This window comes from Haladaptatus sp. DYF46, assembly GCF_021083305.1.
Lineage (GTDB): Archaea > Halobacteriota > Halobacteria > Halobacteriales > Haladaptataceae > Haladaptatus.
Window position 1 is genome coordinate 1,814,538 of sequence record NZ_JAJFAY010000001.1, and the last position, 53,580, is coordinate 1,868,117.

The 53,580-nt window shown below is 63.0% G+C and carries 62 protein-coding genes and 1 tRNA gene (2 of these 63 running past the window's edge); 35 read left to right on the forward strand and 28 right to left on the reverse strand.

Features of this window, described 5'->3' with window-relative positions:
- The 3 genes in view from LJF34_RS09985 to LJF34_RS28920 are tightly spaced (at most 50 nt apart) and all read right to left on the reverse strand, a layout consistent with a single transcriptional unit that may run on beyond the window.
- On the reverse strand, positions 1-846 hold the 5' portion of the coding sequence (locus tag LJF34_RS09985; RefSeq protein WP_231184819.1) for an alpha/beta hydrolase. The gene continues 111 nt to the left of window position 1, outside the view; 846 of the gene's 957 nt are visible here — the first part of the coding sequence; its start codon is at positions 844-846; its stop codon lies off the left edge, out of view.
- A gap of 1 nt (position 847) precedes the next feature.
- Entirely contained in the window at positions 848-1,273 is a 426-nt protein-coding gene (locus LJF34_RS09990; RefSeq protein ID WP_231184820.1) for a hypothetical protein, read from the reverse strand.
- A 50-nt stretch (positions 1,274-1,323) separates the two neighbouring features.
- Positions 1,324-1,449: a hypothetical protein gene (locus LJF34_RS28920; protein WP_255665820.1), complete on the reverse strand. Its 126-nt coding sequence runs from the start codon at positions 1,447-1,449 to the stop codon at positions 1,324-1,326.
- Between the two features lie 136 nt (positions 1,450-1,585).
- Here LJF34_RS28920 and LJF34_RS09995 point away from each other — a divergent pair.
- The 8 genes from LJF34_RS09995 (at position 1,586) to LJF34_RS10025 (ending at position 7,881) form a co-directional block, all read left to right on the forward strand.
- Positions 1,586-1,659, forward strand: a tRNA-Phe gene (locus tag LJF34_RS09995).
- A gap of 119 nt (positions 1,660-1,778) precedes the next feature.
- A complete protein-coding gene (locus LJF34_RS10000) occupies positions 1,779-3,167 on the forward strand; it encodes an MFS transporter (protein WP_231184821.1) in 1,389 nt (462 codons plus the stop codon).
- A 140-nt stretch (positions 3,168-3,307) separates the two neighbouring features.
- On the forward strand, positions 3,308-4,756 hold the full coding sequence (locus tag LJF34_RS10005) for an MATE family efflux transporter (RefSeq protein ID WP_231184822.1): 1,449 nt from the start codon (positions 3,308-3,310) through the stop codon (positions 4,754-4,756).
- 85 nt (positions 4,757-4,841) lie between these two features.
- Positions 4,842-5,645, forward strand: coding sequence for a DUF2182 domain-containing protein (locus LJF34_RS10010; RefSeq protein WP_231184823.1), 804 nt, complete (start codon positions 4,842-4,844; stop codon positions 5,643-5,645).
- Between the two features lie 124 nt (positions 5,646-5,769).
- The gene (locus LJF34_RS28925; protein WP_255665823.1) at positions 5,770-5,895 is read left to right on the forward strand and encodes a hypothetical protein; all 126 of its coding nucleotides are present in this window, start codon (positions 5,770-5,772) and stop codon (positions 5,893-5,895) included.
- A gap of 70 nt (positions 5,896-5,965) precedes the next feature.
- Entirely contained in the window at positions 5,966-6,160 is a 195-nt protein-coding gene (locus LJF34_RS10015) for a cold-shock protein (protein WP_231184824.1), read from the forward strand.
- A gap of 285 nt (positions 6,161-6,445) precedes the next feature.
- Positions 6,446-7,165 (forward strand): DUF2270 domain-containing protein, encoded by a 720-nt coding sequence (locus LJF34_RS10020; RefSeq protein WP_231184825.1) that lies wholly within the window; start codon positions 6,446-6,448, stop codon positions 7,163-7,165.
- 92 nt (positions 7,166-7,257) lie between these two features.
- Complete coding sequence (locus tag LJF34_RS10025) at positions 7,258-7,881, forward strand: class I SAM-dependent methyltransferase (protein ID WP_231184826.1); 624 nt, start codon at positions 7,258-7,260, stop codon at positions 7,879-7,881.
- Positions 7,882-7,894: 13 nt separating this feature from the next.
- Here LJF34_RS10025 and LJF34_RS10030 read toward each other — a convergent pair whose 3' ends face one another.
- Complete coding sequence (locus LJF34_RS10030) at positions 7,895-8,512, reverse strand: hypothetical protein (protein WP_231184827.1); 618 nt, start codon at positions 8,510-8,512, stop codon at positions 7,895-7,897.
- A gap of 122 nt (positions 8,513-8,634) precedes the next feature.
- Here LJF34_RS10030 and LJF34_RS10035 point away from each other — a divergent pair, with 122 nt between their 5' ends.
- Positions 8,635-9,249: a metal-dependent hydrolase gene (locus LJF34_RS10035; RefSeq protein WP_231184828.1), complete on the forward strand. Its 615-nt coding sequence runs from the start codon at positions 8,635-8,637 to the stop codon at positions 9,247-9,249.
- 59 nt (positions 9,250-9,308) lie between these two features.
- Positions 9,309-9,839: a 50S ribosomal protein L16 gene (locus tag LJF34_RS10040; protein WP_231184829.1), complete on the forward strand. Its 531-nt coding sequence runs from the start codon at positions 9,309-9,311 to the stop codon at positions 9,837-9,839.
- 53 nt (positions 9,840-9,892) lie between these two features.
- Here LJF34_RS10040 and LJF34_RS10045 read toward each other — a convergent pair whose 3' ends face one another.
- From LJF34_RS10045 to LJF34_RS10065, 5 genes are all read right to left on the reverse strand, one after another.
- Positions 9,893-10,306, reverse strand: a complete 414-nt coding sequence (locus LJF34_RS10045; protein ID WP_231184830.1) for a hypothetical protein — start codon at positions 10,304-10,306, stop codon at positions 9,893-9,895.
- A 74-nt stretch (positions 10,307-10,380) separates the two neighbouring features.
- Positions 10,381-10,665, reverse strand: coding sequence for a phosphoribosyl-ATP diphosphatase (hisE, locus tag LJF34_RS10050; protein WP_231184831.1), 285 nt, complete (start codon positions 10,663-10,665; stop codon positions 10,381-10,383).
- On the reverse strand, positions 10,662-11,114 hold the full coding sequence (locus tag LJF34_RS10055; protein WP_231184832.1) for a bifunctional nuclease family protein: 453 nt from the start codon (positions 11,112-11,114) through the stop codon (positions 10,662-10,664). The genes hisE and LJF34_RS10055 overlap by 4 nt, the downstream gene beginning before the upstream one ends.
- Positions 11,115-11,200: 86 nt before the next feature.
- Positions 11,201-11,785: a pyridoxal 5'-phosphate synthase glutaminase subunit PdxT gene (gene pdxT, locus LJF34_RS10060; RefSeq protein WP_231184833.1), complete on the reverse strand. Its 585-nt coding sequence runs from the start codon at positions 11,783-11,785 to the stop codon at positions 11,201-11,203.
- 36 nt (positions 11,786-11,821) lie between these two features.
- Positions 11,822-11,986, reverse strand: coding sequence for a preprotein translocase subunit Sec61beta (locus LJF34_RS10065; RefSeq protein ID WP_231184834.1), 165 nt, complete (start codon positions 11,984-11,986; stop codon positions 11,822-11,824).
- 127 nt (positions 11,987-12,113) lie between these two features.
- Here LJF34_RS10065 and LJF34_RS10070 point away from each other — a divergent pair, with 127 nt between their 5' ends.
- Entirely contained in the window at positions 12,114-13,073 is a 960-nt protein-coding gene (locus LJF34_RS10070; protein WP_231184835.1) for a phosphotransferase, read from the forward strand.
- Positions 13,074-13,163: 90 nt separating this feature from the next.
- The gene (gene trxA, locus LJF34_RS10075; protein ID WP_231184836.1) at positions 13,164-13,433 is read left to right on the forward strand and encodes a thioredoxin; all 270 of its coding nucleotides are present in this window, start codon (positions 13,164-13,166) and stop codon (positions 13,431-13,433) included.
- A gap of 58 nt (positions 13,434-13,491) precedes the next feature.
- On the opposite strand, the gene npdG is transcribed toward trxA, so the two are convergent.
- The gene (npdG, locus tag LJF34_RS10080) at positions 13,492-14,160 is read right to left on the reverse strand and encodes an NADPH-dependent F420 reductase (RefSeq protein ID WP_231184837.1); all 669 of its coding nucleotides are present in this window, start codon (positions 14,158-14,160) and stop codon (positions 13,492-13,494) included.
- A 121-nt stretch (positions 14,161-14,281) separates the two neighbouring features.
- Here npdG and LJF34_RS10085 point away from each other — a divergent pair, with 121 nt between their 5' ends.
- On the forward strand, positions 14,282-15,094 hold the full coding sequence (locus LJF34_RS10085) for an aldo/keto reductase (RefSeq protein WP_231184838.1): 813 nt from the start codon (positions 14,282-14,284) through the stop codon (positions 15,092-15,094).
- 91 nt (positions 15,095-15,185) lie between these two features.
- Positions 15,186-16,139, forward strand: coding sequence for a bifunctional 2-dehydro-3-deoxygluconokinase/2-dehydro-3-deoxygalactonokinase (gene kdgK1 / locus LJF34_RS10090; RefSeq protein ID WP_231185061.1), 954 nt, complete (start codon positions 15,186-15,188; stop codon positions 16,137-16,139).
- 70 nt (positions 16,140-16,209) lie between these two features.
- Here kdgK1 and LJF34_RS10095 read toward each other — a convergent pair whose 3' ends face one another.
- Entirely contained in the window at positions 16,210-16,410 is a 201-nt protein-coding gene (locus LJF34_RS10095) for a hypothetical protein (RefSeq protein WP_231184839.1), read from the reverse strand.
- Positions 16,411-16,573: 163 nt separating this feature from the next.
- Here LJF34_RS10095 and LJF34_RS10100 point away from each other — a divergent pair, with 163 nt between their 5' ends.
- A complete protein-coding gene (locus LJF34_RS10100; protein WP_231184840.1) occupies positions 16,574-17,998 on the forward strand; it encodes an NAD(P)/FAD-dependent oxidoreductase in 1,425 nt (474 codons plus the stop codon).
- 29 nt (positions 17,999-18,027) lie between these two features.
- Here LJF34_RS10100 and LJF34_RS10105 read toward each other — a convergent pair whose 3' ends face one another.
- Entirely contained in the window at positions 18,028-18,498 is a 471-nt protein-coding gene (locus LJF34_RS10105; RefSeq protein ID WP_231184841.1) for an Lrp/AsnC family transcriptional regulator, read from the reverse strand.
- Positions 18,499-18,704: 206 nt separating this feature from the next.
- Between LJF34_RS10105 and LJF34_RS10110 the strand changes: the two genes are divergently transcribed.
- Both LJF34_RS10110 and LJF34_RS10115 read left to right on the forward strand, forming a co-directional pair.
- A complete protein-coding gene (locus LJF34_RS10110; protein WP_231184842.1) occupies positions 18,705-19,001 on the forward strand; it encodes a DUF6432 family protein in 297 nt (98 codons plus the stop codon).
- 42 nt (positions 19,002-19,043) lie between these two features.
- Positions 19,044-20,162 (forward strand): aminomethyltransferase family protein, encoded by a 1,119-nt coding sequence (locus tag LJF34_RS10115; protein ID WP_231184843.1) that lies wholly within the window; start codon positions 19,044-19,046, stop codon positions 20,160-20,162.
- A gap of 17 nt (positions 20,163-20,179) precedes the next feature.
- On the opposite strand, the gene LJF34_RS10120 is transcribed toward LJF34_RS10115, so the two are convergent.
- A complete protein-coding gene (locus tag LJF34_RS10120) occupies positions 20,180-21,016 on the reverse strand; it encodes a hypothetical protein (RefSeq protein ID WP_231184844.1) in 837 nt (278 codons plus the stop codon).
- A 125-nt stretch (positions 21,017-21,141) separates the two neighbouring features.
- Here LJF34_RS10120 and LJF34_RS10125 point away from each other — a divergent pair, with 125 nt between their 5' ends.
- On the forward strand, positions 21,142-22,068 hold the full coding sequence (locus tag LJF34_RS10125) for a sulfide-dependent adenosine diphosphate thiazole synthase (protein ID WP_231184845.1): 927 nt from the start codon (positions 21,142-21,144) through the stop codon (positions 22,066-22,068).
- A gap of 61 nt (positions 22,069-22,129) precedes the next feature.
- Here LJF34_RS10125 and LJF34_RS10130 read toward each other — a convergent pair whose 3' ends face one another.
- Complete coding sequence (locus LJF34_RS10130; RefSeq protein ID WP_231184846.1) at positions 22,130-23,359, reverse strand: ABC transporter substrate-binding protein; 1,230 nt, start codon at positions 23,357-23,359, stop codon at positions 22,130-22,132.
- Positions 23,360-23,532: 173 nt separating this feature from the next.
- Positions 23,533-24,216, reverse strand: coding sequence for a class I SAM-dependent methyltransferase (locus LJF34_RS10135; protein WP_231184847.1), 684 nt, complete (start codon positions 24,214-24,216; stop codon positions 23,533-23,535).
- Between the two features lie 139 nt (positions 24,217-24,355).
- On the opposite strand from LJF34_RS10135, the gene LJF34_RS10140 reads away from it, so the two are divergent.
- The 4 genes from LJF34_RS10140 (at position 24,356) to LJF34_RS10155 (ending at position 27,212) form a co-directional block, all read left to right on the forward strand.
- On the forward strand, positions 24,356-25,495 hold the full coding sequence (locus tag LJF34_RS10140) for a multicopper oxidase domain-containing protein (protein ID WP_231184848.1): 1,140 nt from the start codon (positions 24,356-24,358) through the stop codon (positions 25,493-25,495).
- A 4-nt stretch (positions 25,496-25,499) separates the two neighbouring features.
- Entirely contained in the window at positions 25,500-26,429 is a 930-nt protein-coding gene (locus tag LJF34_RS10145; protein ID WP_231184849.1) for a halocyanin domain-containing protein, read from the forward strand.
- A 34-nt stretch (positions 26,430-26,463) separates the two neighbouring features.
- The gene (locus tag LJF34_RS10150) at positions 26,464-26,706 is read left to right on the forward strand and encodes a PRC-barrel domain containing protein (protein WP_231184850.1); all 243 of its coding nucleotides are present in this window, start codon (positions 26,464-26,466) and stop codon (positions 26,704-26,706) included.
- Positions 26,707-26,876: 170 nt separating this feature from the next.
- Entirely contained in the window at positions 26,877-27,212 is a 336-nt protein-coding gene (locus LJF34_RS10155; RefSeq protein ID WP_231184851.1) for a hypothetical protein, read from the forward strand.
- Here LJF34_RS10155 and LJF34_RS10160 read toward each other — a convergent pair.
- From LJF34_RS10160 to LJF34_RS10170, 3 genes are read right to left on the reverse strand one after another with little or no spacing between them, the layout of a single operon-like run.
- The gene (locus LJF34_RS10160; RefSeq protein ID WP_231184852.1) at positions 27,209-28,108 is read right to left on the reverse strand and encodes a thiamine-phosphate synthase family protein; all 900 of its coding nucleotides are present in this window, start codon (positions 28,106-28,108) and stop codon (positions 27,209-27,211) included. The genes LJF34_RS10155 and LJF34_RS10160 overlap by 4 nt on opposite strands.
- Positions 28,105-28,695, reverse strand: coding sequence for a dCTP deaminase (gene dcd, locus LJF34_RS10165; protein ID WP_231184853.1), 591 nt, complete (start codon positions 28,693-28,695; stop codon positions 28,105-28,107). The genes LJF34_RS10160 and dcd overlap by 4 nt, the downstream gene beginning before the upstream one ends.
- Positions 28,696-28,737: 42 nt before the next feature.
- Positions 28,738-29,463: a Yip1 family protein gene (locus tag LJF34_RS10170; protein WP_231184854.1), complete on the reverse strand. Its 726-nt coding sequence runs from the start codon at positions 29,461-29,463 to the stop codon at positions 28,738-28,740.
- A gap of 82 nt (positions 29,464-29,545) precedes the next feature.
- Between LJF34_RS10170 and pth2 the strand changes: the two genes are divergently transcribed.
- From pth2 to LJF34_RS10195, 5 genes are all read left to right on the forward strand, one after another.
- Positions 29,546-29,884 (forward strand): peptidyl-tRNA hydrolase Pth2, encoded by a 339-nt coding sequence (pth2, locus tag LJF34_RS10175; protein ID WP_231184855.1) that lies wholly within the window; start codon positions 29,546-29,548, stop codon positions 29,882-29,884.
- 118 nt (positions 29,885-30,002) lie between these two features.
- Positions 30,003-31,598 (forward strand): bacterio-opsin activator domain-containing protein, encoded by a 1,596-nt coding sequence (locus LJF34_RS10180; protein WP_231184856.1) that lies wholly within the window; start codon positions 30,003-30,005, stop codon positions 31,596-31,598.
- Positions 31,599-31,682: 84 nt separating this feature from the next.
- Positions 31,683-32,042 carry a hypothetical protein gene (locus LJF34_RS10185; RefSeq protein WP_231184857.1) on the forward strand — a complete coding sequence of 120 codons (360 nt, stop codon included), beginning with the start codon at positions 31,683-31,685 and terminating at the stop codon, positions 32,040-32,042.
- Positions 32,043-32,079: 37 nt separating this feature from the next.
- Positions 32,080-33,405, forward strand: a complete 1,326-nt coding sequence (gene truD / locus LJF34_RS10190) for a tRNA pseudouridine(13) synthase TruD (RefSeq protein WP_231184858.1) — start codon at positions 32,080-32,082, stop codon at positions 33,403-33,405.
- Between the two features lie 117 nt (positions 33,406-33,522).
- The gene (locus LJF34_RS10195) at positions 33,523-34,647 is read left to right on the forward strand and encodes a sodium:proton exchanger (RefSeq protein WP_231184859.1); all 1,125 of its coding nucleotides are present in this window, start codon (positions 33,523-33,525) and stop codon (positions 34,645-34,647) included.
- A 3-nt stretch (positions 34,648-34,650) separates the two neighbouring features.
- Here the strand turns inward: LJF34_RS10195 and LJF34_RS10200 are convergent, their stop codons facing one another.
- On the reverse strand, positions 34,651-36,033 hold the full coding sequence (locus LJF34_RS10200; protein WP_231184860.1) for a hypothetical protein: 1,383 nt from the start codon (positions 36,031-36,033) through the stop codon (positions 34,651-34,653).
- 94 nt (positions 36,034-36,127) lie between these two features.
- On the opposite strand from LJF34_RS10200, the gene LJF34_RS10205 reads away from it, so the two are divergent.
- Positions 36,128-36,844, forward strand: a complete 717-nt coding sequence (locus tag LJF34_RS10205; protein ID WP_231184861.1) for a DUF2103 domain-containing protein — start codon at positions 36,128-36,130, stop codon at positions 36,842-36,844.
- A 768-nt stretch (positions 36,845-37,612) separates the two neighbouring features.
- Here the strand turns inward: LJF34_RS10205 and LJF34_RS10210 are convergent.
- Complete coding sequence (locus LJF34_RS10210) at positions 37,613-38,590, reverse strand: ROK family protein (protein ID WP_231184862.1); 978 nt, start codon at positions 38,588-38,590, stop codon at positions 37,613-37,615.
- 122 nt (positions 38,591-38,712) lie between these two features.
- Here LJF34_RS10210 and LJF34_RS10215 point away from each other — a divergent pair, with 122 nt between their 5' ends.
- Positions 38,713-39,105: a hypothetical protein gene (locus tag LJF34_RS10215; RefSeq protein WP_231184863.1), complete on the forward strand. Its 393-nt coding sequence runs from the start codon at positions 38,713-38,715 to the stop codon at positions 39,103-39,105.
- Between the two features lie 40 nt (positions 39,106-39,145).
- Here LJF34_RS10215 and LJF34_RS10220 read toward each other — a convergent pair whose 3' ends face one another.
- On the reverse strand, positions 39,146-39,595 hold the full coding sequence (locus LJF34_RS10220; RefSeq protein ID WP_231184864.1) for a universal stress protein: 450 nt from the start codon (positions 39,593-39,595) through the stop codon (positions 39,146-39,148).
- A 104-nt stretch (positions 39,596-39,699) separates the two neighbouring features.
- Between LJF34_RS10220 and LJF34_RS10225 the strand changes: the two genes are divergently transcribed.
- Positions 39,700-40,437, forward strand: coding sequence for an SDR family oxidoreductase (locus LJF34_RS10225; RefSeq protein WP_231184865.1), 738 nt, complete (start codon positions 39,700-39,702; stop codon positions 40,435-40,437).
- 6 nt (positions 40,438-40,443) lie between these two features.
- On the opposite strand, the gene LJF34_RS10230 is transcribed toward LJF34_RS10225, so the two are convergent.
- Both LJF34_RS10230 and LJF34_RS10235 read right to left on the reverse strand, forming a co-directional pair.
- Entirely contained in the window at positions 40,444-41,022 is a 579-nt protein-coding gene (locus LJF34_RS10230; RefSeq protein ID WP_231184866.1) for an LURP-one-related family protein, read from the reverse strand.
- A gap of 50 nt (positions 41,023-41,072) precedes the next feature.
- On the reverse strand, positions 41,073-42,959 hold the full coding sequence (locus LJF34_RS10235; protein ID WP_231185062.1) for an ABC transporter ATP-binding protein: 1,887 nt from the start codon (positions 42,957-42,959) through the stop codon (positions 41,073-41,075).
- 189 nt (positions 42,960-43,148) lie between these two features.
- On the opposite strand from LJF34_RS10235, the gene uvrA reads away from it, so the two are divergent.
- From uvrA to LJF34_RS10255, 4 genes are all read left to right on the forward strand, one after another.
- A complete protein-coding gene (uvrA, locus tag LJF34_RS10240) occupies positions 43,149-46,091 on the forward strand; it encodes an excinuclease ABC subunit UvrA (RefSeq protein WP_231184867.1) in 2,943 nt (980 codons plus the stop codon).
- Positions 46,092-46,341: 250 nt separating this feature from the next.
- Entirely contained in the window at positions 46,342-46,887 is a 546-nt protein-coding gene (locus tag LJF34_RS10245; RefSeq protein WP_231184868.1) for a hypothetical protein, read from the forward strand.
- Between the two features lie 53 nt (positions 46,888-46,940).
- Complete coding sequence (locus LJF34_RS10250) at positions 46,941-48,029, forward strand: geranylgeranyl reductase family protein (protein WP_231184869.1); 1,089 nt, start codon at positions 46,941-46,943, stop codon at positions 48,027-48,029.
- 252 nt (positions 48,030-48,281) lie between these two features.
- Positions 48,282-48,878, forward strand: a complete 597-nt coding sequence (locus LJF34_RS10255; protein ID WP_231184870.1) for a peptidoglycan recognition family protein — start codon at positions 48,282-48,284, stop codon at positions 48,876-48,878.
- 71 nt (positions 48,879-48,949) lie between these two features.
- Here LJF34_RS10255 and LJF34_RS10260 read toward each other — a convergent pair whose 3' ends face one another.
- From LJF34_RS10260 to LJF34_RS10280, 5 genes are all read right to left on the reverse strand, one after another.
- The gene (locus tag LJF34_RS10260) at positions 48,950-50,461 is read right to left on the reverse strand and encodes a carboxypeptidase M32 (RefSeq protein WP_231184871.1); all 1,512 of its coding nucleotides are present in this window, start codon (positions 50,459-50,461) and stop codon (positions 48,950-48,952) included.
- Positions 50,462-50,533: 72 nt separating this feature from the next.
- Positions 50,534-51,613, reverse strand: coding sequence for a M20/M25/M40 family metallo-hydrolase (locus LJF34_RS10265; RefSeq protein ID WP_231184872.1), 1,080 nt, complete (start codon positions 51,611-51,613; stop codon positions 50,534-50,536).
- 213 nt (positions 51,614-51,826) lie between these two features.
- Complete coding sequence (locus LJF34_RS10270) at positions 51,827-52,087, reverse strand: hypothetical protein (protein WP_231184873.1); 261 nt, start codon at positions 52,085-52,087, stop codon at positions 51,827-51,829.
- A 50-nt stretch (positions 52,088-52,137) separates the two neighbouring features.
- The gene (locus LJF34_RS10275; RefSeq protein WP_231184874.1) at positions 52,138-52,458 is read right to left on the reverse strand and encodes a hypothetical protein; all 321 of its coding nucleotides are present in this window, start codon (positions 52,456-52,458) and stop codon (positions 52,138-52,140) included.
- A 59-nt stretch (positions 52,459-52,517) separates the two neighbouring features.
- Complete coding sequence (locus LJF34_RS10280; RefSeq protein WP_231184875.1) at positions 52,518-52,679, reverse strand: hypothetical protein; 162 nt, start codon at positions 52,677-52,679, stop codon at positions 52,518-52,520.
- 81 nt (positions 52,680-52,760) lie between these two features.
- Here LJF34_RS10280 and LJF34_RS10285 point away from each other — a divergent pair, with 81 nt between their 5' ends.
- Positions 52,761-53,580, forward strand: the beginning of a protein-coding gene (locus LJF34_RS10285) for a PINc/VapC family ATPase (protein ID WP_231184876.1). 1,019 nt of this gene lie beyond the right edge of the window; 820 of the gene's 1,839 nt are visible here — the first part of the coding sequence; its start codon is at positions 52,761-52,763; its stop codon lies off the right edge, out of view.

The following is a 53,580-nucleotide window of genomic DNA, read 5'->3' on the forward strand; positions in this document are numbered from 1 at the left end:
GAGAATCTCCTTCAGATACGCGTTGAACAGCTCGGGGTGTTCGCTCATCGGGAAGTGCCCGATCTGGGCCATCTCGACGGCGGTGGCCCCGTCGCCGATCCCCGCCGCCGTCTCCGTTCCGTCCTCGGGCGTGGTGAGGTAGTCGTACTCGCCGTTGACGATGTACAACGGACATTCGTCGGCGTCCACTTGGTCGAGTTTGTCCCGGTAATCGTGATCCATCGAATAGTAGTACAGATCGCCTTTGAACACGCCGTTCGCCCCCTGTTCGTACAGATACATCGTCTCCCGTCGGTTCTGCTCCGGGCTCTGTGGAGCCATCAGTCCCCAACAGGAGTAGGCGTTCACCTCGGTGGTGTTGACCTGCGGATGGTCGAGCCAATCGATGTAGAACCCCGGGCTGTGTGCGCCACACTCCAGTCCGATGAGCGCACGGAACCGGTCGGGATACCAGTCGGCCAGTTCGAGGGCGATGTTGCCGCCCATCGACGACCCCATGTAAATCGGGTCGTCGAGGTCGAGCGCGTCCGCGAGCGCGACCAGCGTCTCCGTGAACTTCTTCGCCGTCATGGTGTAATCCTCCTCCCACCACGATTGGCTGGTCGGCGGCACCGACTTCCCGTGATACGGCAAGTCGTGAGCGATGACGCGGAAGTCCTCGGTGATCTCCTCGTCCGTGAGGAGATGCCGCCACTGCTGACAGTTGTTGCCCGCGGTGTGCTGACAGAGGAGCGGGATGCCGTCCTCGGGACCGTTCTCCTCGAAGTAAATCCGGTGGTCCACACCGCCGACGTCCGTGTGAACGTACTTGCCCGTGATCGGCTCTACCGTCCCGTGTTCCGCCATATTAGCTCCCCCCGTTGTGCGCGACGCGCATCAAATCAAGCGCGCGCTGGAACGCCCGCAAATTCTGGAATATCTTCTTGTTGTCCCCTCGCATCCGAAGATGGCCGTCCTCGTTCCTGACCGCGCTGCGATAGTGCGACGCGACGATTTCGTGATTGAACGCGGGCGGGTTCTCCTGAACGAACTCCTCCCACGCCTCGCGGGAGCCTTCGACGCCGAACGACCAGCGGTCGTTCAACGTCGGGTTCGGCCGAATCTCGCGAATCGAACCGTCCCGCATCTCGATGAGGAATCGCTCGTCGCCGATTTCGACGTAGAAGTCGTCGTCGAACTTGTCGTGGCCTCGAACCTCCATCTCGGGGTCGCTGTTCACCGTCTCCTTGTACCGTTCCCACCATTCGTGACTGGCGAAGTCTGTATCGTTCATGCTGTCCCCCGAAAGCGAGACGGGAGGGTTCATGATAAAAAATTGTATAATCAATCCGGTGGGTGCGAAGCGGAATCTGCAAGCGGCTCCCCACAGTCGGGACACCGCTCGTCCGCCATCGTCACCGGCGCGTCACAGGCGGGACAGAACTCCAGATAGCAGGCACGTTCGCCCATGTCAGTTCGTAACACAGGAACGGATAAATGGCTTGTGTTACCCGTCCATGGGAGCGTCAGCAGTTTTCACTCCGTCCGGCTTTCCTCGGGTGGATTTCGAAATCCTTTTTTGTACCATCCGCCTTTTCCAGGATGAGCCGCCTTAGCTCAGACTGGGAGAGCACTCGACTGAAGATCGAGCTGTCCCCGGTTCAAATCCGGGAGGCGGCATGTTTCTGCGAACAATTCCATGAGCAACAGAAACGGCTGCATCCACTCACAGTCACGAAGAGATATTGTTCCAACAGTAACCCTCCAAATTCATACGGAATCCGTACACAGTCCTATCCATGACAGAACGGTGGCTCTACTCGTGGGCACTCGGCTCGATTTCGTTCGGCGGTGCGTCCCTGCTGATACCGCTCTACATCGTCGAACTCGGAGCCTCGACGGTGGAGCTGGGTATCTTGGCGGCGACGGCCGCGCTCATCGGTGCCCCGGGAGCGATAGCGTTCGGCCGACTCGCCAATCGTGTCGACCATCGGCGGCCGTTAGTGGTGATAACGCTCGCCACCGTTGCCGCCTTTCTCGCCGCGATTCCCCTGTTGGACAGCGTTACCGCGGTCATCGTCGCCAACGCCGTCATCTGGCTGGTCGTCTCGTCCATCGCACCCGTGTTGACGATGCTGGTCGTGGACGACGCGCCGGAATCCGCGTGGAGCGAGCGGATAGGGCTGCTGAACAAATATCAGGGCTATGGCTGGGCCGGTGGTCTCGTACTCGGGACTGTCTGGCCGTTTATCGGGGGACAGCTCGTCGGGGAGGAGGCCGTCACTCGCGCGCTCTTCTGGGTGTTCGCCCTCTGTGCGGGGGTGAGCGTGATAGGGGCGGTCCGGTCGCTTCCGCGTCCCGACCCGAGTGCCCACGTCACGAGCGAACGAAAAATCCGCAAGGTCGCACGACTCCTCTCGACTTCGAACCGGGGCATCAAGGGAACCGCCTTCGTGTTTTCACCGAACCGGTTGTACTGGACCACCCGGCGGTTCCGTCCACGCAGACTCCTCGGCCGGGTCAATCCGGGCTTGGCGACCTATCTGGTCGCCGCCGTACTTTTCTTCACGGGATTCGCCGTCTTCTGGGCACCACTGCCGTTGTTCCTCACTGACTCCGGCTTCGATTCCGAGGAGGTGTTCGCCCTGTACTTGGCTTCGAGTCTCGCCTCCGCAGTCCTCTACGAGGGCGTCGGGACGGTCGCATCGCGATACGACGTTCGACTCCTCCAATCAAGTGCGCTCGCGGTTCGTGGCGTGCTCTTTCCGGGGATCACACTGGTAGCCGGTTTGGGGGCCGTGACACTCGGGTTCGGGGCTGCTGGGGTCGGTCTCGCCGCTATCGGTTTGACGTGGGCGGTCATCGCCGTCGTCGGCACTGCAATCGTCACTCGCCTCGCACCGCGGAACGTCCGTGGCGAGGTTCTCGGAGTCTACACGGCCCTCGGTGCCATCGCAGGTGGTATCGGCGGGGTACTCGGTGGCTGGGTGGCTACCTTCGGCTACGGCGTTGCGTTCGGCGTCGCAGGGGGATTCGTACTCCTCGGAGCCGTTCTCGTCCTGTCGCTCCGGACACTCTCGGAAGGAAGCAGGACGACCGAACCACTCCCGGATACGGATGACGCCTCTCACGACGGCACTGCCGTGCCGACATCGATGAACGAAGTCGGCGAGAAGCGCGCCGAATGAAGTCGATTCCCTCCTCACGATATCGGTTGCTTCGACCAATTCGTCGAGGCGAGAAACGCGGGCGAATCGTTTTGGTCGAAACGGCCGCTTCCTTTACCGCATCTGAAAAGAACTTTTAGTTTCGATTCGAAACAGCCGCTGTGGATACTCGTTTCCCGAACCCGGCGCGATTGACCATTCTCGCGATCGGTCTCGTGCTCGCCCGTCTCGGCCTCGTCGACGCGAAGAACGTCCGTCGGACGACGGATTTGGCGTGGCCGCGCATCGTCACCGGCATCGCTCGGATGTCGAAAAACGCCGTGGACGTGGCGTTCGTCGGCATCGCCATCGGCCCGGCGGCGATCGCGGGCGTCGGGTTCGCCACGCCGTTCTGGGGGATGGCGTTCTCGCTCGGCGGCGGGTTTGCAGGGGGAACCATCGCGCTCGTCTCGCAGCGATACGGTGCCGAGGCCTACGAGGAGATGGGGCAGGCGATTCGGTCGAGCGTCGCGCTCGTGCTGTTGGTCTCCCTCCCGGTAGCGGCCGTCTTCTGGCTGTTCCCGTCGGAACTCGTCTCGTTGATGACGGGGGACGAGCGGATCATCGAACTGGGTGCGCGGTACCTACACATCATCTCGTTCGGCGTTCCGCTCGCGGCGGTCAACCTCGTCGGAAGCCGGATTTACATCGGCGCTGACGACGCGTGGACGCCGATGGTCATTCGGGCGGGCGGCGCGGTGACGAACATCGTCTTGAGCGCGATGTTCGTCTTCCAGTTCGGGATGGGCGTCGCGGGCGCGGCGTGGGGGACGCTCCTCTCGAACGTCGTCGTGACCGTCGTGTTCGCCATCGGCGTCGTCGCGGGTCGGCTTCCCGGCATGGGCGAACTGCCCGTGAAGGTCGACCCGTTCGGGAAGTATCTCGACGTGGAAACGCTTCGACAGGTGGTGCAAATCGGTCTGCCAGTCGTCGGTCGGAACATGGTGTGGACGGTCGCCAAGTTCCCGATGCTGGCCATCGTCGCCCTGTTCGGTCCGAGCGTCGCAGCGGCGTACGTCATCAGTCGGCGGATTTGGGGCCTGATGAACACGCCCGGATGGGGCTTCGGCTTGGCGTCGAGCAGCCTCGTCGGCCAGGAACTCGGGGCGGGCGACGAACGGAGCGCGGAGACGTATGCCCGTGACGTCGTCCTCTTCTCGGTGGCGACGTACGTCGTCGCGGCGGCCATCGTGTTCGCGTTCGCGCGACCCATCGTCCTGTCGTTCGTTTCGGACCCGAACGACCCGGCGGTGCCGCACGCCATCACGTTGGTCTACGTCTCGTGTTTCGCCATTCTGGCGCAGGGAGTCAACGGTGCGGTCGCCGGTCCTCTCGACGCCAGCGGCGACACGCGCTGGCCGTTCATGGCCCAAGCGGTCGGCATGTTCCTGTGTTCGATTCCGTTGGCGTATCTCGGGACCACGACGCCGCTCGCGCTGTGGGGACTGTACCTCTCGTACGTCGCCGAGACGACGGTTCCGGCGATTCTCAACTACTACCGGTTTTCGACCGGACGCTGGAAAGTCATCAGCCGTCAGTTCCGTCCCGAAGCGTCGTACGCGGACGACTGAGGCGATTTCGTCGCCGACCGAGGTAGGGTTATACTGAACGATGGCGTAGGGATATCGAGCGATGACGCAACCGCTCTGAGCCATCATGCACGTTTCGAAAACATCGCGTCGATTCCTCTCCCATCAGCGACATTCCGTGGTTCTGTTCACCTACGGCGTTGCGCTTCTCGCGTGGATACTGCTCGCAACTCGAAGGCTACCCACGTTGTGGTCGGCGATGGCGATGGACATGGCCGCTCCCGGGATGCCGGAAGCGATGGCGCTCTCGAACGGGGCGATGGGTGTCGGCCTGTATCTGTTCGTCTGGGGAATCATGATGACCGCGATGATGTACCCGTCGTCGGCCCACGCGTTTCGAGCGTACTACGACGCGGAAGAACCCTACGACGGGAAGGGATCGACGACAAGAGCGCGGAAAGCGGTCGCCGTCGTTTCGGTGATGGGCACGTACACGCTCGTCTGGCTTCTCACGGGACTCGTCCCGCTGGCGTTCAACCTCGCCGTTCCGATCGCGGATATCGCACCGGAAAGGCGCGTCTTTCTGCTGGCGGCGACGCTGTTGGTGCTGTCGGCCTATCAGCTCTCGTCGGCCAAACGTCGGCATCTGAAACACTGTCGGACGCCGAGCGGCGACTTCGAGGGGAACGGTTCGGGCGGTAGGAGCGCGGTCCGCTCGGGATGGCGACTGAGCCTGGATAGCGTCGGCTGTTGCTGGGCGCTGATGGCACTGATGGTCGTCGTCGGGTCGATGAACCTCCTTTGGGTGGTGGCCATCACCGCGCTGATATCGGTCGAGATACTGGCACCCGACGGGGAAGGGTTGGCACGGGGAATCGGTTTTCTCTCCGGCATCGCAGGGGTCGGTCTGGTAGTTGCCGGAACACTCTGATTTCTGATAGTTACCGAAATCCTCTGATTGCTGGTAGTTGCCGGAATCCTTTGAGCGGGTCTTCGTTACATGTTCCCTTTCGCCCACAAACCGTAACCGTAGCGCGGATGAATCCACGTTCGTCATGAAAATATCGACCGTCGTGTTGCTCCTCGGTGCCGTACTGTTCGTCCTCCCGGTCCCCGGAACGTTCATCCTCGGCGGGTTGGTCCTCCTCGTGGGAGGAGTTACACGGTTCCTCGGGGAGTAATAAACCCGATGTTCGTGGTAACACCCCCCTCGGAAAGGTTATGAGGGGAGCCCGACTCCGTACAAAAGCAATGGCGAAAGGCAAAGTTGATTTCTTCAACGACACTGGCGGCTACGGTTTCATCGAGACGGACGACGCGGACGACGACGTTTTCTTCCACATGGAAGACGTGGGCGGCGCTGACCTCGAAGAGGGACAGGAGATCGAATTCGATATCGAACAGGCCCCGAAGGGCCCCCGAGCGAAGAACGTCACCCGTCTGTAATCGGGCGACGCTTTTGTGAGCAATACGTTACTACTACACTTTTAGCGACTCGAAACCGAACAGCGGTGCGACCGAACGGGGCGCCACGTACCGGGTCGAATCGACGACGAGAACGACGGATAGCGACGGCGTCGAGGAGAGGTGACGATGGAAGAGCTTCAGTGGACGGCGATGAACTACGAACGGAATGACGCTGCGAACTGGATAACACAGGGAACAGAACCACCACGGTTTTCACTATAAAGCACAATACTGTACGTATCCGAACGAGGTCGGTATCCAGCTATGACGAACGAAGAGACGGACGAACCACCGGATACGAGTGGTACGGAACTCGGCGCGGGACTGTTCGAGGAAAACATGGGTCCGAGTTCGTCGCTCGCACACCTGTACCGTGGAGAGATCCACCGAATGAAGTTCTGGCGTGAGCGACTCGACCGGACGAGCAACTGGGCGATAACGTTGATGGCGGCCATCCTGACGTGGGCATTTTCGAGTCGGAGCAATCCCCATTACATCGTCCTCCTCGCCATCATCACGGTGAGCATTTTCCTGCTCATCGAAGCACGCCGCTATCGGGCGTACGACATCTGGCGTTCGCGGGTACGGATGCTCCAGCAGAACGTGTTCGCGCTGGCGCTCGACGACACCGAGGGCGTCGTGGACGAGGACTGGCGACGGAAGCTGAGCGAGGACTACCGCAGACCCAAGATGAAGGTGTCCTTGGAGGAGGCGCTGGCCCATCGGCTTCGGCGGGTGTACGCGCCGCTGTTCTTCGTCCTCCTCGTGGCGTGGGTGTTCCAGTTGACGGCCTACACGCCGACGGCAGTATGGCCCCACGCGGCCGCGATCGGGTGGCTCCCCGGAAGCGCGGTCACGGGCATCGTCGTGGCATTCTACGCCGGAATCGTCGTCGTCGCCTACCGCCCCCGAACGTGGCACATCAACGGCGAAATCCTGCCGAGTGCGAGCGATGTGACCGGATGGGACTCCTCGCGGGAGTGAGTGGGTCGCGTTCGTCGCGAGGATCATCCCGTGGGATGATACGACGCGCGATTTTGGTGAAATTTTAACAGGACCGAATCCGAATTCCGGCCATGACCGAGAAGGAAACCGTCCGGCGCGGATACGACGGCTTGGCGGAGACGTACGCCGCTGAACGGCCCGACGAGGGCCGTGGAGTCGAACTACTCGACCGATTTCTCACCCCGATTTCGGAATCGGCACGCGTCCTCGACGTTGGCTGTGGGCAGGGAAAGCCGGTCCTCCGCCAGTCGAGTGCGGAGGCGACGGCGGTCGGCATCGATTTCTCCCGCGAGCAACTGACGTTAGCGACCCGAAACGCACCCGGTGCGTCCCTCGCGCAGGGCGATATGACGACCCTCCCCTTTCGGGACGGGGCGTTCGATGCCATCACCGCCTATCACTCGCTGATTCACGTTCCGATGGGCGAACACCGAGCGACCATCGAGGAGTTCGCGCGGGTTCTGTGTCCCGGCGGTCGATTGCTCGTCTCCGAAGGGCCGGGGGAGTGGAGCGGGGAGAATCCCGATTGGCTCGAAAGCGGCGTCGAGATGCAGTGGGACATCGCCGGAGCGGACGCGACGCGTACACAGTTGCGGGACGCCGGGTTCGACGTTCTCGACGAATGGAGCGTGGCGAACGCGCTTGCGGGAGACGACGGCCACTGGGTGTTCTTCTCGGCGGGACTCGACGGATAGGGCGCTGTGTCGGTCAGTCGTGTTCCCCCGAAAGTCGGGCCTGAATCGTTTCGACCGTTTCGGAGAGGAGACCCGTCCCGAACAGGGCGACCAACACCGCACCGACGGCGTCGAAGATGAGGTCGGTGATGGTGTCGTTCAGTCCGTACTGGATGAGGACGGGTTCCACGCCGACCGTTCGGGCGCTCATCCGTGCCACGAACTCCAGAACTTCCCACAGGACGCCGGACGCGAGCGTGAACAGGAGGACGTAGACGAACATGAATCGCGGCGGGAAGTACACCGCGTCGGAGTGTTTGTCGAAGGCTCGCGCCGTCGCGTACCCGACGCTCGCGACGAGCGTGGCCGAGAGGAAATGAGTGAGGTGGTCCCACCACCAGACTTCCTCGTAGAGGCCGAGCATGCCGACGGCGTGGAGGAAGACGGCGAGGGTTATCCACAGCGTCAGCCACGGGTCGAGCGAGAGACGGTAATCCCGCTCCAAAACGCCGGGAAGGACGGTGATACCGAAGGCGAAGATACCGTTCACCAACACCCCCACGTTCCGCGTCGCGAGGCCGACGAACGCGATGCTGGCGATGGCCAGTTGCAACCACCGGACGAGGCGGTACGAGGAGGTGTCGGTCGCCATCCCGAGTTGCGGTAGGGGCGGGGCAAAGTAAACGATGGCTGTCGTAATCCTTTCGACTTGTACCGCGTTACCACTGAGCACGCCGACAAACGCTTATACGAACCTTCCCTACCGGAGGTACCATGATGGCAACGACGCACGCCCTCGTCGGCGTGCTGCTCGGGAGTGCCTCGCTCTTCGTCGCGCCGGAGTTGGCTCCCGTCGCGGTTACTGCGGGCCTCGCCGGAGGCGTATTCCCCGACTTGGACCTGTATTCGGGGCATCGAAAGACGCTGCACTTCCCGGTGTACTACTCGATTGCGGCGGCGGTGGCGCTCGGCGCGGCGGTGCTGTTTCCCACCGTGTGGACGTTCGCGCTCGGGTTCTTCCTCCTCGCGGCGGCCGCACACTCCGCCTCGGACGCCCTCGGCGGCGGGTTGGAACTCAAACCGTGGCTCGGTCAGTCCGAACGAGCGGTGTACGACCACTACCACGAGCGATGGATTTCGCCGCGTCGCTGGATCCGATACGACGGCGCGCCCGAGGATTTCGCGCTCGCGGCCGCACTCGCGGTGCCGAGTCTGGCCCTCTACGACGGGACGATTCAAACGCTGGTGATCCTCGCGGTGCTGATTTCGGGAGTGTACGCACTCCTTCGGAAGCCGCTCGTGAGCATCGCGGAATGGCTCGTCGCCCGGATTCCGTCCCACATGCTGGCGTACGTTCCTGAACGGTTTATCGGCGACTTCGTCCAGTGAGCGTCGAACGCGCTTCGAAGGGTTTATTCACGCCCTGACCATCAGATTCGGTAGTAACTATGTCCGACAAACCTGCCTCGATGTACCGGGCCATCGACAAGCCCTCGTACACGCGACGCGAATACATCACCGGAATTCCGGGTTCGAAGATCGCACAGTACAAGATGGGCGAAGTGGACAGCGACGAGGACGATTACCCCGTTCAGATTTCGCTCGTCGTCGAAGAGGAGTGCCAGATCCGCCACGGCGCGCTGGAAGCCTCCCGCCTGTCGGCGAACCGCTTCCTGCTCAAGAACATCGGCGAGACCGGTTACAAGATGATCCTCCGCAAGTTCCCCCACCAGGTCCTGCGCGAGAACAAGCAGGCGACCGGTGCGGGTGCGGACCGCGTTTCCGACGGGATGCGACAGGCGTTCGGAAAGCCTGTCGGAACGGCCGCACGAATCGCCAACGGCGATCGAGTGTTCACCGCGTGGTGTACCGTGGACGACGCGCCCCTCGTGAAGGACGCGTTCCGCCGCGCCTACAACAAGATCTCCCCGCCGTGCCGCATCGTCGTGGAGCGCGGCGAGCAGGAACTCGTCAGCTAAACTCGATTCGTCGTTTTTACCGTGTTTTCCCGGGCGAGCGATAGCGCCGCGAGTTACCGGTCGAGGACGGTCAAATCGGCCACGAGGTCCACCCACCCGACGAGCGTGAGTATCACGCCGTAGACCAGCGGGTCGATGTAACTCGACTCCATACTTCCGTTTCGACCGCTCGCCCATATCTCGTACAGGTTCCCGTGATAGCGCACGTAATCCCCGACGAGCGTCGCCGGAACCGACGACGTGAACGGGCGCTCGTCGGATTCGACGGCACGCTTGACGAGGTCTTGCACGCGGGAGGGGAGGGAGCCGTAGTCGTGAACGGTGCCATTGCCCGGACTGTCGACCGCCGTGGCCGAGATGTAGTAGCCGGACGGCGGCGGTCCCTCGATAATCGGTCCGCCCGCCACGACGACGCCGATGGCCGTCAGCGCGAGGAAGAGGGTTCGGAGAGAGATGCGGGAAACCATACAGTTTCCTTCAAACGGAAGGCCATATGCTTTCCGTCGGACTGAAGCAAAAAGGGTGTGCCACCGTAAAACGCTCAGCGCCGTGATTCCAGTTCCTCGCGCAAATCCGCGGGTTCCATGTCCTTCATCGAGAGGAGGACGAGCAGGTGGTAGATGACGTCCGACCCCTCGTAGGCGATTTCCTCGCGGTCGTCGTCCTTCGCGGCGATGATGAGTTCCGTCATCTCCTCGCCCAACTTTTCGAGGACGGCGTTTTCGCCCTTCTCGTGGGTGAACAGCGAGGCGGTGTAGGAGCCCTCGGGGAGCGTTTCCTTCCGGTCTTCGATGACCTCGAACAGGTCGTCCAGTACGTCGTTCATGGGCCTATCTGGGCGACTTCCCGGATGTCCTGCAGTTCGTCGAACTGTGCTCGTTCCTGCTGGCCGTGTTCGAACACCTCGTCGGCGACTTCGATCGGCGCGCCGGTACGGGAGGCGAGCGCGAGCGAATCGCTCGGACGGGCGTCCACGATTTCATGGTCTCGCGGCGTCTGGATGTGGAGGTCGGCGATGTACGTGTTGTCCTCCAGTTCGGTGACGACGACGCGCTCGATGCGTCCGCCGAGTTCCTCCATCACGTCGAGGAGGAGGTCGTGGGTCAGCGGCCGCCCGATGTCCTCGGCTTCCATCCCGCGGGCGATGCTGATTCCCTCCTCGAATCGAATAAAAATCGGAAGCACGCCGTCGCCGTCGTCCGGTGCGAGGACGACCACCGGAAGAGGTCCGTCCTCGGTAGCGGCGACACGTACCGCATCGATTGAAACGTCCATAGCGAAACGAGGCGGCCCAACGGCAAAAACCTGCTTACCGCAGTCGGGTGACTGAACTTTGATAACCGCTCGGACCGGGAACGGCCTTATTCGTCGCCGAAGAACGCGAGGCCGTGAATCCGACTGTCGGGTGTCAGTTCCGGGTGAAACGACGTGCCGACGACTGGCCCGTCCTGTACGGCGACGGGTCGTCCGTCCCACTCGGCGAGGACGTTCGCCGACCCCACCTCGCCGATGAGCGGCGCGCGGATGAACACTGCCGGGAACGGGTCGTCCAACCCGGTCACGTCGAGCGGCGCTTCGAAACTGTCCTTCTGGCGGCCGAAGGCGTTGCGCTCGACGGTCACGTCCAAGAGTCCGAGATTTTCGACGCGGTCGTCGGCGGCGTCCGCCGCGGCGACGATGAGGCCCGCGCAGGTGGCGAGAATCGGCTTTCCGGCCTCGACGTGGGCCTGTATCTCGGGGGCGATTCCCTCGGACTGGAGGAGTCGTGAGATGGCGGTGGATTCGCCGCCCGGCATACAGAGGAGGTCACAGTCCGGGACGATGCCGGATTGGCGTATTTCGGTGACGGAAACGGACTCGCCGTGGGCGGTTCCGGCCCGGCGAATCGCATCGGCGTGTTCGCTCACGTCGCCTTGGACGGCGATGACGCCGGCGTTGAGACTCATGGGGGCACTTCGGAGTTGGTCGGGAAAAGGGCCTCGTTACAGCGCGAGGAAGTTCAGCACTAAGATGAAGACGCCGAAGAAGACGCCGAACGCGAACACCGTCTTGGGGTCGATTCGAATCGCGTTCCGGTCTTCGGCATCGAAATAGCGCACGAGTCCGGCGCTGGACATCAGCCCACCGGAGTTTTGACCACTGCTCATGGTTTCCGATCCGAGAGCGGGCGGCGTAAACCTTTCGCAACGTTATCGAATGCTATCGAATCATTTCGAAACGCTATCGGATTCGTGCGGCCCAACCCATTTGTTCCGCGGGGAAAAATCCCTGTACATGGATGAGCAGGTCGCAACGGCGCTCGACGATGCGTTCCCCCATCGCAACGTGGACGCGGTGAATCCCTCCGGCCCCTCGTGGAACGACGAGAACCGAACGGTCGGTATCGACTTCTCCGACGGCGAACGGGTGTACCTGAAGATGGCGAACGACGGGGATGGGACTCGAATTGCCCGTGAACGGGCAGTCATCGCGTACGTCGGCGCAAAGAGTGTGGTACCCGTTCCAACGGTGCTGGCGAGCGAACCGGAGCGGAGGGTTCCCTACCTCGTGACCGCACCGGTTTCCGGACCGTCTCTGCTGCAATCGTGGTCGGACGCGAGCGTGAGCGAGCGGGCCGAACTGGCTCGACGGGTCGGAACGGCTTTAGCGAACATTCACTCCCTTCGTTTCGAGAACCACGCTCACATCGTCGGCGGCGACGCTGACGGCCTCGAACTCGAAGCAGGACCGTGGACGGACGTGCTCGCCGAACGAGTGACGGAAATGCGCGAAATAGCGTCTTCAGACCGCTTCGACCACCGTTTCGACGACGTGTTGGAAGCCGTCGAGGCGAACCGGGACCTGCTGGACGAGTCACCGGCCGCACTCGTCCACGGTGACCCTGCCCAGCCGAACTGCTTTCACGGCGAGGATGGAATCGGCTTCCTCGACTGGGAGATAGCCCACATCGGCGACCCGGTTCGGGATATCGAACGGACGCGGAACCTCCAAATCGATTCCCTCCGTGGCGACGGTCCCGAGGAAATCGTTGCCGCGTTCTACGACGGCTATCGGGAGCGAGCGGGTGGGTTGCCGGATGGATTCGAGGAGCGCCGACGGGTCTACGACGCGGTTCGGTTGTTCGGACACACCGGCGTCTTCGACGAGTACGTTTCATTTCTCGATGTGCCCCCCGACGAACTCGCCGACTGGATGGAGACGGAGATGAATCGACGGCTCGCGGTAATCTCCTGACGGAACGGCTGTGACGGACGAACAGGCGGCAGAGTCGGGGGAGGAAGAAACCCTTATGCACGCGGCGACTGAATATTCCAAGAGAAACGCATGACCGTAAAACTGCTCGACTTCTACGCAGATTGGTGTGGCCCGTGCAAAACCCAAGACCCGATTCTCGAGGACTTGGAAGAGGACTGGGACGAAAACGTCGAATTCGAGAAAGTAGACGTGGACGAGCATCAGGACATCGCCAACGAGTATCAGGTTCGCTCGATTCCGACCATCGTCATCGAGGACGACGAGGGCGTCGTCGAACGCTTCGTCGGCGTGACCCAGCGTGACGACTTGGAACGCGTCCTTGAAGAAGCGGGCGCGTAATTCCGACACCGCCGTCCCACAGCTTTTTTCGAGAGATACGCTTCGAGCGCAGCGACCGCTATTCGAACCGGACGCCGACGTCGTGCATTCCCTCGTTTTCGAGCGCGAGGTTGATGAGGAGCGGCGTCATGCTCTCGACTTCGGCGCTGTTTTCGATGCCGCCGGCGTCGAGCGCCCGCAGGCCGTCGATTTCCTCGGCGAGTCGCACGACCATCTCCTTCGCATCGTCGTCGTCGCCGACGAGGAGGGTGTCCTGTTCGATATCTAGTTCGAGGTCGGCGAGGCGGTCGGCCGAGAGGTTGTGAAACGCGCCGACCACGGGAACGTCGTCGGGTACGGTTTCGGCGACGAGTTCGCTTACGCTCCCGGCCTTCGGCGGTTTGTAGTGAAAGCCGGACTCGTCGCGGTTCATCCCCACGGCGGGGGTGACGAGGACGTCCACATCGCTGAGTCGGTCGGCGACGTCTTCGATGGTGTCGCGGACGTGGAACGGCGGGACGGCGAGGACGACGACGTCCGCGCGTTCGGCGGCCATGCCGTTTTTGAAGCCGTTGATGGAACGGGAGACACCTAAACTGTCGAGTTCGGTTTCGTACTCCGCCGCTTTCCCGCGAGCTTTCTCCGGGTCGCGCGACCCGATGATGACCTCGTGGTCGGTGTCGAACGCCCACCGAAGCGCGAGCCCCTGTCCGATGTCGCCGGTTCCCCCGATGAGTGCGATTCGCATACTGAGGTGTCCGTCGGAACGCGGTTAAGTTCTCCGAAACCGGGAGTCGTGGGTTACGAATCCCTTCAGGATTTCCGCCGCCACAACCCCTTTTTCCTTCCTCGGCCTTGGAACGGACACGATGACATACGACGCCAACAGCGACGGAATTCCGAAGCTCGGACTCGGAACGTGGCAGAACACGGACGGGGACGAGTGCGCGAAAAGCGTCGCCTACGCCCTCGATTTGGGCTACGAACACGTCGACACCGCCCAAGCGTACGGCAACGAGGAACACGTTGGCGAGGGAATCGCCGACTCGTCGGTGAACCGCGAGGACTTCTTCCTCGCCACGAAGGTGTGGATAGACAACCTCGAATACGACGACGTCATCGAAACGACCGAGGACAGCCTCGACAAACTCGGCACGGACTACGTTGACCTGCTCTACATCCACTGGCCCGCCCGCGAATACGACCCCGAGGAGACGCTCGCGGCGTTCGACGAACTGTACGACGAGGGCAAAATCAAGCACGTCGGGTTGAGCAACTTCGACCCGGAACACTTGGAGGAGGCAAAGGAGCACCTCGACGCGCCCATCTACGCCAATCAGGTCGAGATGCACCCGCTCCTGCCGCAGGACGAACTGGTCGAGTACGTGCAGGAAAACGACATGACGCTCGTCGCGTACTCGCCGCTCGCCCGCGGGGAGGTGTTCGACGTGCCGGAACTGACCGAAGTCGCCGAGAAACACGACGCCAGCGAAGCACAGGTCAGCCTCGCGTGGCTGATGCAAAAGGACAACGTGGTCGCCATCCCGAAGGCGACGGGCGAGGACCACATCGAGGACAACTACGGCGCGCTCACCCTCGAACTGGACGACGAGGACGTCGAGAAAATCGACGACATCGGGGCGAAAGAGCGCCAAGTCGACCCCGACTTCGCGCCGTGGTAACCGGTTCGTCACGCGACCGTTTTCGACCGCTCCGTTCTTTCGCCGAAGCCGCATCGGGGGAGCTATGGGTACCGAGAATCATCTCGCGGGTATGACCGACCTCGTGACCTTCGGCGAGACGATGCTACGACTCTCGCCACCGGACCGAGAACGTATCGAGAGCGCCTCCTCGCTGGAACTCCGTGCCGCAGGCGCGGAAAGCAACGTCGCCATCGCCGCCCACCGGCTCGGTGCGGACGCGATGTGGACCTCGAAGCTCCCCGACTCGCCGCTCGGACGGCGCGTCGCCGCGGGGCTCCGTCGGTACGGCATCGACACCGAAATCGCGTGGAGCGACGAGGGGCGACAGGGAACGTACTACCTCGAATTCGGAACCGACCCGCGCGGGACCAGCGCCATCTACGACCGGGCCGATGCGGCGGTCACGACGGCGACCCTCGACGACGTGGCGCTCGACAGTATTCGGGACGCCCGGACGTTCTACACCAGCGGCATCACGCCCGCGCTCTCCTCGACGCTCGAATCCACCGTGGACGAGGTTCTCGCCGCCGCGCGGGATGCCGGGACGACCACCGCCTTCGACGTGAACTACCGTTCGAAGCTCTGGTCGCCCTCGGAGGCGCGCGAATCGCTCGCCGCGCTGTTCCCCCGTATCGACGTGCTCGTCACGGCCGAGCGCGACGCCCGCACCGTCCTCGACCGTTCGGGGGACGCCGCCGACATCGCCCGCAGTCTCGACGACGACTGGGACTTCGAAACCGTCGTCGTCACCCGCGGGTCGAAGGGCGCACTGGCGCTCCACGACGGCGAGATACACGAACAACCCGCCTTCGAAACCGACACGCTGGACCCCATCGGCACCGGCGACGCCTTCGTCGGCGCGTTTCTCGCCCTCCGTCTCGACGGGGAGTCCGTCCCGACCGCGCTCGAATACGGGGCCGCCACCGCCGCCCTCAAACGGACGATTCCGGGCGACGTGGCGGTCGTGACGCGGGAGGAAGTGGAGAGCGTGCTGGACACGGAAGGGCGCGATATCTCCCGTTAACGCCGCAAAGTCCGAGTTTCGGTGAGTACGTATACGAGCGTATCAGACGGTAGCCGCTCCGTTTGCGCAGTCAGGACGGTGTTGAGTCGAACCAGTAAATGGTCACGACGACGAAGAACACCATACCAGCCAGAAACAGGGGATACCAGAGTTCGTTGACCATTTCGTCCCTTGGAACGTTGCCAGCCATTCCGAGAAGTCCTGCAGCGAGCGTTGCGACTGCGCCACCCAATCCCAGAAATATAGTCTTTCGTCCGATTCTTCTGCTCATGCGAACAGATGTATGCGTAATACTATAAATTCATCTCGAATGCATCCCCATCCGGATACGTGCACGCTCCGTCCTGAGCGTGAATTTTCTGTTTCCGTCTCGAAACCCCTCCATCCTCGCCGCCGCCTAAACCGCTAACACCCTCGACGCCAAAAGTGGGCGTATGGCTACACACGTCGTCATCGTCGGGGCGTATGGAAGCGCGGGGGTCGCCGTGGCACGGCGGCTGGCCGAGGAGCCAAGCGTTCGATTGACGCTCGTCGACGACGGCGACCCGGGCGGCGGCCTGTGCATCCTGCGCGGTTGCATGCCGTCGAAGGAGGTGCTGTCGGCGGCGGCCCACCGATATCAGGCGCGTCACGACCCGCGACTGTCGGGGACGCCGGAGGTGGATTTGGAGTCGGTCGTGGAACTGAAAAACGACCACGTGCTGGGCTTCGCGGAGCATCGTCGGGAGGCGGTTCACGACCTCGCGAAGCGGGAGAACGTGGCGTTCTATCACGACACCGCTCGGTTCGTGGACGACCACACCGTCGAAGTCGATGGACGGGAGTTCGAGGCGGACTACGTCGTCATCGCCACGGGGTCGAAAGTGAACGTTCCCGACCTGTCGGGCATGGACGACGTGGAGTACATGACCAGCACGGACGTTCTCGACGCGACGGAGTTCCCCGATTCCGGGGTCGTGATGGGGTTCGGCTACACCGGTCTGGAACTCGTCCCGTACCTCAGCGAGGCGGCGGGAATGGACCTCACGGTCATCGAACACGACGAACGGCCGCTGGACGAGGCCGATTCCTCGTTCGGCGACGAGATTTTGGACATGTATCGCGAGGAGTTCGACATCGAAATCCTGACCGAAACGGAGGAAAAGCGAATCGAATCGACCGGAGACGGCGTTCGACTGCACGTCGAACGGGGAAAAGGAGATGGAGAAAAGGGAGACGGCGAATCGGAGGTCATCGACGCCGAGGAACTGTTCCTCTTCACGGGACGGCGGCCGAACCTCGACGGACTCGGACTGGAGAACACCGCACTGGAACCTCGGGAAGGATGGGTCGAAGGGACGATGCGGACCCGTGACGACTCACAGACGTTCGTCGTCGGGGACGCGAACGGCAAGGAACCCATCCTCCACGTCGCCAAGGAACAGGGCTTCAAAGCGGCCGAAAACATCCTCGCGGACGCCCGCGGGGACGAACTCGACCCGTACGAGAACGTCCACCATCACGTCATCTTCTCGGCCGTGGGCGTGTACCCCTTCGCCAGACTGGGCCTGTCGGAGGAGGCGGCGGAGGCCGCAGGTCGGAACTACGTCGCCGTCACCCGGCAGGCGACGGACGACGGCGTGTTCAAGACGAAACAGGCGTCGAGAGGGATGGCGAAACTGGTCGTGGACGCGGATGACGGAACCGTTCTGGGGTATCAGGGACTTCACTACCATGCGGACGTGATGGCGAAGACGATGCAGGTGGTCGTGGAGCGCGGGATGGACGTCCGCGACGTGCCGGACAGGGCCTATCACCCGACGACGCCGGAGATTCTGGACGGGTTATTCCGGGACGCGAGCGAACGCGTCGAGGAGTGACCTCGGACGGCGAGACGGGAGAAAGCGCATCACGCGTCGTCTTCACGGAACTGCTTCAGCGGTCGAAAGTACTGGTTTCGTATGAGGATTTCGTCGCGGACGACGAGACCGAACTCCGGAAGTACGGTTGCGACCCGTGTGAGGTCGTCGTTGGACTTGCCGACGACTTCTACATGAACGTTGTCCTCCCCGACCATCAGTTCCCGCACGTTCACGACGCCCGGAATGTCGAGAACTCGCCGGGCGATGTCCCCGCGTTCGCCGATAGGCGCGGTACATATCATCAATACGTTCAGCGGAAATCCCGTCCGTTCGTAATCGACCGTCGCTCGGTATCCTGTGATGATGCCGTCCGCTTCGAGTCGGTCGATGCGGTTGCTCACCGTGCTGGCCGAAACGTCGAGTCGACGTCCGAGTTCCGTCGTCGTCGAACCGCGGGCCTCCCGTTGAAGCGCGTACAGGATGCCCCTGTCGATATCGTCCAAGGCGTTCGATGCCATATGGAATACAAATTGCGACTGTTCGCCATGACGGTTTCTCTGGACGGACGACACATTCACTCGAAACCGTGCTCAAACGGTCGTCCATCGAAATCGGATGGACGAAGCGTTTCGACGTCGTCAACCGGGAACTTTTTTCGAGTTTTATCGACCGCCAAATTCGAGCGGGAGGTAAGGCTAAAAACCGGGGAGACATAGGGACAGATATGAAGGCCAAGCGGGAGTATCGACACCGGCCGGACATCGAGGTCCGGGTACTCGATGCCCTTGTCGACAGGAGTGAGGACGGAATGACGGTCTTCGAACTGCGGTCGCACGTGGAAGCGGGCATCGACGAACTGGAGGACGCGCTCGCGAACCTGAAGCGGGACGGTCTCATCGAAGCCGGGATGAAAAACGGGCGGACGCTCATCAGACCCAACGAGCGCGTCGTTCCCGACCCGGAGGAGGAAACCGACGAACCGACGTTCGTGGACAAACTCTTCGAGCGCTTGCCGCTGTAGCACATCCGACGTTTTTACTCCCCTACGCACCCGACTACGTGTATGAGCCTCGAAGCGCTGCACGAAGAGCACGGCGCGACGTTCTGTTCGATCGGCAATCGGCGGGTGCCACGCGACTACGGCCGCCCCGAACGGGCACACCGCGCGGTCAGAAACGGCGTCGGACTCACGGAGATGCCCTACGGCGTCCTCGTCGTCTCCGGCGACGACCGAATCGAGTACGTCGACAACATCGTCTCGAACAGGGTTCCGAACGAGGATGGACGAGGGACCTACGCGCTTCTCCTCGACCCGCAGGGGAAGATAGAACTCGACATGTACGTCTACTGTGCGGGCGAGCGACTCCTGCTCTTTCTGCCGCCCGGAAAAGCGACGCCGCTCGCCGAGGAGTGGCGCGAGAAGGTGTTCATTCAGGACGTGGAGATATCCGTCGCGACGGAACGCTTCGCCGTCTTCGGCGTTCACGGGCCGTACGCCACCGAGAAGGTCGCGAGCGTGTTGAACGGCGCGAGTACCCCCGACGAGCGACTTTCGTTCATTCGTGGGAAGATGGCGGACGTGGGCGTGACGGTCGTCCGAACCGACGCACCGACGGGCGAGGAGGGGTACGAAGTGATCTGCACGACTGACGCGACGGCGGACGAAATCGGCCGCGAACGGGCGAACGTCGAACTCGTCTTCGACGCACTCGTCACGCGAGGGATGAACGCCGCGCCCTTCGGACGGGTGACGTGGGAGTCGCTGACGCTGGAGGCCGGAACGCCGCTGTTCGAGTTCGAACTGGAAGGCGAGGTACCGAACGTGCTCGGCCTCCGGAACGCCCTCGACTTCGAGAAGGGCTGTTACGTCGGGCAGGAAGTCGTCTCGCGCGTCGAGAACCGTGGGCAACCGAGTCGTCGACTCGTGGGAGTGCTCCTCGACGCCGTGCCGGAGGAAGGAGCGGCGGTATTCGAGGGGGACGAAGTCGTCGGCGAAGTCACCCGCGGAATCGACAGTCCGTCGTGCGAACGACCGGTCGCGATGGCGCTGGTCGATTACGACGTGACGATAGGGACTGACCTGACCGTCCGCGTCGGTGGCGAGGAAGTCGAAGCGGAAGCGGCGACCCTCCCGCTCGTGGACGGTAGCGACGAGTCCGGGCGCGTTCCGAACTACGACTGAGGTTCTGTCTTTTTAGACTACGTGGACCGCCACCGAATCGCGGTTTGCGGATGGAGCGGATTCGCGCCGACGACGTCGTACGCAACGTGTGAGACGGAAACGTCGGGACGTCCTCGGAGGGTCGGGAGGAGGTCGATGTCGAACCCACGAACGTCGGCGTATCGCCGCCGGAGAAGTCCGAGAACCGTGTCCTCGGGATGCGGACCGCTCTGTTCGAGATGGACGCCGCCAAGGAGTTCGCCTTCCCGTGCGCGGTCCGCCAGTCGGTCGATGACGGGTCCGAGTCCGTCGAGCGTCGTGAGCGCGCCGCGAGTGAAAACGACGATATCGTCGCGCTCATCGAACAGTTCCCACTCACCGTGAAAGTCGAACGGTTCGACCGAAATTCGCGGGTCGTCCGCGTTGAGTTCCTGCGAGGCGGTGACGCCGTATTCCGCGATTTCGCCACCGATGACGGTCACACCCGGGAACTCCTCGGCGATGACGCCGAGGTTCGCGCCCCACCCGCACCCGAGCGCGAGGACGGTTTCGCCGCCGTCGAGGACGGGACCGAGTGCGTCACGGACGACTTCGCGTTCCCGGGCGACCAGTTCGGCGGAACTGGCGAGGAACAGGTCCTCCTCGATGGAGATGACGCCGGGGTCCTCGCGGCCCGCGCCGCGGATTTCGAGGACGAACTCCTCGCGGTCGAAGTCCTCCTCCCGATAGCGATCCAATACCTGTTCATAGATGCCGTCGTACACCGCGATATCGGTGTAGGCTTCGAGGTCACCCGGCGGGTCGCGGGTCGGATCGAGGAGGTAGCCCGTCCAATCGGAGCGGTGCGGCAGTCGGTCGAGTGGGAAGGGTTCCATCGGACCTGTATCCAAAGAGCGGCCGGTCGAAAAAGTTTCGATTTTCGAACCAGTTCCGGTTTCGCCGTCGGGGGCTGAAACCGGGGGAAACCTTTTTCAACAACTTGGTGGTATTACTGAGTGATATGCAAGCATTCGATGGCTTTGCGGACGTGAGTGAAGCGGAAGTCACACGAGCGATCGGAACCGCGTGGAGCGACGAGTTCACCGAGTTCTCGGAAACGGAGGTCATCATCGTCGGCGGTGGCCCGTCCGGGTTGGTCGCGGCGAAGGAACTCGCCGAACGCGGCGTCGACACGATGGTCGTGGAGAAGAACAACTACCTCGGCGGCGGGTTCTGGCTCGGCGGCTTTCTGATGAACAAGGTAACGGTCCGCGACCCGTCACAGGACGTGTTGGACGAACTCGGCGTCCCCTACGAGGAGTCGGACGAGGCCGACGGCCTGTACGTCGCGAACGGACCGCATGCCTGTTCCGCGCTCATCGAATCGGCCTGTGCGGCGGGCGCGAAGATGCAGAACATGACCGAGTTCACCGACGTCGTGGTCCGCGAGGGCCACCGCGTCGGCGGCATCGTCATGAACTGGACGCCCGTCCACGCCCTCCCGCGGGAACTCACCTGCGTGGACCCCATCGCGGTCGAATCCGACCTCGTCATCGACGCCACGGGGCACGAAGCGGTCGTCGTCTCGAAACTCCAAGAGCGCGGCGTCCTCGACGCCCCCGGCCTCAGCCACGCCAAAGAACACAACACCGGCATGGACAAGTCGGGCGAAGGCGAGTACGGCGCGCCCGGCCACGATTCGCCCGGTCACGACTCCATGTGGGTCGCAAAGAGCGAGGACGAGGTGGTCGAACACGCGGGCAAAGTTCACGACGGCCTCGTCTCGACCGGCCTCGCCACCGCGACCACTTACGGTCTCACCCGAATGGGACCGACCTTCGGCGCGATGTTGCTCTCCGGTAAGCGCGCCGCACAGGTCGTGCTTGACGAGTTGGAAGTCGGCGGAACGGTGGAGATGGTCGGAAGTCCGTCGCCAGCGGACGACTGAACGACAAATAGGAACGGGTTACAGACGAACCCCGGAGGTCAGAGATGGCCGATTCACACCGTCACTGTGCTTCTACCTTTCCGTTTATGATGTCGGCGACGCGCTGACGGTCGAACAGCCGTTCGTCCTCGGGAAGTTCCGGGTACGGGCCGTTGGTATATTTCGACCACTCACCGAACTGGTCGGGGTACAGCTGTTTCGCGGTCATCTCCAACTGGAAGAGGTTGAGGATTGGTCCCTGATAACGTGCTCCCTGCGCGTAGACGCGGTCATTCTCGACGGCGGGAATCCTGCTCCCGACGGAATCGTCTTCGAGGGACGTTCGGATGTTCGTCACGTCGGTATCGGGATGCATACCGCCGAGAACGAGGATGACATCCGGGTCGGCTTGCAGTATCGCCTCCAAGTCCACCTGCGTTCCGGAGGAGACATCGCGCTCAAACGCACCGGTCGGCTTGAAGGGACGTACGTGGGCCGTGAGGAATCCGGGGGCGTCCACGTTGTAGACGTACGGGGCGGACGGGTCGGTGAACCCGCCCATGACTACGGACGGACGTTCGGATTTCGGCGGGAGGTTCGCCTCGATAGTGTCGAGCATGTCGTTGTGAATTGACGCGAGCGCATCGTAACGGTCCTCGGCTCGGAAGACCTTCGAGACTTTCTCGAACTGCTCCCAGAGGGAGTAGTACTCGTAGTCGTCGGCGTAGGCCGCCGGCGGTTTCGTGTGGCGGTCGCTGAACTGGTTGCCGAACCACGGGGAGATGTTGTTCCGAATCTCCTTTATATCATTCATGTCCCAGCTGTCGAGGGCGAGTACGCTGGCTGGGTCCGTGAGGTGAACGTCGCTGTCGAGTTGGTAGAGTTTCTCCTTGTTCGGCTCCCACGATGAGTAGAGACCCGACCAGTCGAGGGAGATGCCGGGGAGTCGCGGCGTGAACTGGTTCCAGAGCGCGTCGTAGTAGTCCGGCGCGTGCATCGCGTTCACGTCGTTTCCCCGACCAAGTGCGAACGCCATCCCCGCGAGATGCGTGAGTCGCGTGAAGATGGTCTTCGGAACCTCTTCGAACGTGACCTCACCCATCGGCGACATCGATACCGAGTAGCTCCCGTCCTCAGCCGTCGCCCCGGATGTGGACGTCACCGTCGAGTCGGACGTCGTCGATGAATCCGTCTCGGTTCCAGCGCTGTCGCTCGAACAACCAGCGAGGAAACCGCCGAGGACTATCGTTCCGCCGTACTTCACGTAGTTTCGTCGCGTTGGTCCGTCATTGCCCGTAGCGTCCGATGGCATGAGAATTAGGCTGGCCTAAAAGTATAAAACGCTTCCGAGATTTAGCCAGACCTAAAACTTGTCTCCTTACAAAGGTCGAACGGGCGATTGCGTCGGTCGGATATGGGTCGAAAAGCAGGACTACGGACGAGAAGCGAAACACGGCGGGTGCTCGACGAGGAATACGATTCCGATTACGGTTCCGCCACTCGTCCACCCGTAATCCGCACCACGCCCAGCGCGTGCCCGCTATCCTGAACATCGACTGTCCCCGCCGACAGCGCCCGCCGCGACTCCGCGATTCGTTCGTCCAGCACGTACCACGGCGGTTTCTCGAACCCGCTCGTTCCGCCGGGCGTCGAGGCGAGCACGAGGCCGCGGAAGGCCTGATTCACCGGCCACGAGTAGGGGCGCGAACTCTGTCCGGCGTCAAGCAACGCGAGGTGTCCGCCGGGACGGATACCGTCAAGCCAGCGATTGACCGTTGCGTACGGGTCGCCCAGCATCCCGACGACGAAGGTGGCGAGAAGCCCATCGACATCCTCACGGAGCGAGAACGTGGCCGCGTCGGCCTGTACGAGGTGAACGTTGTCCCAACCCTCTCGTTCGACCCTGTCCCGTGCTTGTTCGATCATTCCGCGGGTAAAATCGACGCCGACGACCCTGCCCTCGGGACCGACGCGATTCCGGAGGTGTGGGAAGTTGGCCCCGGTTCCACACCCCATCTCGACCACGGTATCGCCGGGCGAGAGGTGGAGTTCATCGGCGACCCGACCCCGGAGGCGGGAGAGTCCGGGGGTCGCCACTGCGAGCAGGTCGTAGAGTCGCGCCCAGCGTCCGTAGAACTGTTGGGCGGCGGACGGTCCGGTCCGTGACATGGTTCTCCGTACGACGAACCCGAACAAAAGGAACCGGGTCGTTTCGTCCGCGTCGTTCCCAGCTTCCGAGAACAACTCTCACGCGGTGAGAACCACCTTCCAGTCATATCACGTTCGTCCTCGAAGCTAAACATGTACTATGAGGTCACAGATTGGCGCACCCGGAACGGGCATCTCGCGGCGTGATTTCGTCAAAGCGACCGGTACCGTCGGCGTCGTCTCCACCGCCGGATGTGCGGCACCGTCACGACCGGACCGACAGGACGGCGTCGCCGCGGCGAACGGGAACGCCGCACTCCCGACGACGAGCGCGCCGCAGGTCGTCGATTTGGACGCGCTCGGTCACGAGGTGACGATGCGAACGGTCTCCGCCCGGCACGAGGCCCACCCGCTCGAAAGCATGGGCGGTCCGGTGACGCTCCCGAACGTGTGGGCGTTTCAGGCCAACGACTTGCCGCCGAGCGTCCCCGGACCCGTCCTCCGAACGACGGAGGGGAACGAACTGAAGATAACGCTCGACAACACGAACATGAAGAACCCCCACACGTTGCACTTTCACGGTGTCAGAAAGACGTGGGAAAACGACGGCGTGCCGACGACGACGGGAATCACCGCCGCGCCGGGGGAGAAACACACGTACACCATCTCGGCGAACGTTCCCGGCACTCACCTCTATCACTGTCACTTCCAGACGCCGATGCACATGGAGATGGGGATGTTCGGCATCCTTCGCGTCGACCCGGAGGGATACGAAGAGGCCGACAAGGAGTACTTCGCGACCGTCCGGGAGTGGGATTCGCGACTCTCGCGCGCGTACGCCGGCGAGGACGCGACCTTCGACCTCACGAACCGTCGCCCCGACGTGTTCACCGTCAACGGAAAGAGCGCGCCGCGGACCCTTCACCCCGAAGACGGGACGCCGTTCATCGTGGAGTCGGGTGACACCGTCCGGATTCACTTCGTCAACGGCGGATTCATGTCGCACCCGCTTCACATCCACAACCACCGGTTCCGCATCGTCGAAAAGGACGGCGCGGACTATCCCGAGGCGATGGGGTTCCCGCAGGACGTGGTGAACGTCTCACCGGCGGAACGCTACACCATCGAGTTCGAGGCGGACGCGGACCCCGGCATCTACCTCATGCACTGCCACAAGGTCGACCACGTCAGAAACGGGGCTTCCTACCCCGGAGGGATGCTCTCGGCGGTCGTTTACAAGGAAGCGATGGACACCGAGATCTTCGCCAACCTGATGGAGTATTCGGGGTACGAGGGGTGAACCGATGACGGGCATAGCACGTCGGGATGTACTCCGCGGTGGCGCGGGTATCGTGGCGCTCTCGTCCCTGCCGCCGGTGGCCGGGGAGTCACCGACGGTCGTGGACGAGACCGGCACGGAAGAGGTCACCGTCGTGGTCGGTGCCGAGGGCAACGGCGGAACCTACGCGTTCGGCCCCGCCGCCGTCAGAATCGACCCCGGAACGACCGTCGTCTGGGAGTGGTCGGGCGACGGCGGAATGCACAACGTCGTCGCGGAGGACGGGTCGTTCGAGAGCGATCTTCTGGAGAAGGCCGGGGCGACGTTCACCCGGACGTTCGAGACGGACGGAGCGATCAACTACTACTGCGAACCGCACCGTGCGATGGGGATGGAGGGAATGGTCCTCGTCGGGGATGCCGCGCTCCCCGGAGCGACGGGCGAAAACGGGGCGGAGACTACCTACGACGGGTGGTTCGATGGCGTCGATACCTTCGACGGAACGACCGATTTGACCGGAGAGGATGCCGTCACGGTCGATGTCGGCGTCGAGGGCAACGGCGGTCCGTACGGATTCGATCCGGCGGCGATTCGTATCGACCCCGGGACGACCGTGACGTGGCGGTGGACCGGAAACGGTATCCACAACGTCGTCGCGGAGGACGGGTCGTTTGCGAGCGATCTGTTCGGTGATTCGAGCGCGACCTTCACCCACACGTTCCGCGGTGGCGGTATCACGAAGTACGTCTGTGAACCGCATCTCGGGATGGGAATGAAGGGTGCGGTCGTCGTGGACGGACCGACGGACGCGGCCGCGGGTATCTCTCCGGGTGAGCTCGCACTCGGCGGTAGTTTCGCGACCGCGCTCCTCTCTCCCATCGCGTTCGCGCTCTTCCTTTCGTCGCGAAAAGAGGGACCGTCGTCAACCGAGCCACAAGTCAGGAATCACTCATAGCGCTAAAGTCCCCTCACGTCGCAATTTATGCCACATGACGATTGCCCTGACCGAAGACGATGAGGGGAAACGGGTCATCGAATCGGATGGGTCGGACGTCGGAATGGTCACGGAGGTACGCCATGGGACGGCACACGTCGGAGCCGAACCGGACGTCGTCGAGACGTTGCAGACGGAGTTGGACGCGGGAGGGAGCGACGAGAACACGTACGCGGTTTCGGAGGAGGACGTCGAGCGAATCGACGACGAAACTGTCGTTCTCCGGACGCGCGACTGAGCGGACAGTTTCGAAGAAAAATTACCTCGTGTACCCCTACCCGAGGTAACTGAAGAGTGCGACCGGATCGGTATATACTTTGTGTGTGCCAATTCGACCGTTGGACATAAACGACTCGCACAAGCAGGCATGAGGCAAACCAAATGAGACAACGAACAACCAACCGAAACATGAACCACCTGCCAGACACCGAAGACATTCCCGCCGGATGGGAACAAACACCCGTCAGAGGGGATGAGATCGAACTCCAGCACGAGGACGGAAACATCTCGGTAAAGGCAGTGAGGGCGTCGATAGCCGACGAGTGGGAACTTGAACTGGAGGACAGCATCGGCAACAGATACACGACGATTCGACCGGTGGGTCGCGTCGCGACGCGTGACCGCGCCGTCCCGGCGCTGCTCTCGTTCGCGAGAGCGGTCAACGACCTTCGGCGCGAACGCGACGACGTGTTGCCGGACGACATCGTTCGGGAAGTCCAACGCAGCGAGCGGGTCCCGGTTTAGACGATTTTTCTGCCGATTTCGGCCACCGCTTCGGCGGAGTCGCCGAGAATGTAGACGATGGGTTCGATACCGTAGCCGCCGGTGTGATAGAGCACCGTCGCGTCGGGCGTCTCGTCGAGAGCCATGCCGACCGCTTCGCCGAGATTGTCGTACTCGGCGTCGAACTCGGCGGTCGAATGACCCGCCGACTCCAGACGGGACACGATGTCGGGGTCGTACCGGACGTTGAGCGCGGCGTGTACGTCGGCACCGTGCGTTCGTGCCGCCAAGAGGATGGACGCGACGTGGCCGCTGACGCCGAACTCCGGTTCCGCCGGAATCGTCGCTCGACCTTTTACGTCGAAGATACGGCCGGGGATACCCGCCACGTCGTCGATGTTCTCGGCGTTGGGGAGACACTCACAGAGGTTCGACCCCACCGCGGGGATGAGCGACGTGAACCCGCTCGTCCCCTCCACGATGTGGACACCGCGCCGCATGGACGAGAGGACGCGTTCGGTCGCCCGAAGTTCGTCGTCGGGGTCGTGAACGTTGAAATCGCCGCCGTACCCCGCCAGTTCGGGCATCGCCTCCTCGTGCAGTTGCGCGATGAGGTCGTGGTCTTCGAGTCGGCGGATGAGTACCTCGACCTCCACCAGCGCCTGCACCTGACTCATGCTTCCCGTCGCCAGCCCCTCGCCGATTTCGTTCACGAGACGGGCGACACGCTCGTCCTCACGGACGCGTTCGTTCTGTGCCACGTCGCCGTGTGCGTACTTCGAGACGGCGCTCTGGCTGACGCCGAGGGCGGCGGCCACGTCGCTTTGGGTCAATCCGCGTCCGCGCAGGTCCTCGGCGAGCATCGAGCGAAACGTCGGGAGGAACTCCTCGACGACGACTTCCTCCGCGAACTTCACAGTTGATCACCGCCGAACTCGTGGTCGCTGCCGATTCGGGACGCCTGCGGCCCGGCTTGGTCCTGATATTTCGACCCGCGATCCGACCCGTACGGTCGCTCCGACGGGTTCTTGAGTTCCGTGAAGATGAGCTGTGAGATTCGCGTTCCGGGTTTGAGCGCGACGGGGGCGGTGCCGAGGTTCGACAGTTCGAGCGTGATCTGCCCGCGATAGCCGGGGTCCACGACGCCCGCCGTGGCGTGGACGACGACGGCGAGTCGTCCGAGCGAGGACCGACCCTCGACGTGAGCCAGCAGGTCCGACGGAATCTCGACGCGTTCCTTCGTCGTGCCGAGGACGAAATCGCCCGGATGGAGGATGAACTCGTCGCCCTCCTCGACGACGGTTTCGGTGACGTAGCTGTCCACCTCACCCTCGCTGTCGGGGTGGATGCACGGGATGTTCGTGCGCTGGAATTCGAGGAACTCCTCGCCGAGTCGAAGGTCGATACTCGCCGGTTGAATCTGCAAGTCGGGTTCGTCTATCGGTTCGACGACCAAATCACCGGAATCGAGACGGCGGCTAATGTCCGCGTCGGAGAGTATCATTGTGGAAAACAGGGGTGGGGGTGTGTAAAGACCCACCGGTCATCAGGCGAGCGCCGCGAGGAACGAGAGGAGGGCGATAGCTCCGGCGGAAACCGCGGCGGCCCCCGTCGAGAGCCGTCGGGCGTGTTTCAGTCCGTACGTCCAGACGACCCACTGCCACGCCGTTCCGAGCAGGGCGACGAACGCCGACCCGCCGCGTGCCGTCGCGACGAGCGATTGCAGTTGGTCGAGGAGTACCTGCGGGTCGCTTCCCGACAGGTCCGCCCCGCGGAGCGCGAGATAGAACAGTCCGATACCGACCAGCATCTGGACGAGCGACGGAAGCATCCCCCACCCGGCGACGGAGAGGGTGTTCGAGAACGACCCCTCTCCGCCCGCGACCGCCGACGCGACGTGAAGTCCGATTGCGGTGAACGGCCACGCTACGAGGACGCCGAGGAAGACGAGCGGGATTTTCTCCTGAAACTCCTTCCAGACGAGATCGCCGATGACAACCGTCTTCTGCTTCGGCCGGTCGCACTCTTCGGAGAGGTTCCCCGCGCCGTCGGTGAAGAAGTCATCGTTACAGAACGTATCGCTCGGGCGGTTCGGGTTGTCTATCTGCGTCGTTCCGGTCATTCGTTGGGTCATCGTCCACCCGACGAATCCGAAGAGGGCCGTCGAGGCCAGCGCGACGACGAGGACGACGGCGAACGCGCTCGCGAGGCGAGGCCGAGGTGAGCGTTCTTCGAAGAAGCGGTTGGGGCGGAGGAGGGCATCGGAAAGCATCGTTCCCACGTAATTGTCATCAGGTATAAGCTTTCTCGAAACGAGTAGCCAGTGTTTTGGTCCGCTACTACGACGCTCGACCATGAAACAGGCCATCGTCGCCCGGACGGACATCGGAATGGGAAAGGGGAAACTCGCCGCGCAAGTGGCCCACGCCTCCCTTTCGGCGTACGAAGACACGGGACAGCGGGCGCGTAAGCGGTGGAAAGGTGAAGGCCAGAAGAAGGTCGTGTTGAAGGGCGGAAGCGAGGACGAACTGTTCCGTCTCGCGGAGAAGGCGCGGGCGGAGGGACTTCCGCACGCCATCATCCGAGACGCCGGTCACACGCAACTCGAACCGGGCACCGTCACGGCACTCGCCGTCGGCCCCGCGGATGACGACCTCGTGGACAAGGTGACGGGCGACCTATCCCTGTATTGATACCGAGCGGTAGCCGACGAAAACATATCAATCCACAAATCTTTTACTGTCCGGGTCATTGGATACCGATAGACCACGTACCATGTTGTCAAACACCACTGCCAATCCGTAACGGACAATGGACGAATCCACCGTCAACGCAGTCCTCGATACGCTTCCGGACCTCTTCTACGTTTTCGACGCGAGCGGAACGCTCGCCGAATGGAACGACCGCCTCGTGGAGGTGACGGGATACGACGACGACGAACTCGACGGGATGAACCCGCTCGATTTCATCCCCGAGGCGGACCACGCGGAGATAGGAACCGCCATCGACGCGGTACTCGTCGGTGACAACACCGAGACGCGCCAGTCAGCGCTCGTGACCGCGGACGGCGAGCGCGTCCCGTACGAGTTCAACGCGACGCGACTCACCGGCGAGAGTGGCGAAGTCATCGGCTTCGCCGGAACGGGTCGGAACCTCTCGAAACGTCGAAAGCGAGAACGTGCGCTTCGCCAGCAGCGCGACGAATTGGAGACGCTGAATCGCCTCAACGAACTCGTCCGCGAGGTCGTTCACGAACTCGTCGGCGCGGCCACGCGCGAGGAGATAGAGGAAACCGTGTGTCGCCGACTCGCCGACTCCGACCTCTATCGGTTCGCGTGGGTCGGCGACCACGACCTCGTCGAAGACGGTATCGTTCCTCGAACGCTCGCCGGGGAGGACCAGGCATTCCAGGAACTCGTCGGAGAGGTCGAGAGGGAGAACAAGGTATGGGAACGCCCTGCGACGAGGGCCTTTCGGACGGGACGGCACGTCGTCGTTCGCGATTTCGCCCGCACTCCCATCCTCACCGACCGTCTTCGGGAGCGAGGGTTGGAACGCGGACTCCGTTCGGGAATAGCGGTCCCGCTCTCGTACAAGCAGACGAGATACGGCGTTCTGGTGGTGTATGCGACACGGACCAACGCGTTCAGCGAGCGGGAAGTCGCCGGGTTCGACACGCTCGGCGAACTCGTCGGGTTCGCCATCAACGCGGCCGAGAACAAGAAACTCCTCGCGACGGACCAAGCGGCCGTCGAACTGATGTTCCGCGTCACGGACGACGAAGCACTGCTGGCCGATTTGTCGCGCCGAATCGACTGCACGCTCGTCCTCGACGGTACCGTTCCGACGTCCGACGGTCAGTACCTCTACTACGTTCGCGTCGAGGACGCACGACCGGAACGGGTGGCGGATGCGGCGGCGGCGCTCTCGACCGTGGACGATTCGCGCGTCGTCTGGATTCACGACGAGGAAGGTTTACTCGTGTTGAACGTCTCCTCGTCGCTCGTCGAGAGCTTCATCGAATCCAGTGCGAAGGTCGTGACGGCGGAGGCACACGGAGGAACCGAGGACGTCGTGGTGGAGGTAGCACGCGAAACCAACATTCGAACGTTGCTGGAGTCGATTCGGACGTCGTTCCCCGATATCGAACTCGTCGCAAAACGGGACGTAGAGCGGTCCGAGCAGTCTAAGCGTGGGTTTCAGGACGACTTTTCCGCGGAACTCACCGACAGACAGCGGTCCGCGTTCCGTGCCGCCTATTTGGCGGGGTACTACGACTGGCCGCGCGAGAGTACGGCGGAACAGGTCGCCGAGTCGATGGGAATCGCACCCGCGACGCTCCATCAGCACCTTCGGAAGGCGGAGGGAAAACTCGCATCGGCGTTTTTCAGCAGCCTGAGGGACTGATTCGAGGGATGCGAAGAGAGAACCCTCGATAGCCAACGTACGTAGGTACTGCGTACTTGCCCTCGACGTACCACTACATCACCAATGGAGAGAGAGACAGAAGTCCACACATCGCCGCCGAGCGAGAGAACCGAAATATCCGTCGAAGCTATATTCGACACCCTCAGCAGTCCGTACCGACGATACGTTCTCTCGTATCTTTCCGACGCGACGACGCCGACGACCATCGGTGACCTCGCGTATCACGTCGCGGCGTGGGAGGAAGAAACCAGTATCGCCGACGTGTCCGACGAGGAGGCGACCGAAGCCGAGATACTGTTGTATCACGTCCACCTGCCGAAGTTAACGTCCGTCGGACTCGTCAGCTACGACGCCGAGTCGGGAGCGGTCACCCCCGAGGAGGGCATCGAGTTGGCGACGGACTGCATTCCCGCCGGAGAGTAGGGTTTTTTAATCCCGTTCGGACCGAAGGGCCGAACGAATGCGCGAGGCACATCCCATCGAGGCAGCGGTCGGCATGGAGTATTACGTCAGCGACGAGGACGGCGTGGGGGGGACCCTCCGCGAGACGAACGAAGATTTCAGGGTGCGGGAGATAGAGGGGTTCGACGCCGACCCCCTCGACGCCGACACGGGATCGTACCCGTATCTCGTGGTCCGTGCGACCCTCCACGGATGGGACACCAACGACTTCGCCCGAAGCCTCTCCAGCGCGCTCGGAATCAGCCGTGAGCGCGTGTCGTGGGCCGGAACGAAGGACAAGCGCGCGGTGACGACCCAACTGTTCAGCCTCCGGAAAGTGGACCCCGACGACCTGCCGGAGATGCGCGCCGCCGAACTCGAACCGGTCGGCCGGGCCGGGCGGGAACTGTTGTTCGGCGACCTCGTGGGGAACGAGTTCGAAATCACCGTCACGAACCCCGACCACCCGGAAAACGCCGACGAAATCGCGACCCAACTACGCGAGTTCGCCGGCGGGAACGATACGCTCGCGGTTCCCAACTTCTTCGGCCAACAGCGGTTCGGCAGTCTCCGACCGGTGACGCACGAAGTCGGCCTCCACGTCGTCCGCGAGGAGTGGGAGGAGGCGGTGATGGCCTACGTCGGCAACCCGTTCGAGACGGAACCCGACGACACGCGCGAGGCCCGCAAACGCGTCGAGGAACTCGCACCGGACTGGGACGCCGTTCTCGACGCCCTGCCGAAACGACTCGGGTTCGAGCGCTCGATGGCCCACCGCCTCGTGGAGAACGGCGGCACCGAACCGGCGGACTTCCGGGACGCGCTCGAATCGCTGCCGACGAACCTCCAGCGGTTGCTGGTGAACGCCGCCCAGTCGTACGTCTTCAACCGAATCCTGAGCGAGCGACTTCGGCGGGGGCTTCCGTTTGACAAACCGATCGCGGGCGACGTGGTGTGTTTCGCGGAGTCGGTCGACGGCCTGACCGTCCCCGACGTGGACCGCCAGCAGAACGTGAGCGAGAAGCGCGTTCGGACCATCGAGCGCCACTGTCGGCGCGGCCGGGCGTTCGTCACCGCGCCGCTGGTCGGTACCGAGACGGAACTGGCGGACGGCGAGCAGGGAGACATCGAACGCGCCGTCCTCGACGAATTCGACCTCGAACCACACGAATTCAATCTGCCCGGTGAGTTCCATTCGACCGGCACCCGTCGGGCAATACTTCTCGGCAGCGAGTTTTCGCTCTCCCACGACCCGCTCTCGTTTTCGTTCGTGCTCCCCTCCGGGTCGTACGCCACCGTCTTCCTGCGGGAGTTCCTGAAGGCGAATCCGCTCGAAATGGGGTAGGGCCGACACGGCCCGGCGGGAGTGGAACGCGCCACGACTCGGCACGTGTATAATTCTTCACCGAACTCTCATCTACGGTCCCGAGCGAATATGGTCGAGAGGGGTGTTGTGGCATCGATGACAGGTCGAACGGGGTTCACCGCACTGCTCGGCGCACTGCTTTTCGTTTCGCTGGCCGTCACCCCCGTACTCGCACAGGAGGCGGGCGACGGTGGCGAAGGAGCGATGGTGACGGGTATTCCGGCCGTCGTGGTCTTCATCGCCGGGGCGGCGCTGTTGGTCTACAGCGTCGAGAAACTCATCGGCTTTCTCACCAAGGCCGCGGTCGGACTCGACCTGTCGCTGTTCGTCCTCGCCATCCTGTTCACCGGCATCGAGTTCGACGACGTGGTCTTCGGGGTCGCGACGAACGTCGAGAACCTGAACGGTGTGGCGCTCGGAATCGTGTTCGGAACCGCGCTCTCCTTGACGGGAATCACGCTCGCGCTGGCAGCCATCGTCTCACCCTTCGAGGTGGAGGTTCCCCGCGACTATCTCGTCCTGTTCGCGCTCTCGCCGCTCGTGATGGTGCCGTTCGTGTTGTCCGGCGGGGTGACGCCCGTCGATGGCGTCGTCCTCGTCGCCCTCTTCGTCGCCGTCTTCGGCTACATCGTCTACCGGGAGTCGGACCGGAATACGCCAGTGTTCCGGGATACGGAGGTCCAAGAGATGTTGGACGGTGGTGTCGTTCGACCCGTCGCGGACGACATTCCGTTCGTTCCCGAGCGCGAGTTGCCGGGAGTCGCGTGGTTGGGTCTCTCGATTCTCGCGCTGGTCGGACTCATCATCGGTGCCTCGGCGATGTCGATAGGGACCGAAGGGGTCATCACCACCTACGGAATCGAGGACACGGTGTTCGGGGCCACCATCGCGACGGCCGTGCTGACCGTCGAAGATCTCTTTCTGACCGTCGAACCCGTCCGTCGCGGCGCACCCGAAATCGGCATCGGCAACGTCGTCGGAAGCGTCCTCTTTTCGGTCACGGGGAAAATCGGCATCATCGCGCTCGCCGGGAGCGTCGGCATCGGGTCGTCCGTCCTCGTCTGGCACCTCCCCATCCTCGTCATCGGAACCCTGCTGGCGGCGTACTTCATCTCGACAGGGCACCTCAAAGCGTGGCACGGGTACGTCCTCCTCGGCCTGTACGTCGTCTACTGGGTCGTCAGTTTCGCGGCCTTCGGTGGCGCGCCGATAGAGGTGTGACGTCTACTCCTCCGGGACGGTGCGTCCGAGCAGGAACGCGGGCAGACCGATCAACGAGACAAAGACGAGGACGTACACGAGCAAGAAGAGGGTGAACAGGAGGTCGTTCGGACCCCTGACGCGGGTTATCGAGGTCGTCAATGCGAGTACGACGGCGAGCGCGGCAGGCGGAGCGCCGAGGGCCAGTCTCCGATGCCGACGAACCGCGGCGGCGTACCCGACCGCGGTCATGAACGACGCCAGAAGGACCGAAAACGCCCCGAACAGGAATTTACGGGTCGCGTACGGGTTCGACGCGAAGAGCCGGGCCGCGACGGGCGAGTCGACAGCGATAGCCGCCACCATCGCCGCACAGAGGCCGACCAGCCACGCGAGAAGGACGGCGGCCACCGTGCGGTAAAACGTCGGACGGGCGTCGCTGAACGCCAGCAGGCCGAGGACGACGTAGGTCCCGCCCGCGACGACGAGGGCCATCGAGTAGCCCGAGACGGCGTCGGTCAACCGAACGGTCCCGACGAGCAGCGCGAGGACGCCGAGGACGAAAACGACAACCGCGACCAAACGAGACGGTCGTTCGTTTCGACTTCCCTCTCGACCACCGAGTCGAACGAATCCGGCGAGGAGGCCAAACAGAACGCCCGCCGGGAGGAGGACGTCCAAGAGGAGGTTGAGAGCGATGTCGTCGAGGAGTGGCTGCGTTACTGCCACGAGGCTCCACGCTTCGCCGGAAATCCCGCCCGACCCCGCGAACGCGACGAACGGGCCGTCCCCGACGTCGCTGAAGGCGGTCACGGTGAACGAGTTGCCGTCCACGCTTGCACCGCGCGGCGCGCGGGTGACGACGGTCCCCGGCGGTCCGACCACGGTCAGACGGTCGGCACCGAGTCCGGAAATAGATCCCTCGCGCGCGTGTCGAAACCCGTCGAACCTGACGACGCCGCCGGGTGCCGTCGCGGCGGCGGTCGTCCGATAGCGAAGGACGACCGTTTTGGTTCCGACGACGCGGGCGTCGAGGAACGTTTCGGGTTCGAGGGAGGAACCCGGACCGGCGTTCTCGGCGATTTCGTCGAGCATCCATCCGTTCTCGCGGAAGTACCGCGCCGTTTCCTCGCTCGCAAGCCGGTTTTCCACCGCCCACGTCGCGGTGCCGTTATCGTGAACGCGAATCGTCGCGGTGCTGTGTTCGACGCCGAACGTCACGTTTTGGACGCCGTTGGTTTCGCCGTACCACCGTGCTTCTTCGGTGAAGCTACCACCACACGGGCCGCAGAACGGTTCCGGCGGTGGTGCACTCGCCGCGGGCGTCGCGGCGAACGACACGAGGATCGACAGGAGGGCGAGGAGAACGAGAAGCGACCGCTCGGACGGGACCGTTCGGGGACGCATACCCGTAGTTGTCTCCCATCCGATATTTTTCTTTCCCTCACCGAAACCGCGGCCGAAACGCCGAGGTTAAACGCCATGATCGGGAAAGACGCGTATGAACTGTCGGCAGTGTGCGTCCTCGCTCGAACGCCCGGGCGACTACTGTCTCGTCTGCCGGACGCGGAACGCCGACTCCGTCGTCCTCGCCGTGACCCGCGACCACGCCGACATCACGATGCTGCGCGACGAAACCGTGGTCGGGAAGACGGGCGTCAGCACCACGCCCGAGGAGGGCGAAACCGAGGTGGTCGAACTCCGCAACTTCGCGGGACGCATCGCCGACGAAGTGCGACGAAAACACCCCGAGGACGTGTACGCGGCGGGCGACCGCGACGTGATTCGCGCCGTCCGCGCCCAGCTCCACCACGATTTCTACCGCGTCGGCGACGAGAACCCCGTCGAGGAGGTGCTGGCGCGGCGCGGCGAGCGCTCGCTCGAAGTCGTGGACCGCGATCCGGGCGAGAAGATCGGCGGGAGTCACACCACGCTCATCGGCAATCGGGACGGCATGCGCGCCATTCGGGAGGTCGCCTGCCACCCGCACGTCAAGAAGGTCATCCCCGGCCCCATCAACGCGGGCGGGGCGAGTTCCGACTCCGGCGTCCGCGCCAAGGCCACCCGCGCCGACGAGAACGGCAACGTCCGCCTCCTCCTCCGCGACGGGTCCAGCGTGCAGGAAAACCGCGTCGTCACCACCGCCATGGACCGCGACCTCGGCGAGCGAATTCGGGAGGACCTGAACGAAGCCCTCCAAGAGAGCGGCTTTCGGTGACGGGGAAGGGAACGGAATCACTCCGAACGCTCGGTACGATATGGTTTTGCTTCCGAAATAGTGACCGAAATTACTGAAAGGCAGACTTCGAAAGCCCCCGCCCGCTCGCTACGTGTTACAGCCGAGAGTAACTGAATCACAACCTCCGGAGGGACGACCTTGAAAGCCCTCGCCACGCCCGCGGCCCCTTTCATTCCACCCACGATACCGCCACCGCATCAGCCACACCCTCCCCAACCGACTCCTTCGCATTCGCTCAGTCGTCCCTCGCGTGATAACTAACAGGCCCTTGGACGTGAAGTCCTCGGGCCTGCTGGCGCACGCGCCAGAGCGGCTATGGGTATCGTGCATTCGAATTTCCGTTGTGGCGCGCGCTGACGGGCGACGCGGCCGAGAGTGGCCGCGTCGCCTCGTTACAGTTCGCGCGAGGGATGAGCGAAGCGAATCGGCTGGGGAGGGTGTGGCCGTCGCGGTGCTGTGCGGTCGCGGTGTCTGGGTGGATTGAAAGGGGCCGCCCTGTCGCGCTTGCATGGTCGTCTCGGGGACTACTATCGGGACCGGGCGTTGTGGAGAGGTTCCCGATATGTCGTCGAGTGACCGCGACAGGGCGGGGGCTTTCGAAGACGTCTTCCCAGCGATTGAAATCACACTAGAGTCAGTATTCTTTCGTAGCGGCCATGGCGGGGATTTTCGAAGACGAAACTGGAGCAGTCACACTGACTCGAAAATCCGAAGCGGCCGCATTCCTCGACCCTCACGTCTCGAAAATCAGTCAGCCAGACGGGTTTCGTCGCCGGTGCCATCCGTCAGGGCGCTCGCGACCGCGCCCTTCAGGACGACTTCGTCGCCGAGCGTCGTGAGCTGTACGTCGGGTTGATTGTTCAGCAGATGGTTGCCGATGCGCTCCCGAATCGGGTCGACGACGAGTTCCTCGTTGTTGAGGGCGACGGCACCGCCGAGGTAGACCACCAACGGCGCGTAGGCTTGGACGACGTTCGCCACGCCGACCGTGTTCCAGTGAGCGACCTGTTCGATGACGTGGTCGGCGAAGGGGTCGATACCGGCGTTCTCGAACACGTCCCTCGCCGAGAAGTCGGGGTCTTCGAGGGCAAGGGAGGTTTCCACCGTCTCGTCCTCCTCGGCCAACATCCGGGCGTACTCCGGGATGTTGTTCCCCGAGCAGTAGGCTTCCCAGTGGCCCTCCTTGCCACAGCCACAGGTGCGCCTGCCGTGCGGGTCCACTATCATGTGTCCCACCTCGCCCGCGTTGCCGTCCCAACCGGTGAGGACGTTGCCATCGACGGAGACGCCGGCACCGATGCCGCTGGAAATCGTGATGTACACCATGTCGTCGGGGTTGCGGTCGCTGTAGAACCGCTGCCCGATAGCGCCCGCGTTGGTGTCGTTGTGGAGGGTGACGCGTTCGCTGTGAATGAGTTTCCCCACCGGTCCGGTCAGGGGGATTCGGCCGATGGTGTCCGGCAGGTTCGCCGGGTTCTCGACCGCACCCTCCGCGAGGTCGAGCGGGCCGATGCTGCCGATGCCCGCCGCCCGAACCTCGCCGGGGTCGATGTCCGCGTTCGCACACGCACCACGAATGCATTCGAGTACTGCTTCAGTAACCGCGATGCCGGTCGGTCCCTGTGGCGTGCCACGTTCGTACGTGCTGACGACGTCGCCGCCTTCGTCGGCAACGGCCGCCCTGACGTGGGTCGCCCCCAGGTCTACACCCGCGTAGTAGGCCATTCAGATGAACAAACGTCGTCCGTCCCACTTAACTACAGGCATTTACTCGCCGACGAGTAGTGTCCGATAGCCCGAGAGGTTCGGCTGCCGAAGTTAACTGCATCGACGGCGTGAGTCGATGCATGTCGGACCACCTCCCTGACATCGACGACGAGACGGAGTCCGCGCTCCACGAACTCGAACTCGGCATCGAGGGACTGCGGAAGGCACACGGCTACCTCGTTCAGTTCCACCACGTCACCGGCCACGCAATGGAACACTTCAACGAGGCGGAGAGCCACCTGCGGGACGCCGGGCACGATGAACTCGCCGACCACATCCGGGACGAAATCCTCCCGTGTGGCATCCTCGGCGGCGACCGATGGACCTACGAGTTGGTCGAATCGTTCGAGACGGGGTTCCTCCTCGACATCGAGGCGTTCGAAGGCGCAACGCGCGACGAACTCGCGGACGGGGAGCGGCACGTCCGCGAGCGAAGAATGCAACGACGGTGGCAGGAACGCGCGGAGGAGTGAAAAATGTCGGAAGTCGAACGACTGGAGAACGAGCGGGCGTTCAGTCCTCGCGGACGAACGTCACGGGACACGGCGCGGAGAGCATCACTTCCTGTGCGGTACTGCCGAAGACGGCTTTTCCGGTCGGCGAGCGCTTGCGGCCGCCGACGAAGACGCCATCGGCGTTCACGTCCTCCGCGAGGTCGACGATGGTTTCGCCGTGATTTCCGATCGCACCCCGCACCGAGTAGCCGATGTTCTCGGAGTCGAGCGCGTCCGAGAGCGAACGAATCGTCGCGTGCCGCGCGGCCACCTCGTCCGAGTTGGGTGCCCCGGCTGGGTCGTAATCGAGTCGGTCTACGACGTCGTTGAACTCGTCGTCGGTGAAGACGTGTGCGAGGACGACAGTCGCGCCGGTCGGCCCGGCCACATCGATGACGGCGTCGGCGAGCCGTCCGGTTCGGTCCGCGTCTCCCGGTCCTACCGCGAGAAGAATCGTCTCTATTGCCATGGTAGCACGTCACTGTGCAGAATATTAAATATAGGGGGGCATTCATTCGAAATCGAAATAATCGAGATATCAAGTTAGTTGACGTTCGGGAACGAAGGGAGCGCATGATAACGCCGAATCTGGACGGACGGGTCGCACTCGTCACCGGCAGTTCGAAGGGCGTCGGCCGGGAGCTGCTCCTCTCGCTCGCCGACTGCGGTGCGGACGTGGCCGTCCACTATCATTCGAGCGAGGACGAGGCGCGGGAGATAGCCGACGCCGCCCGAGAGATGGGTGGCGAAGCGATGACCGTGCAGGGTGACGTCACCGACCCGGACGAGGTGGACGGCCTGTTTTCGGCCATCGAGGACGAACTCGGTCCCGTGGAGGTGCTGGTGAACAACGTCGGCCCGTTCGCACCCAGCCACTGGGAGGACATCTCGTTCGAGCGCTGGAACGCCGTCCTCGAGGGCAACATCAACGGAACGTACCTCTGTTCGAAGCGGGCGCTCCCCGGGATGCGCGAGGCCGAGTTCGGCAGAATCGTCAACATCGGCTACGCCAGCGCGGAGAAGGGACTCATCAGTCCGAAGAACGCGCCGTACTTCATGGCGAAAGCGGGCGTCCTGATGTTCACGCGGATGCTCGCCGCCGACACGCAGGACGACGGCGTGACCGTCAACGCGATTTCGCCCTACGTGGTCGAAAATTCGGACGTGTTCCCGGACGACTTGCCCCGCGGTACACCGGCGAAATTCGAGGACGTGGCACAAGCACTGCGCTTCTTCGTGGACGAAGACAGCGACTACCTGAGCGGCGTGAACGTCGAGGTTGACGGCGGGTGGTTGCCGGAGAAGGTCTGAGTCGGATCAGTTCCCCTCCAACGCGTCGATGGCTATCGCCCCCGCGACGAGCGCGGTTTTCGGTATCGACCCCGCGTCGTGGATGCGAACGTCGTACTTGTCGCGGAGCGAGAAGTGGCCCTCGATTTCTCCGATGGAATCGCCGTCGGGCGTAGTAATCGAGTACTTGTGCGGCAGGAACCAGAGGACGTCGACGAGCGACCGCAGCGCTTCGAGCAGCGCGCTTCGGGAGGCGACTTCCGCGAGTTCGGTCCCGTCCGGGAGTCGTATCGTCCATCGGTGATGGAAGAAGGTGAAATCCTTGGCGAGAATCACCACCGGCTCGCCCGAGCGTTCGTCCACGAGGACGTAATCCCCGGCGACGTCGAAGACGTTCTTCGCCTTCACCCGGAAGACGACGTTCCCGTCAGCGTCGTGAAACGGGAACTCCTCCCTCATCTTGAACATCTTCTGTTTCGACTTCAGGACGAGGTTCCCGGACGAGTCGTACACCTTGTACTTGTTCCGGAAGTGGCTCTGTTCGACCCTGTACGTATCGTCATCGAGGACGATGCCGCCGACGTCGTGCTGTGCTGGAGGTTCCATTGTTCACAGCTTGTCGTGTATTTGTATTTAAACTTGAGGGCGAATCCGGCTCACTCCCCGCCGTCCGCCTGTGCTTCCGCGCCCCCGACATCGCTATCTTCGATTTCCGCGCGCCGTCGAATCGCCCGTTCGATGAACTCGCGCGGGAGGGCTTCGATTTCCCCGGCTTGCACGTGCCAGAGGTTCGCGTACAGGCCGTCGAGCGCCAACAGGTCGTCGTGCGTGCCGCGTTCAACGATTTCGCCGTCGTCGAGGACGACGATTTCCTCCGCGTCCTTGACCGTCGAGAGGCGGTGGGCGATGGCGAACGTCGTCTTCTCGGCCACGAGCGAGGCGAGACTGCGCTGGATGAGGGCCTCGGTTTCGGTATCGACGTGACTCGTCGCCTCGTCCAGTACGAGGATGGCGGGGTCCTTGAGAACCGTCCGCGCTATGGAGAGTCTCTGACGCTGGCCGCCCGAGAGTTTGACGCCGCGTTCGCCGACCATCGTGTCGTAGCCATCGGGCAGGTTGACGATGAACTCGTGTGCTTCGGCGGCTTTCGCGGCCTCCTCGATTTCCTCGTCGCTCGCGTCGAACGTCCCGTACGCGATGTTCTCCTTCACGGACCCGTAGAAGAGGAACGGTTCCTGACTGACGTAGCCGACCGCCCGCCGCAGACTGCGGAGGTTTACGTCCCGGATGTCGGTGCCGTCGATGCGAATCGTTCCCTCCCCCACGTCGTACATACGGAGGAGGAGTTTCAGGACGGTGGATTTACCCGCACCGGTGGGGCCAACGAGTGCGAGCGTGTCGCCGCGTTCGGCGTGCAGGTCGATGTCCGAGACGACGGTCTCCTCGCCGTAACCGAAACTCACGTCGTCGTAGACCACTTCGCCCTCGGTCACGTCCAAGTCCGGCGCGTCGGCGCTCTCGCCAAGCGTCCCGCGTTCGTTCATCAACGAGTACACCCGGTCGCTCGACGCCTCCGCGCGCTGGTAGATGTTGATTATCTGCCCGAACTGCGCCATGGGCCAGATGAACTGCTGGCTCAGGATGACGAAGGTGACGAACACGCCGGGTTCGAGCGCGCCGGTGAACGGCCCCGGCGCGCCGGAAAGCAGCCAAAAACCGCCGACCGCGAAGGTGACGGCGTAGCCGATGCCGGTCAGGAGGCTCAGGCCGGGAAAGAAGGTGATTCGGGTCGTGATGGCGTCCCAGTTCGCGTCGTAGTAGTCCCCGGAGGCCTCCTCGATCCTGCCGGATTCGTAGGGTTCCGCGGTTTCGGACTTGATCACGCGGATGCCGCCGAGGTTGTTCTCCAGTCGGGAGTTGAGCGCGCCGACGCTCGCCCGCATCGCGGCGTACTTCGGCTGAATAGTTCGGACGAAGAGGTACGTGAACGCCGCGAGGAAGGGCACTGGGAGCAGCGCCACGAGCGCGAGCGCCGGGTTGAGGGTGAACAGAATCCAGCCGATGCCGACGATCATGACGCCGATGCGGAGCGCCGAACTCAGCCCGTCGTTCAGAAACGTCTCCAACTGGTTCACGTCGTTGTTCAGGATGGACATCAACTCGCCCGTCTGCTTGCCGTCGAAGAAGTTCATGTCGAGCAGTTGCATTCTGTCGTAGGTGTCCACGCGGAGCTTGTGCTGAACGCCCTGCGCGAACGCGTTCCAGCCCCAGCCTTCCAGCCACGAGAACGCGGCACCGACGAGAAACGACGCGAGTACGACGCCGATGGAGAGCCAAAGCTGACCGTCCGGCGTCGTCGGCAGCCACATCGACGGAATTAGAGGGAGGTAGAACGCCTGCTCGTTCAGGAATATCGCGTCGATGGCGATGCCGAGGATGACCGGCGGCAGGAGACCCGAGAGGCGGCCGAGTACCGTCCCGACGAACCCCGCGACGAACTGCGGGAAGTAGCCGCGGCCGTACTCGGCGAAGAGTCGCCACATCGTGTGCCGTTCCGCATCCTCCAGTCTTGCGGTATTTGAAGCCACTTACCTCAGGTAAGGACCGGATGAATATGTCCCGTTCGGTGGCCGTTTCGGCTCCCACACCTCTGCCCCCCTCAGTTTCACTTTCACTCCGCTTGCATTCCCAACCGATAGGCATACCCTCGTTCAGTCGCTGTCTGAGTCTAGATGAGCAAGGACTACATCGAAGTGCGGGGGGCCGAGGAGCACAACCTCAAAGACCTCGACGTCAAGATTCCGCGCGAGGAGTTCAACGTCGTCACCGGCCTTTCGGGGTCGGGGAAGTCCTCGCTCGCCTTCGAGACGGTGTACGCAGAGGGACAACGACGCTACATCGAGAGCCTGTCGGCCTACGCCCGGAACTTCCTCGGGCAGATGGACAAGCCGCAGGTCGAGAACGTCGAAGGCTTGTCGCCCGCCATCTCGATCGACCAGAAGAACGCGGCGAACAACCCGCGTTCGACGGTCGGGACCGTGACGGAACTGCACGACTACCTGCGACTGCTCTACGCCCGCGTCGGCACGCCGCACTGTCCGCAGTGCGGTCGGGAAGTCGGCGAGCAGAGCGCCCAGAACATGGTTCGTCGGGTGCTCGACTTGCCCGAGGGAACGAAGGCGAAAATCGCCGCGCCGGTCGTCCGCGACCAGAAGGGCGCGTTCGCCGACCTGTTCGACGACCTCGTCTCGGACGGCTACTCGCGCGTGGAAGTGGACGGCGAGGAGTTCGATTTGACCCTCGACCGACCCGACCTCGACAAGAACTACGACCACACCATCGACGTCATCGTGGACCGCGTGAAGGTCAGCGAGGAAGCGCGTTCGCGCATCAACGACAGCGTCGAGACCGCGCTGGAGGAAGCCGAGGGCGTGATGAAACTCATCGTCCCCGACGCACCGGCGGACGTGAACCTCGGGTCCGAGTCGCGTTCGACGGGCGACTTGGCCGGGGACGGCGACGACCGACTCGTCGTGGAGTTTTCGGAGGAGCTCGCCTGCACGCACTGCGGCATCGACTTCCGCGAAATCGAGACGCGGAGCTTCTCGTTCAACAGTCCGCACGGCGCGTGTCCCGAGTGTGAAGGCATCGGCGAGACGAAGGAGATAGACGAGGACCTCGTCGTCGAGGACCCGTCGAAACAGCTGAAACACGTCTTCGAGCCGTGGAGCTACCAACGGACCTACTACCGCCGACAGCTCGATTCCGTCGCCGAGCACTTCGACGTGAGCCTGACGACGCCGTTCGAGGATCTGGGCGAGGAGGTTCGACAGGGATTCCTCTACGGCACCGACGAGGACGTGCTGTTCAAGTGGAACACGAAGAACGGCATCCGTCGGAAAGAAGAACCGTTTGAGGGCGTCATCCCGAACCTCGAACGACGGTACGTCGAAACCGACAGCGACCGGGCGCGCGGCCACATCGAGGAGTACATGGCCGTGACGGAGTGTCCGGCCTGTGACGGCACGCGACTGCGCCCCGAAAGCCGCTCGGTGTACGTCGATGGCACCTCGATTTCGGCGGTCAACCGGATGTCCATCGGGGACGCGCTGGTTCACTTCGAGAACCTCGAAGCCAATCTGACCGACCGACAGAACCGCATCGCCGAGGAGATACTGAAGGAGATTCGCGCGCGACTCGGCTTCATGGAGGAAGTCGGGTTGCAGTATCTCACGCTCGACCGTGAAGCCTCGACGCTCTCGGGCGGGGAGAGCCAGCGGATTCGGCTGGCAACCCAGATCGGGTCGGGGCTGGTCGGCGTCCTCTACGTGTTGGACGAACCCTCGATCGGCCTTCACCAGCGCGACAACGACCGCCTGCTGAACACGCTGTGTGAACTGCGCGACCTGGGGAACACCCTCATCGTCGTCGAACACGACGAGGAGACGATGCGGCGGGCGGACAACGTCATCGACATCGGCCCCGGTCCCGGTAGACGCGGCGGCGAAATCGTCGTGCAGGGCGACGTGGATGAGGTGATGGCCCACGAGGAGAGCATCACGGGCGACTACCTCGCCGGACGAAAGGAGATTCCCGTCCCCGAGGAACGTCGGGAGAGCGACGCGAACATCACGGTTCGCGGCGCACGCCAGCACAACCTCAAGGACCTCGACGTGGACATTCCGATCGGGAAGTTCACCGCCGTCACGGGCGTTTCCGGGTCGGGGAAATCCACGCTGATGCACGACATCCTCTACAAGGGACTGGCTCGCGAGATGAACGACAACACCTCGGTGGACCCCGGCGACCACGATTCCATCGACGGGATGGAGAACATCGAGAAGGTGCGACTCATCGACCAGTCGCCCATCGGTCGGACGCCACGCTCGAACCCGGCGACGTACACGGGCGTGTTCGATTACATCCGCAAATCCTTCGCCGAGACGAAACTCGCCAAACAGCGCGGCTACGAGAAGGGTCGCTTCTCGTTCAACGTGAAGGGCGGGCGCTGCGAGGAGTGTGGCGGGCAGGGAACCGTCAAAATCGAGATGAACTTCCTCTCGGACGTGTACGTCCCGTGCGAGGAGTGCGACGGCGCGCGCTACAACGACGAGACGCTGGACGTGACCTACCGCGGTGCGACCATCGCGGAGGTGCTCGACATGTCCGTCGAGGAGGCACACGACTTCTTCGAGCACGACACGCGAATCCGTCGTCGCCTGAAACTGCTGAAGGACGTGGGGCTGGACTACATGAAACTCGGCCAACCGTCCACGACCCTCTCCGGCGGGGAGGCCCAGCGCGTCAAACTCGCCGAGGAACTCGGCAAGAAGGACGCGGGCGAGACGCTCTACCTGTTGGACGAACCAACCACGGGACTGCACCACGAGGACGAGCGCAAACTCGTCGCCGTCCTCCAGCGATTGACGGACAAGGGCAACACAATCGCCGTCATCGAACACGAACTCGACCTCGTGAAGAACGCCGACCACGTCATCGACCTCGGCCCCGAGGGCGGCGAGAAGGGCGGCGAAATCGTCGCCACCGGCACGCCCGAGGAGATAGCGCGGGTCGAGGAATCCTACACCGGGCAGTATCTCCGCGACAAACTCCCGGCCATCGAACTCGACGGTCCGCGTTCGGACAGACCCGCACCCGCGCCGATGGATGACTGACAACTGATACGTCGGCGCGTCCGGACCGACGCACAACTGTTTCGAACCGATATACCGATCTATTTATACGATAGAATGGCGGGCTTACCCCGAAGAATCGCCCGCTTATGCGTCGGTATCGTAAGTAGTTTGAAAACTACAGCCAGCTAAGCACTGGATAACAAAGTGTCGTCCGAGGTAACTTCGCACTCGTGTTACGTCCGGGTGGCGGTGGTATCGTGGAAACAACCGATTGCGACTCTCAGGTGTCATGAGTTCGACTGATGGAACCCCACAAGAACTGTCCGAAGATCTCATCTTCGACGTTCTGAAAAATAGGCGACGGCGGTACACGCTCCACTACCTCAAACAGCAGGGGCGACCGGTGGAACTCAGCGAACTGGCGGAACAGGTCGCGGCGTGGGAAAACGACACCACGGTCGAAGGCCTGTCCGCGAACGAGCGCAAGTCGGTGTACACCTCGTTGTATCAGACGCATCTCCCGAAGCTTTCGGATGCGGGAATCGTGGAGTACAACCAGAGCAGAGGCATCGTCGAACTCGCCGATAACGCCGGGCAGTTGGAGGGATACCTCCGTCCGCAGGACGAGTTTCCGTGGATCCGGTACTACCTCGGTCTCGCCATCGTGAGCGCGATTCTCGTCTTCGCCGACTTCCTCGGTATTCCGCCGTTTTCGGCGATTCCGGACAAGATCTGGGGCGTCCTCATCGTCGCCGCGTTCGCACTCTCGGCATTGGTTCATTACCTCCGGCGTCGGCAACTCGGGATGGGAGAACGACCGCCGTCCGCACGGTAGCGACCCGACCCGAGAAAGAAGCTATTTTGCCCCGCGGCCAACAACCCACGATAATGTACGATTTCGTGGTGGTCGGTGCCGGTCCCGCCGGGTCGCGGTTCGCGCGACGCGCCGCGGACGCGGGACACGACGTTCTCGTTCTCGAACGCGGGCAGGTCGGAACGCCGCTCGCGTGTTCCGGTCACGTCAGTACCGACATCTGGGAGTTCACCCCCGAGGGTGCCCGTGCGGACCTCCTCCAGAACGAAGTCTACGGTGCGCGCTTCCACGTCGATGGCCCGACGTCCCCCGAACATCCGTTCTACAAGGACGAGGTCATCTCGAACGTCATCGACCGGGTCGGACTCGACCGGACGCTCGCGACCGCCGCCGAGGAGGCGGGGGCCGATTTGCGTGAGGGACACAGCGTGCCCGACGTGGACGAACACGGGAAGTACGTGGACATCACCGCCAACACGCCCGACGGAACCGAGATGTTTCGCGGGAAGATGGTCGTCGGCTGTGACGGCCCGGTCTCGCGCGTCCGGCGGGAACTCCACCTGCCCGAACCGGGCGAGAAACTGCAGGGCGTGCTCGGGTTCACGACCGACACGCACAACGGCAACTTCGTGGACGTTCACCTCACCGCGCCGCGATTTTTCGCGTGGCGGATCCCCCGCGGGCAGGCGGGCGTCGAGTACGGACTGGCCGCGCCGCCGGGCGAGAACGCTCGCGAGTTGTTCGACCGGTTTACGGCGGATTACGGCGTCGAAACCGGGGATTTCTGTGCCGGGATGATTCCCATCGGCCCGGCACCGAGCGTCACCGCCCACCGCGGGTTTCTCGTCGGCGACGCCGCCGCACAGACGAAGCCCTTCACCGGCGGCGGCATCCTCTACGGCATGACCGCGGCGGACCGCGCCGTCGAGACCATCGACCCCGACGACCCGGCGACGCTCGCCGACTACGAACGCGCGTGGCGACGGGAGTTGAAAAACGAGATTCGACTGGGACACTGGGTGCGCAGGGCGTACTCGCTCCCGAAACCCGTCCAGAAAGTGGGTCTCACGGCGATGGAGGGTGAAATCGGCGTCCACATGGACAAGCCGTCGTCCTTTTTCTCGACTGACCATCTCCGAAAACTCCTCACGCGCTCGTCGTAGGGGGGAGCTAGTCCGAGCTTACGTGACATCGTTCCGAGCCTATACTCGTTATCCCGCATAGCTTTCGAGTACCCTCACCCATCGCTTTCCGTTGGAACGGCGTACCTCCGACCACGACCCGCTTTTCGCCCGAATCGTGACTACGAGTCCTCGCCGGAGTAGTATAATATATTGATCTATTCCCTATATATTAATTTATTAGATCACTAGAGAAAATATTTTAAATTGCCTACGCGATTAGAATGGTGGAGTATGACATCACGACGCAACTTCCTCAAGACGGTCGGCGCGGCAGGTACAGCGGGCATCGGTGCGGTCGCCCTCAGCGGAACCGCGGCGGCCAAACCGACGGTCGACTGGGAACCGGCGGATTCGAGCAACTACACGGGAGCGGACCGCGGCGCTGCGGAGATCGATTGGGTCATCATCCACACCGTACAGGGTTCGGCCAGCAGCGCGGTCAACTGGTTCCAGAACCCCGACGCGGACGTCAGCGCCCACTACACCGTCTCCGAAGGGGGCTACAAGTATCAGAGCGTCAGCGACATCAACATCGCGTGGCACGCGGGCAACTGGAGCTACAACCAGTACTCCGTCGGCATCGAACACGGCGGCTACGTCAGCGAGAGCTACGAAGACGCCCAGTATCGTGCATCCGCCAAACTGGCTAGCTGGCTCTGTGACCAGTACGGCGTCCCGAAACAACACCCGTCGAGCGTCCCGAGCGACGCGGCGAACCCGGCCAACGGGGGCATCATCAGCCACGAACAGGTTCCCGAGAACAGTCACACCGACCCCGGCCCGAACTGGGACTGGGACTACTACATCGACCTCGTGAACTCGTACTGAGTCCGAGAGTTCCGGATTTATTTTTCGACCGACCGCTTCCGCGAAGCCGTGAAAACCGCGACGGAGAATCGTTACTCGAGATCGTACAGCGCGCCGTACTTCTCGGTCACGTAGTCGAGGAAGTACTCGGCGGTGAACGACTCGCCCGTCGCGTGTTCGATGAGGTCGTCCGTGGTGTACAGACAGCCGTACTGGTGGATGTTCTCGGTCAGCCAGTCGTGGAAGTCGTCGAAGTCGCCGTCGCGAATCTGACCGTCGAGGTCGTCGATGTCCTCGTCGGCTTTCGCGTACAGTTGCGCGGCGAGGACGCTGCCCAGCGAGTAGGTCGGGAAGTAACCGAAGCTACCGTGGCTCCAGTGGATGTCCTGTAGACAGCCGTCGGCGTCCGTGTCGGGGCGGATACCGAGGTACTCCTCGTACTTGTCGTTCCAGAGTTCCGGCACCTCGTCCACCTCGATTTCGCCGCGGATGAGCGCCTTCTCGATTTCGAAGCGCACCACGATGTGCATGTGGTAGGTCAGTTCGTCCGCCTCGACGCGGATGAGGTTGTCCTCGTAGACGCGGTTCGCGGCCTGATACATCTCATCGACGGAGACGCCGTTCGCGTCCGCGAATCGCTCCCGAACGAGCGGCAGGAAGTTCTCCCAGAAGGCGCGCGACCGACCGACGTTGTTCTCCCAGACGCGGGATTGAGATTCGTGGACGGTCAGGTCGCGGGCTTGGCCGAGCGGCGTGCCGTACTGGTCGTCCGGCAGGCCCTGCGTGTAGGTGGCGTGGCCGAACTCGTGGACCGTGCTCATCAGCGCGCCGAGCGGGTCGCTCTCGTCGAAGCGCGTCGTCACGCGCGCGTCGAACTGCGTCCCGCTTGAGAACGGGTGGGGGGCGGTGTCGAGGCGGCCGCGGTCCCAGTCGTAGCCGAGCGTGTCGAGCACGTCGCGCGAGAGTTCCTCCTGAATCTCGGCGTCGTAGGTTCCCTGGAACGGCGTGGCGAGTTCGACGTCGCTCTCGCGCACGTCCTCGATGAGTGGGACGAGTTCGTCTCGGAGTTCCGCCAGCGTCTCCTCGGCGGTGTCGATGCCGAGATAGGGTTCGTACTCCTCGAACAGGACCTCGTAGGGGTCCTTGTCCGGGTCGATGTGTTCGGCGTATTCGCGCTCCAACTCGACCAGTTTTTCGAGCGTCGGGGCGAAAATCGAGAAGTCGTCCTCCTCGCGCGCCTTCTTCCACTTCGGGAGCGCCTCGGACGTGGTGCGGGAAATCTCCTCGACCAACTCGCCGGGGACGCGGGTCGCTCGCTCGTACTCCCGTCGAACCTCGCGGACGACGGCGGCCTGTTCGTCGTCCAACTCCTCGCCTTCGAGTTCGTCCAGCAGGTCGCCCATCTCGTCGTCGGTGAGCAGTTCGTGCGAAATCGCCGACAGTGCCGACCGCTGCTGTGACCGAGCGGGGGTGCCACCCTCGGGCATCACGACTTCTTGGTCCCAGCCGAGAATCCCGGCGGCGTTCTGGACGTTCGAAATCCGTTTTACTTTCCCGAGAAACTCCTCGTAGGTACTGTTTTCTTCGGCGGCTTCGGTTGCCATCGTCGGGTGTTTGCTGTCACCGATTATCAATGAATGGGTTTCGGTACGAAATACGACGGGGAGTCGGATTCGTTAGCGCGTCTCCGCCGCGTTCCGGTAAATCCGATAGCAGCGCGCCAACACGTCGATGTCCACGCTCTCGTTTTTCGTGTGCGCTTCGCCCGGTTCCGACGCGCCGCAGACGACGCAGGTGACGCCCGCCTGGGCCAACCACCCGGCGTCCGTCGCGTGGGGCTTCGTTACCTGTTCCGGGTCGCCGTCCTGTGCGTCTCGGGCGGCGGCCAGCACCGCCTCCGCGAAGTCCGGGTCGTCGCACTCCATCGGCGGCAGGTCCTGTTCGACGGTCCACTCCACGCCGTCGATTTCCTCCACGGCACTGAGGTCGGCGTGCTCGCCGGGGACGGTCCGCTCGTCGACGGTTACGTCGCAGGTGTCCGGAATGACGTTCCACGCGCTTCCGCCGTGGATTTCGGTGACGACGACGCTCCCCGAGAGGTCGTTGCCGAGAACCGAGACGGTCGGGACGTCGCACTCGCGGACGATGTCTACAGCATCGCTGGCGCGGTAAATGGCGTTTTCACCGGCCTCCGGTTCGCTCGCGTGCGCGGCGGTTCCGTGCGCCGTGACGGTGCTCGCCCGCCGTCCGCGGTGGGCGACGACGACGTCCGTGACGCCCGCTTTCGAGTAGTTCGTGGACCCCTCGGCGACGATGGCGCAATCGGGCGAAAAGCCGCCCTCGATGGCGTGACGTGCGCCGTCGCCGCCCAACTCCTCGGCGATGAAGCTGGCGAAGGCGAGGTCACAGGACGGGTCGGCGTCGCGGAACGCGAGCATCGACGCCGCCACTGAACCCTTCATGTCCGCCGCGCCGCGACCGTACAGTCGTCCGTCGCGCGCCTCGACCACGTACTCGCCGCCGTCTACCTGCGATTCGTCCGGGGGAACGACGTCGTGGTGGCCGACCAGCGCGAGCGAGGTATCGGCCCCGCCGTCGGCCGCCTTGTGAGCGATAACGTTGCCGACGTCGTCCCGCGTTACGTCCGCGTTCGTCTCCGCGCGAAGCCACTCCTCGATATAATCGCCCGCCGCCGTCTCGTCCTCGTGACTCGGAATCGAAACGAGGTTCCGGGTCAGTTCGACCAGTTCGTCCATACTCCTTCATTCCACTCGGCGGTTTAGTACTCTATGCCCTCGGCAACCCCTCTGGCAGGCTATCTGTAGTGCTGGTGGAGACCGCGATCATATCGCTACTCGAACAACAGATGTCAGAGAGATGATTACAAAATGTCTCGAGTGTCGACCCGTATCGCTTCGGCCGCGTGTTCGACCAGTTCGTCCATACCCCATCGAGTCGCGTCGTGAAAATCAGTATCCGACGTCTTCGGCAAGAACGTGAATGTCCTCCTGCAGCGTGTGCAGTCGTTCCGCGACGGACGCGTCGGCTTGGTGTTCTATCTCCGAAATCCTGTCTTCAGTCTCGCGGAACTGCGTTCGCTTCGTTTCCTCGTCGCTCGGGACGTTGGACAGGCCCTTTCGAATCGCCCGGATTTCCCCGGCGACGTCTGGCGAGGCGTCGTCCGCGACGGAATCCAAGTCCGCTCGAATCTCGTCGAGTTCTCGTGCCATGGTCGGGACGATGGCATCGGAAACCAAATCGATGCTGGCCGGAATCGGTCTCACCCATCGATGGGGTCACAGTATCTCGCACAACAGTCCAATACGTCTTCAAGAATTACGTTGTTCGAATATCGAATCGCTCCGGTTCGCTCGTCGTAATCGATTATCGACATCGCTTCGAGACGCGGGAGATGGACGTGTCGAAGTCGCGTTTCGATGTGCCGTGAGTCGCCATCGAGTACGTCGCACAGTTCCTCGACCGTCGAGGAACCGTCCGTCGATTCGATGAGATAGCACACTAATCGGCGTCGTTGGGCGTCCGAAAGTACTTCGAACGCTCTATCGAGACGTGAGGGGTCCGGGGACTCGGATGACACCATCTACCATTGGTTGGGAAATCAACCCTCTAATTCTGGTGCTTGAATCCGCAAGCTTCGGCTCAGATGGCACAATCGTCGACGAACTCGTACTCCTCGTATCGGTCGAGTTTGCGCTCGATGGCGTCTAGAAGCCACTCGTCGATGGTTTCGTCCGTGCGGTCGGCTTCGATTCGGTCGCGCGTTTCTTCGTCGACGGTGAGCACGAGGTGGGCGTGACGCATCGACTGCCGTACGTCACCGAGGAGCAAAAGCGTGACCCACGCGCTGAAACCCTTATCAGGCTACCGCACGAACCGACGCCCATGAACGTAGTGCCGGATACGAGCGCCGTCATCGATGGCCGTATCTCGCAGAAAGTCGATGATGGCGACTTTGCTGGGGCGACGGTTCTCATCCCCGAAGCCGTCGTCAGCGAACTGGAATCGCAGGCGAACAAGGGAGAGGAGAGCGGGTGGAACGGGCTGTCCGAACTGCAACGTCTCGCGGACCTCGCGGACGCCGGTGACGTCGAACTCGATTACGTCGGGAAGCGACCCAAACCCGAAGAACAGGGATACGCCCACCGGGGGGAAATCGACGCGCTCATCCGGGAGTTGGCGGACGAGCACGACGCCACGTTCGTCACCAGCGACCTCGTACAGAGCGAAGTCGCGCAAGCGAAGGGCTTGGAAGTCGAGTACATCGCGCCGAAAACGCGGGACGTGGAACGGCTCAGCATCGAGGACTACTTCGACGAGGAGACGATGAGCCTCCACCTCCGGTCGAAGGTCCCACCGATGGCGAAGCGGGGCGAAATCGGCGACATGCACTATCAGCGGATTCGCGACGAACCGTCCACGGACGAGCAACTGAAGGAGTACGCACAGGAGATAATTCAGAGCGCGAAACAGAGCCACGACGGGTTCATCGAAATCGACGAACCCGGCATGACCATCGTCCAGTTCCGCGATTATCGTATCGCCATCGCGGAACCGCCGTTCGCCGACGCGTGGGAAATCACGGCGGTTCGCCCCATCGTCAAGACGTCGCTGGACGACTACGAACACGCGGACGAACTCCGGGGACGCCTGCTCGAACGACAGCGCGGCGTCCTGATTTCCGGGGCACCCGGTGCCGGAAAGT

Bases quoted from the DNA above. Each gene is read 5' to 3' on its own strand.
- LJF34_RS28920 (WP_255665820.1), bottom strand. From the start codon at position 1,449: ATGGGCGAACGTGCCTGCTATCTGGAGTTCTGTCCCGCCTGTGACGCG.
- LJF34_RS10035 (WP_231184828.1), top strand. From the start codon at position 8,635: ATGATGGCAACGACGCACGCCCTCGTCGGCGTGCTGCTCGGGAGTGCC.
- dcd (WP_231184853.1), bottom strand. From the start codon at position 28,695: ATGATACTCTCCGACGCGGACATTAGCCGCCGTCTCGATTCCGGTGAT.
- LJF34_RS10225 (WP_231184865.1), top strand. From the start codon at position 39,700: ATGATAACGCCGAATCTGGACGGACGGGTCGCACTCGTCACCGGCAGT.
- LJF34_RS10115 (WP_231184843.1), top strand. From the start codon at position 19,044: ATGAGCCTCGAAGCGCTGCACGAAGAGCACGGCGCGACGTTCTGTTCG.
- LJF34_RS10010 (WP_231184823.1), top strand. From the start codon at position 4,842: ATGCACGTTTCGAAAACATCGCGTCGATTCCTCTCCCATCAGCGACAT.
- pth2 (WP_231184855.1), top strand. From the start codon at position 29,546: ATGAAACAGGCCATCGTCGCCCGGACGGACATCGGAATGGGAAAGGGG.
- LJF34_RS10135 (WP_231184847.1), bottom strand. From the start codon at position 24,216: ATGTCACGGACCGGACCGTCCGCCGCCCAACAGTTCTACGGACGCTGG.
- uvrA (WP_231184867.1), top strand. From the start codon at position 43,149: ATGAGCAAGGACTACATCGAAGTGCGGGGGGCCGAGGAGCACAACCTC.
- LJF34_RS10250 (WP_231184869.1), top strand. From the start codon at position 46,941: ATGTACGATTTCGTGGTGGTCGGTGCCGGTCCCGCCGGGTCGCGGTTC.
- LJF34_RS10120 (WP_231184844.1), bottom strand. From the start codon at position 21,016: ATGGAACCCTTCCCACTCGACCGACTGCCGCACCGCTCCGATTGGACG.
- LJF34_RS10200 (WP_231184860.1), bottom strand. From the start codon at position 36,033: ATGCGTCCCCGAACGGTCCCGTCCGAGCGGTCGCTTCTCGTTCTCCTC.
- LJF34_RS10220 (WP_231184864.1), bottom strand. From the start codon at position 39,595: ATGGCAATAGAGACGATTCTTCTCGCGGTAGGACCGGGAGACGCGGAC.
- LJF34_RS10125 (WP_231184845.1), top strand. From the start codon at position 21,142: ATGCAAGCATTCGATGGCTTTGCGGACGTGAGTGAAGCGGAAGTCACA.
- LJF34_RS10260 (WP_231184871.1), bottom strand. From the start codon at position 50,461: ATGGCAACCGAAGCCGCCGAAGAAAACAGTACCTACGAGGAGTTTCTC.
- LJF34_RS10170 (WP_231184854.1), bottom strand. From the start codon at position 29,463: ATGCTTTCCGATGCCCTCCTCCGCCCCAACCGCTTCTTCGAAGAACGC.
- LJF34_RS10025 (WP_231184826.1), top strand. From the start codon at position 7,258: ATGACCGAGAAGGAAACCGTCCGGCGCGGATACGACGGCTTGGCGGAG.
- LJF34_RS10195 (WP_231184859.1), top strand. From the start codon at position 33,523: ATGACAGGTCGAACGGGGTTCACCGCACTGCTCGGCGCACTGCTTTTC.
- LJF34_RS10045 (WP_231184830.1), bottom strand. From the start codon at position 10,306: ATGGTTTCCCGCATCTCTCTCCGAACCCTCTTCCTCGCGCTGACGGCC.
- LJF34_RS10110 (WP_231184842.1), top strand. From the start codon at position 18,705: ATGAAGGCCAAGCGGGAGTATCGACACCGGCCGGACATCGAGGTCCGG.
- LJF34_RS10155 (WP_231184851.1), top strand. From the start codon at position 26,877: ATGAACCACCTGCCAGACACCGAAGACATTCCCGCCGGATGGGAACAA.
- LJF34_RS10215 (WP_231184863.1), top strand. From the start codon at position 38,713: ATGTCGGACCACCTCCCTGACATCGACGACGAGACGGAGTCCGCGCTC.
- LJF34_RS10030 (WP_231184827.1), bottom strand. From the start codon at position 8,512: ATGGCGACCGACACCTCCTCGTACCGCCTCGTCCGGTGGTTGCAACTG.
- LJF34_RS10070 (WP_231184835.1), top strand. From the start codon at position 12,114: ATGGATGAGCAGGTCGCAACGGCGCTCGACGATGCGTTCCCCCATCGC.
- LJF34_RS10085 (WP_231184838.1), top strand. From the start codon at position 14,282: ATGACATACGACGCCAACAGCGACGGAATTCCGAAGCTCGGACTCGGA.
- pdxT (WP_231184833.1), bottom strand. From the start codon at position 11,785: ATGAGTCTCAACGCCGGCGTCATCGCCGTCCAAGGCGACGTGAGCGAA.
- LJF34_RS10130 (WP_231184846.1), bottom strand. From the start codon at position 23,359: ATGCCATCGGACGCTACGGGCAATGACGGACCAACGCGACGAAACTAC.
- LJF34_RS10105 (WP_231184841.1), bottom strand. From the start codon at position 18,498: ATGGCATCGAACGCCTTGGACGATATCGACAGGGGCATCCTGTACGCG.
- LJF34_RS10185 (WP_231184857.1), top strand. From the start codon at position 31,683: ATGGAGAGAGAGACAGAAGTCCACACATCGCCGCCGAGCGAGAGAACC.
- LJF34_RS10270 (WP_231184873.1), bottom strand. From the start codon at position 52,087: ATGGCACGAGAACTCGACGAGATTCGAGCGGACTTGGATTCCGTCGCG.
- LJF34_RS10150 (WP_231184850.1), top strand. From the start codon at position 26,464: ATGACGATTGCCCTGACCGAAGACGATGAGGGGAAACGGGTCATCGAA.
- hisE (WP_231184831.1), bottom strand. From the start codon at position 10,665: ATGAACGACGTACTGGACGACCTGTTCGAGGTCATCGAAGACCGGAAG.
- LJF34_RS10205 (WP_231184861.1), top strand. From the start codon at position 36,128: ATGAACTGTCGGCAGTGTGCGTCCTCGCTCGAACGCCCGGGCGACTAC.
- LJF34_RS10210 (WP_231184862.1), bottom strand. From the start codon at position 38,590: ATGGCCTACTACGCGGGTGTAGACCTGGGGGCGACCCACGTCAGGGCG.
- LJF34_RS10265 (WP_231184872.1), bottom strand. From the start codon at position 51,613: ATGGACGAACTGGTCGAACTGACCCGGAACCTCGTTTCGATTCCGAGT.
- LJF34_RS10230 (WP_231184866.1), bottom strand. From the start codon at position 41,022: ATGGAACCTCCAGCACAGCACGACGTCGGCGGCATCGTCCTCGATGAC.
- LJF34_RS10065 (WP_231184834.1), bottom strand. From the start codon at position 11,986: ATGAGCAGTGGTCAAAACTCCGGTGGGCTGATGTCCAGCGCCGGACTC.
- LJF34_RS10000 (WP_231184821.1), top strand. From the start codon at position 1,779: ATGACAGAACGGTGGCTCTACTCGTGGGCACTCGGCTCGATTTCGTTC.
- truD (WP_231184858.1), top strand. From the start codon at position 32,080: ATGCGCGAGGCACATCCCATCGAGGCAGCGGTCGGCATGGAGTATTAC.
- LJF34_RS10095 (WP_231184839.1), bottom strand. From the start codon at position 16,410: ATGAGCAGAAGAATCGGACGAAAGACTATATTTCTGGGATTGGGTGGC.
- LJF34_RS10235 (WP_231185062.1), bottom strand. From the start codon at position 42,959: ATGTGGCGACTCTTCGCCGAGTACGGCCGCGGCTACTTCCCGCAGTTC.
- LJF34_RS10140 (WP_231184848.1), top strand. From the start codon at position 24,356: ATGAGGTCACAGATTGGCGCACCCGGAACGGGCATCTCGCGGCGTGAT.
- kdgK1 (WP_231185061.1), top strand. From the start codon at position 15,186: ATGACCGACCTCGTGACCTTCGGCGAGACGATGCTACGACTCTCGCCA.
- LJF34_RS10015 (WP_231184824.1), top strand. From the start codon at position 5,966: ATGGCGAAAGGCAAAGTTGATTTCTTCAACGACACTGGCGGCTACGGT.
- LJF34_RS10280 (WP_231184875.1), bottom strand. From the start codon at position 52,679: ATGCGTCACGCCCACCTCGTGCTCACCGTCGACGAAGAAACGCGCGAC.
- npdG (WP_231184837.1), bottom strand. From the start codon at position 14,160: ATGCGAATCGCACTCATCGGGGGAACCGGCGACATCGGACAGGGGCTC.
- LJF34_RS10255 (WP_231184870.1), top strand. From the start codon at position 48,282: ATGACATCACGACGCAACTTCCTCAAGACGGTCGGCGCGGCAGGTACA.
- LJF34_RS10055 (WP_231184832.1), bottom strand. From the start codon at position 11,114: ATGGACGTTTCAATCGATGCGGTACGTGTCGCCGCTACCGAGGACGGA.
- trxA (WP_231184836.1), top strand. From the start codon at position 13,164: ATGACCGTAAAACTGCTCGACTTCTACGCAGATTGGTGTGGCCCGTGC.
- LJF34_RS10040 (WP_231184829.1), top strand. From the start codon at position 9,309: ATGTCCGACAAACCTGCCTCGATGTACCGGGCCATCGACAAGCCCTCG.
- LJF34_RS10275 (WP_231184874.1), bottom strand. From the start codon at position 52,458: ATGGTGTCATCCGAGTCCCCGGACCCCTCACGTCTCGATAGAGCGTTC.
- LJF34_RS10020 (WP_231184825.1), top strand. From the start codon at position 6,446: ATGACGAACGAAGAGACGGACGAACCACCGGATACGAGTGGTACGGAA.
- LJF34_RS28925 (WP_255665823.1), top strand. From the start codon at position 5,770: ATGAAAATATCGACCGTCGTGTTGCTCCTCGGTGCCGTACTGTTCGTC.
- LJF34_RS09990 (WP_231184820.1), bottom strand. From the start codon at position 1,273: ATGAACGATACAGACTTCGCCAGTCACGAATGGTGGGAACGGTACAAG.
- LJF34_RS10145 (WP_231184849.1), top strand. From the start codon at position 25,500: ATGACGGGCATAGCACGTCGGGATGTACTCCGCGGTGGCGCGGGTATC.
- LJF34_RS10180 (WP_231184856.1), top strand. From the start codon at position 30,003: ATGGACGAATCCACCGTCAACGCAGTCCTCGATACGCTTCCGGACCTC.
- LJF34_RS10245 (WP_231184868.1), top strand. From the start codon at position 46,342: ATGAGTTCGACTGATGGAACCCCACAAGAACTGTCCGAAGATCTCATC.
- LJF34_RS10100 (WP_231184840.1), top strand. From the start codon at position 16,574: ATGGCTACACACGTCGTCATCGTCGGGGCGTATGGAAGCGCGGGGGTC.